Origin of the sequence: Xanthomonas sp. BRIP62411 (genome assembly GCF_003993525.1) — a bacterium.
GTDB lineage: Bacteria > Pseudomonadota > Gammaproteobacteria > Xanthomonadales > Xanthomonadaceae > Xanthomonas > Xanthomonas euroxanthea.
Window position 1 is genome coordinate 115343 of record NZ_QEZI01000018.1, and the last position, 57671, is coordinate 173013.

Consider the following 57671-nt stretch of genomic DNA (forward strand, 5'->3'; position numbering starts at 1 on the left):
CTCATGCGCGCACGCCGTCAGCCTCGCGCTGCCAGTGCACGGGTTTTCCAGTGCGCTGCAGGTCGATGCGTTGCCGTTGCCGTTGCCGTTGCCGTTGCCGTTGCCGCTTCGCTGCGCGACATTGGGCGCCTGCGCCACCGCTGCCGCGACCGGCCCGGCAGGCAGTGCGCCGGTGCTGCAAGGGGATGGGGCGGATCATGCAAACCACCCGTGCAGCATCCAGCCATCGACACGGCCTGGTGCGGCAAACACCCAGGCCTGCCGCCCGCGCGCGGTTTCCACCACGTAGTAATCGCGACGCGCCTCGTCGTCGTCCCACCAGCCGCTTTCCAGCCGCTCCGGCCCGGAGACGATGCGCAGCTGGGTCTCGTGCAGGGGCACCGGTTGCGGCAGCAGCCAGGTCGGGCGCGGCGGACGTGGCGGCGCACCGGTTTCGCGCACCGCATCGCCAATGGCGCGCCGCCAGGCGCGTTCCGGGCGCGGGTCGTCGGCCGGCAGTACGCGATACACCGCCTCGTCGCCGAGCCGCGCACGCAGGCGCTCGCGCAGCTGCGGCCACTCCACCGATTGCTGCGCACGTTGATCGAACAGATCGCGCATGGCCGGCACGAACGGCGGCAGCTGCCGCGCCAGCAGGCGCATCGCCACCACCGGCCGCGGGATCTCCACCCGCTCCAGCCGGTTGCGCGCAAGCTCGAACAACAGCGTCGGCGCCCGTTCCGGCGTCAGCAGGCCGATCTCGACATCGGTGGCGCCTTCTTCGTGTTCCAGCCGCAGCAGGAACCGTTGCACGCCGCCATCGCGGATGGACAGGTAGGTGCACAGATCGCCGATCAAACGCCGCAGCGGGAACAACAGCGCCGGATGCATTTCCACCTCGTAGCCGAGTTCCACCCGCTGGTCGAAGTGATCCGGTGGTGCGTAACACTCCAGGGGGTCATCGACCTGGCCGTAGAGGCGGTCCAGATGCTCGAGCAGGCCCGCACCGAACCGCCGGCGCAGCCCATCGCGCGGCAACGCGCGCACCGCCGCCAGCGTGCGCACGCCCATGTGTTGCAGGCGCTCGCCGGCATCGCCCGGCAACGCAGCGCGGCGTACCGGCACCTGGTCCAGCGTGGCGTGCAAGGCCGGCAACTGCGTCACCACCATGCCATCGCGCAAACCGGCCAGTACGCGCGCGGCGCGCGGTGTCGGTGCCAGGGCAAGCCGGTGCTGGAAGCCCAAGGCCTGCAGTTCATCGCGCAGCCGACGCTCGAAACGCGGCCACGGCCCGAACAGTTGAAAACTGGCGCCGGCCTCCAGCACGATGGCACGCGACCATTGCTGGCTCACCAGCGAACTGTGCCGGTATGCCCACGCCGCAAGAAACCGCTGGGTGCGCGCCTCGGCCTGCGCCTCGTAGTCGATGGTGCGCACAGTGGCCATCAGCGCATGCGCCGCCGACAGCCGCATGCCGGCTTTCAGGCCGGCGGCGGACGCCGCTGGATTGACCGAATGCAGGCTGCGCAACTGCGCCGGCCCTTCCACCAGCACCAGCGGTGCGTCAGGCTCTTCCAGGCGCCGAAGGACGGCGTCCAGCGCCAGCTGCGGCAGCAAGATGCAGGCCCACAACATGCGCGCGCCTCAATGCGCCAGCCGCAACGGCTGCGACGGGACCTGCCCGCCGCGGCACTTGCGCACCTGCCAGGCATCGCGCTCGGGCAGAAATTCCAGCCGTAATGCCGCCGGCGATGCATTGACCGCATGCTTGCGATCGCGCAGCGCAAACGCGCAACAGTTGCCGCTGTCGGCGGCGACCTGCAGTCGCCGCAATGCGCGCGCATCGCCGGTCTGCGGCCAGCCCAGTACCGCCGCGCAGGCGCCGCTGCGCAGGCATTGTTCGAACGCCCACAAGGCATCGCGCGGCTCGGCCTGCACCACTTCCAGATGGTCCAGCACCACCCCGCCCGCCTGCCAGGCCGGCGCATAGGGAATGAACGGCGGCGCCACCAGCACCACCCGGCTGCTGGCGCCGGTCATGCGCGCCAGCGTGGGCAACAGCAGCGCGATCTCGCCCACGCCGTGCGCGGGCAGCAGCAACTCGGTCAGTGCCCGCCGCGGCCAGCCGCCATCGGGCAGCAATGCGTCCAGTGCCGCATGCCCGGTGGATTCGCCGCCATGGGCGATGGCGGTGCCGTGACCTGCGCGCCATACCGTGCGTGCGGCCAGCAAGGCGTCCAGCGGCAGGGCGACTGCCGCGTTGCCGTCCTGCCTGATGCGCGCGGGCTCCTGGCTCATCTCAACCCTGCCGGATCAGACCGCAGTACAGCCCTTCGATCGCGAAGTCGGCATCGGCGGCCACCACGATCGGCGCATGCGCGCGGTTGCGCGGCAGCAGGCGGATGCGTTCGGCACCACGCTCCAGCCGCTTGATGGTGATTTCGCCATCCACCCGCGCCACCACGATCTGCCCATCGCGCGCCTCGCTGCTGCGATGCACGCCGACCAGATCGCCGTCCAGGATGCCGTCGTCGATCATCGAATCGCCTTGCACCTGCAGCAGATAGTCCGGGAGCAACGAAAACAGCGCACGGTCCAGCCACAGCTGCCGGTCCAGGCCGATATCCGCCCCGATTGGCACGCCGGCCGCCACCCGCCCCAGCACCGGCAAGGCCAGCAACGCATCGCGCGCGGCGCCGCCCGGCATGCGGATGCCCCGCTTCTGATTGGGCAGCAGCTCGATCAAGCCGGCCTCGGCCAGCGCCTGCACGTGCTTTTGCGCGGCATTGCGCGAGGCGAACCCGAATGCCTGCGCAATCTCGGCCAGGCTGGGCGACACCCCTGCGTGGGCCTGCTCCTGCAGGAAAGCCAGCACGGCCAGACGTTTGGGAGAGAGAGGTTCCATGGGAGTGCAGCGGCCGGACGGGGCAAGGTGTACATTTGTACACCTATCTGTCGCAGCAGGCGAGATTGGCCCGTGCAGGTTGCTGAGCCGCTTCAGCCAGGACCGGCCTGCGACCGGCCGGATACGACCCAGCGCCGAATCTGGCCGCGCGGGCCGCTGAGCTTGCGCCTGGCTTACCGCGCACGCATCCGTTTGGGGATGGCAACAAGCGCACGGCTGCGGTCGCCGGCGAAACCGTCATCGTGCTCAATGGCGCTGCGCTGTCAGCCGACGATCCGGAGCTTTACGGCAGCTACACCGGGCTGGCCGACGGCACGATTGAAGCACCTGCCTTTGCCAATTGATTGCGGCCGCCCGTGCAACCCCGGCAGCAGGAGCGGATCCACCCACCTGCGGCGCACTACCGCCGAGGTCGCGGCGCAGGCTCACTCTCAAGAACCTTGCTCTGAAGAACCTCGGGGCGCTGGGACATCGCGCGTGGCCAGGCGCCCGCCCTCTCGTCGGGCGCCCAAGACGGCAGCAGCATCGATCAGCTCTCGCGCGTGCTCGCTGGCCGCTTCCGCGTCGCCGCCGCTTTCCTGGCGGCAGCCTTGCGCACGCCAGGCCCCTTGGTCTTGGCAGCTTTCTTGGCCGCTGCCGAGCGGCTGCTGGAACTGCGTTTGGCCGCTGCACTCCTGGCCTGGCGCGACAGCGCCTGGGTGCCGGCAACCTGCTTGGCGGTGGTCTTCTTGCTGGCCGTCTTCAAGGCCTTCTTGGCGCCTGCCGACCGCGTGGGCGAGGTCTTCTTGGTGGCTTTTTTGGCCGCCTGTTTCGTCGTCTTCTTGGTGGCCTTCTTGGTGGTGGCCTTCTTGGTGGCCTTTTTCGCCGTCTGCTTGGTCGCTTTGCGGGTGGTCTTGTCTACGGTCTTGGCGGTGGTCTTCTTGGCCGCCTCGCTGTCCTGCGCCGCCTTTTTCCTGGTGCTCCTGGAGGCGCTCTTGGACGGCTTGGCATCCACGCCATCGCGGCGCGCCTTGGACAGGCCAATCGCAATTGCCTGCCTGGTGCTCTTGGCACCATGCTTGCCTTCGCGCACGTGGTCGATTTCTTCTTTGACGTATTCGCCGGCCTGGGTACTGGCCGACTTGCCCTCGCGCTTGTCCTGGGCGGCCGCGCGCCGCGTCTTGGCTTCTGGCATGGGGATGCTCCCGGTGCGTTGTGACGTGCCGATGTAAGCAACCGCCACGTCAACGCATGGTCGACAACGCACTGGCGGTTGAACAGCACGCCGTTGAACAGCATGCCGTTGAACAGCACGCTGCCAGCCTGCATCCATCGCGTTGCTTGTCAGCCTTCGCCTGCCGGCAATGGCTCGCCCTGCGCATCGTAGGCCGGCGGGTGATAGAAGTTGACCGTCTTCAGCGGCGTGTCACCGGTATTGCGAATCTCGTGCGCCTGGCCACGCTCGATCGCGATCAGGCTGCCGGCCTGCAATGCCTGCGTGTGGCCATCCACGATGGCCTCGCCCGTGCCGTCCACCACGAACAGCCATTGGTCGGCGCCGCGATGGCGATTGTCCGGGCCACCCTCGCGATCGCCCGGTGCCATCACCATTTCCGCCGCCTGCACCTGGCGCATCGAAAACAGCACCTTGAAGGGGTTGCTCAATTCCAGCGTTGCGTACTGCATGCGCGCGTCTCCTCATCGGTTGCGCCGATGCTGTCGCCGCACACGTCAAGGCGGCGGCAATGCACTTGGCTATTGGCTGCGGCAGTACCAGTCCCAGATCACATCGGGCAGATGCGCCTGCAGTGGCAGCTCCAGTGCGCGGTAGCCATCCAGCACATCGCGCAGCATCTGTTGCGCTGCGGTGGGCCCGGTGACGCCGTCGAGTTCATCCTGGCTCAACTGCAGCAGCGACCAGTCGTACAGGCGATCGATCCGCTGGGCCATTGCCGCCTGCAGCCAGGCCTGGAGTGCGAACACGCGATATCCCTGCTGCTCCAGCTGCGCCACTGCCACCTCGAGCACCTCCCCCACACCACGAAACCATTCGGTGTGCCCGCCCGCCGCACTGCGAATCGCCAATGGGGCCGGTGCGTTGTGCTCACCCAGGGGCCGGCGCAGTTGCAGTTCCAGATCCCGCGCATCGCGTTCGCGCTCGGCTTCCACCAGCACGCCGCGCTCCAGGTCGAAGAACGCAAACCAGCGCGGATGCAGGCTGCCGATGCGGCCCAGCGGGTCGCGCGAAAAGCCGATCTTGCAATGGTCTTCCCACCGGCACGGGAACACATAGGTGAAGCAGCGGCCGTCGATGGCCACCTTGCCACGGCGCAGTTGCGCGCTCATTGGCCTGCCTTGCGCTGCGCCTGCGACTCACGCGGTTGATGAGCCTCGACCGGCTGCTCCCAACCGAACACGCTGCGCCCGCCATAGCGGTGCGCATCCACACGCTCCTGCGCGATATACGCCTCCACCGACGGACCGCGTGCGCCGGCCTCCAGCCGACGTGCCTGCGCATCCAGCCGCGCGATGGCCTGCAGCCGCTCCTCGTTGCCGAGCCGGGCCTGCTGCATCGCCTGCTTGAGCACGCCGATGGTGTGATCGAACACGCGCGTGGGCACCGGGAACGGATGCCGGTCCTTGCCGCCGTGGGCAAGCGAAAAGCGCGCCGGGTCGCTGAAACGACACGGGGTGCCATGCAACACCTCGGCCACCATCGCCAGCGAACGCACGGTGCGCGCGCCCACGCCCGGCACCTGCAACAGCGCGGTGAAATCGGCGGGGCCGCACTCGGCCGCAGCCGCCAGGCTGGCGTGCAGCCGGCGGGTGATCACGTTTTCGCTGCGCACGTCGTGATGGCCGGGCATGCCCAGATGCGGTTGCTGCGCGGGGTCCCAGCCCTGGCCTGCAAACAGGTCACCGGTGACCGGCGCCTGCGCCACAGCAGGCGCAACCGGTGCCTGCGCGGCGTCGATGCGTTGCCACTCACGGGCAAGGCGATCCGGCGGCAGCGTCTGCAACAACGCCACCTGCGCCGCACGCGCGGCAGCGGCACGATGGTCGGCCAGGTTGACGATATTGCCCTGCTGCGGCCCGTCGATGGCCGCATGCGGCGCATCCACAAAACTGCTCAGCCCTTCCGACAACCAGTGATAGCGGCGCGCCTGCTTGCGTTGCCCGTTCATGCCCTGCTGCACCACCACCCAGCGCCCGTCGTCGCTGACGATGAAACTGTGCAGATACAGGTCGAAGCCATCCTGCACCGCGGCGCTGTCCACCTTGGCCACCAGGCGACTGGCCCGCGCCAGCGCAGCGCCATCCAGCCCGACCCCATCGCCTACCGCAAGCAATTCGGCCGGCGTTGCGCGCGAGTGCCGCCCGCGCCCACCGCAGACATGGATGCCGAGTTCGCCGGACAACGGCGTGAGCCCGCGCTTGAGTGCGCCCATCACGCTGGTGGTGATGCCGGAGGAATGCCAGTCCATCCCCATCACCGCGCCAAAGGACTGGAACCAGAACGGATGCGCAAGCCGCCGCAACAATTCATCGCGCCCATAGGTGTGCACGATCGCCTCGCACATCACCGTGCCCAGGCGCGTCATCCGCTCACCCAACCAGCGCGGTACGCGCCCGCCATGCAGCGGAAGATCGGCACTGCCGCCGCGCCGGCTCATTGCAACCTCGTCGTCATCTGCACAGGATACCGAGACCGCCGTCGCACGCCGTGCGATTGGCGTGGACCGCAATAACGCGCAACTGACGAGTTCAGTTCCAGCTGGCCGCTGGCGCCGGCGCGGCGAGCTCGGCCCATTGCCATCGCGCAGTGCCGCACATGTCCGGGCATCACCCACGTACCGATGTGAACACCATCACCGCATTGCCTACACCCTGCGTTGACCGTCGCGTGGTCAAGGTGAAGGCCCTCTCAGCCATCGCCACGGGGCTCGCATGAATGCCACTCCCGCCGCAGCCCGTGACACGGCGCCGGCCACCGCCACCACTGCTGCGCCGACCTACCCGGTCAACCTGCGCATCAATGGTCAGCCTTACCAATTGCAGCTCGAAGCCTGGGTCAGCCTGCTCGACCTGTTGCGCGACCGGCTCGACCTCACCGGCACCAAGAAAGGCTGCGACCACGGCCAGTGCGGTGCCTGCACGGTGCTGGTCGATGGGCGCCGCATCAACAGCTGCCTGACGCTTGCCGTCATGCAGGACGGCGCCGAGATCACCACCGTCGAAGGCCTGGCCGAGGGTGACCAGCTGCATCCGCTGCAGCGCGCCTTCATCGACAACGACGCCTTCCAGTGCGGCTATTGCACGCCCGGGCAGTTGTGTTCGGCGGTGGGCCTGATCAAGGAAGGTAAGGCGCATGATCGCGACCAGGTGCGCGAACTGATGAGCGGCAACCTGTGCCGCTGCGGCGCCTATCCGCAGATCACCGATGCGGTGATGCAGGTCATGGGCAAGCCCAGCGACAGCAGCGACAGCGCCGCCACGCCATGGACCCCAGGGACGGTGCCGGCATGATTCCGCTTACCTACACGCGCGCGGACTCCGTCGATGCGGCCCTCACTGCGTTGTCGGTGCGTGGCAGCGACCCGCACCCGGTGCCTGCCGAAGCCCCGGTGCGCCTGATCGCCGGCGGCACCAATCTCACCGACCTGATGAAACTGCAGTTGATGCGGCCGGCTAGCCTGGTCGACATCAATCGCCTGCCGCTGGACAGCATCACCAGCCAACCCGATGGCGGCCTGCGCCTGGGCGCGCTCGCGCGCAACGCCGACACTGCTTACCACCCGGACGTGGAAACGCGTTACCCCTTGCTGAGCGCGGCGATCCTGGCCGGCGCCTCGCCGCAGATCCGCAACATGGCCAGCAACGGCGGCAACCTGCTGCAGCGCACGCGCTGCCTGTATTTCTACGACCACGCTACCCCATGCAACAAGCGCGAGCCCGGTACCGGCTGCTCGGCCATCGGCGGGCTCACCACCTACAACGCCATCCTCGGCGCCAGCGCGCAGTGCATTGCAACGCATCCGTCGGACATGTGCGTGGCGCTGGCTGCGCTGGACGCGGTGGTGCACGTGCAAGGCCCCAATGGCGAGCGCGACATCCCGTTCGCGCAGTTCCACCGCCTGCCCGGCGAGCACCCGGAGCTGGACAGCACGCTGGCCCCGGACGAGCTGATCGTGCATATCGACCTGCCCGATGCGCAGCGTTTCGTCGCGCATAGTGCCTACCTGAAGATCCGCGAGCGGCTGTCGTATGCATTCGCGCTGGTGTCGGTGGCCGCCGCGCTGGATCTGGCCGAGGACGGCAGCATCCGCGAGGTGCGCGTTGCCCTGGGCGGCGTGGCGCACAAGCCCTGGCGCAATCCCGACGCCGAGGCGCAGCTGGTGGGCAAGCCGGCCACGGCCGGCAGCTTCGGCAGCCTGGCCGATGCCCTGCTGCAAGGTGCGCAACCGCAAGGCAACAACGCCTTCAAGCTGCCGCTGGCACGCCGCGCGATCGTGCGTGCCCTGGACGTCGCCCGCGAGGGCACCATCGACAACCGCGGGCGAACCAGCGCGCTGGAGGAAGCGCCATGAACGCACGCAGCACCGATCTACCCGACAACGACCTGAGCCCGCCGGTTGCCGACAGCGGTACCGGCTATCGCCCCACCGGCACCGGCGTCACCCGCATCGACGGACGCGCCAAGGTCACCGGCCAGGCGCGCTATGCCGCCGAATGGCCGGTGGCGGATCTGGCCTACGGCGTGGTGGTCAACAGCAGCATCGCCAAGGGCGAGATCGTCGCCTTCCATCTTGCCGCCGCACGCGCGGTGCCCGGCGTGCTGGAGATCGTCACCCATGAAAACCGCCCGCATATGCGCGGCATGGACGTGTTCTACAAGGACATGACCGCACCGGCCGGTTCGCCGTTCCGCCCCTTGTACGACAACAAGATCCTGTACAGCGGCCAGCCGATCGCGCTGGTGGTGGCCGAAACTTTTGAAGCGGCGCGCCACGCGGCCCACCTGGTGGAAGTGGAACTGCTGCAGGACCCGCACGACACCAACCTGATGACCAACCTGGACCGTGCGCACAAGCCCAAGGCCATGAAGGCCGGTTTCTCGCCACCACCCAAGGACAAGGGCGAGCCGGACAGCGCCTTCTCCAATGCCGCCGTCCAGGTGCAGGCCGACTATTACAGCGGCGTGGAGCACCACAATCCGATGGAGCTGTTCGCCTCCACGGTGATCCGCGACGCCGATGGCCACTTCACCATCTACGACAAGACCCAGGGCTCGCAGAACAGCCGCTGGTATGTCTCGCATGTGTTCGGCCTGAGCAAGCGCAAGGTCACCGTGCGCAATCCGTACGTGGGCGGCGCCTTCGGCTCCGGGCTGCGACCGCAGTATCAGTTGCCGCTTGCCGTGATGGCCTCGATCCTGCTGGACCGCTCGGTACGCGTGGTGCTGACGCGGCAACAGATGTTCACCTTTGGCCATCGCCCCGAGACGCTGCAGCGGCTCAAGCTCGGTGCCGACCGCGATGGCCGCCTACAGGCGATCTGGCACGAGGCCATCGCCGAGACCTCGCGGATCGAGGACTACGTCGAGGTGGTGGTCAACTGGAGCGGGCAGCTGTATGCCTGCGACAACGTGCATCTGGGCTACAACTTGGTGAGCCTGGACCAGTTCAGCCCGATGGACATGCGCGCCCCCGGCGCCGCACACGGCGTGCATGCGCTGGAAGTGGCAATGGACGAGCTGTCTTATGAGCTGGGCATGGATCCGCTGGCGCTGCGCCTGAAGAACTACGCCGAGGTCAACCCGGCCGACGACAAGCCCTACTCCACCAAGGCACTGCGCGCGTGCTACCAGCAAGGCGCCGAGCGCTTCGGCTGGGCGCAGCGCCCGTTGCAGCCGCGCGCACGCAAGGAAGGCAACGAATGGGTGGGCTGGGGCATGGCCACCGGGCAATGGGATGCGATGCAGATGTTTGCGCGCGCGCACGCGGTGCTGCACGCCGATGGCCGGCTGGTGGTGAGCAGCGCAGCCAGCGATATCGGCACCGGCACCTATACGGTGATGGCGATGATCGCGGCCGAAGCACTGGGCCTGCCGCTGGAACAGGTCACCTTCCAGCTGGGCGATTCGACGCTGCCGGTGGCACCAATCGAAGGCGGCTCCTCGCACGTGACCACGGTGGGCTCGGCGGTGGATGGCGTGTGCGGCAAATTGCGCGCGCGGCTGCTGCGGCTGGCGCAGGCGTTACCGAATTCGCGCTTCACCAAGGCCAAGCTGGACGAGGTGGTCTTTGCCGATGGCACGCTGGCGTTGCGCGCCGACGCCGGCACCACCATCGCCCTGACCGAGGTATTGCGTGCTTCCCAGCTGGAACAGATCGAAGACAAGTTCCTGCTGCTGCCCAATGTGCTCAAGCAACGCAACTACACCCGTGCCACCCATGGTGCGGTGTTCGTGGAAGTACGGGTGGACGAGGAGCTCGGCACGGTGCGGGTCATCCGCGTGGTCAGCGCCGTGGCGGCCGGGCGCATCCTTAACCCGATCACCGCGCGCAGCCAGATCGTCGGCGGCGTGGTCTGGGGCATCGGCCAGGCGCTGCACGAACATACCCAGTCCGATCACCGCTTCGGCCGTTTCATGAATCACGATTTTGCGATGTATCACGTCTCGGCCAATGCCGACATCCACGACATCGATGTGATCTTCGCCGACGAGGACGACCGCATCGTCAGCAGCCTGGGTGCCAAGGGCGTGGGCGAGATCGGCCTGGTCGGCGTCTCGGCGGCGATCTGCAATGCGATCTTCCATGCCACCGGCAAGCGCATCCGCAGTACCCCGATGACGCCGGACAAGGTGATGGCGGACTGAGGCCTGCACTGCAGGTGCCCGCGCGCGCCCCTCAGGTAGAGCCATCTGCCTGAGGGCGGACGCGCCAGCAGCGTGTCATCGCTGCAGCGTCTGCGGCAACCGCAGGCGCAACAATCCGGTCAGCCGCGCGTCGGTGGTGCCGAACAGGACAGACGGCGCGTCCAGCTGATTGGAGGATGGGTCTTTCGCAGAATCCAGCGTCAGCGGCACAAAAGTGCCGCTGGCGGTGGACGCATTGCGCCCAACCGACCATGCCATGCACTCAGGTGCGCGTGGCCGCCAGAAAATGCGCGCGGTCCTGCTGGGTGCGGCGGCGGATCTCCGCCAGGGCATCGTTCTCGGTCGCCTCCAGCATGGATTCGAACAGGCGCTGGAAGTGGTTGCGCATGGCCGTGCGTGCCGCCATCGGGTCGCGTTGCTGCAGGGCCTGCAGGATGGCGGTGTGTTCGTCCACACGGGTGGCGCCGTCGTCGTGGCAGACCCGCGCGTACACCTCGCGCACGCGCGGCAACTCGTTGCGCATGCGCCAGATCAGCTGCACGCAGTGCGCCACCACCGGGTTGCCGCTGATCCGCGCGATCGCCAGATGGAAGGCGCGGTCGTAGTCGGCGGCGGCCGCATCGCTGAGCCCAGGCGCCGACAGCGCCTGGATCATGCCATTCAATTCATCCAGCTCCGCATCGGTGATGTGGCTGGCCGCCAACGCGGCCGCTTCCGCCTCGATCACCGCGCGCGCGGCGGTCAGCTCGAACGCGCTGACATCCGGCAAGGCGCCCTCGTCCGAGGCCAGGCGTGGCTTGACGTACACGCCCGAGCCGATCTTGATCACGATGCGGCCCTGCGCCTCCAGTGCGATCTCGGCCTCGCGCACGGTCACGCGGCTGACGCCGAAGCGCTCGGCCAACTCGCGTTCGCCCGGCAGGCGCGAGCCGACCGGGAATTCGCCCGTGTCGATCAACGCGCGGATCTTGGCGGCAACGGAGTGGTACAGGCGGTTTTCGGACATCGGCGACTCAAACCCTCAAGGTGATCGGCCCGGCACGCGGGTGCCGGACAGGTGGCGCGGCGGAAACCGCGCCGGTGGCGACGCTAGAACCGGTAGCGCACCCCCAAATAATAGCGTCGCCCGTAGGTGTTGTACTCACGGAAGCTGCCGGGCACCGGCATGTCGGAGATCCGTGGCTCGTTGGTCAGGTTGGACGCCTCCAGCGACACCGACAGCTGCGCATTGAAACGGTAGCTGGCACGCAGGTCCAGGGTGCCGCTGTCGCGCACGTAGCGGTTCTGCGCCGGGGCACCGACGAACTTCTGGAAATACTCCGAGCGGTACTTGTAGATGGCCTGCAGGTCGACCGCGCCGATGGCGTAATACAGCTGGCCGGAGAACACGTGCCGCGACAGGCCGAAGATATTGGCCGGCGCGACGATGCCGCCGCTCACCAGCCCGGTCGCCGGATCGACCTGGTCGCCCAGGCGCAGATCCTGGGTCTTGTAGTTGGAATCGGCGTAGTTGTAGCTGAGCTTGACGCCCAGGCCGTCGAACGGCGCCGGCAGGTAGGAGAAGCGGTGGGTGCCGGTCAGCTCCAGCCCGGTGAGATCGCTCTTCTGCCGGGTGGTGACGTCCTGCACCACCGGCACCACCACCGACGTGCCGTCGATGACGAAGCGTTCGTCCACCACCGTGGGCACCGCGCCCCCGGTGAACTGCTTGTAGTAGACCGCGGCGCTAAGCAGGGAATCGGCATTGGGGTACCACTCCAGCGACACGTCCGCATTGGACGACAGCAGCGGCCGCGTGCGCGGGTTGCCGGTGGCGGTGATGCTGCCGATCGCCTCGCCGACGGTCGTGAACTCGGTCCCCGGTTCCAGGATGAAGGTGCGCCCGGCAGACAGCGCCACCAGATCCGGGCGGGCCATGGCCCGGTACAGCCCCAAGCGCAGCTGGGTCTGGTCGGTCAGGCCGATGTTGGCGTTGAAGCTGGGCAGGAACACGCGGTTGGACGCGCGCACCGTCTGCGCGGCGAAGCGTCCGGTTTCCACCAGCTGGATGGTGCCGTCGGGGTTGTCGATGACGTCCAGCTCGCCGCGCAATCCCACCGAGCTCACATCGGTGCGCACCCAGCGCACGCCCAGGTTGCCATCCAGCGGCAACCCGAACAGCGTGCTGGCAAATTCGCCCATCACGTACAGCGCGCGGGTCTTTTCTTCCACGTCGGCGTCGGCGGTGCCGCGCGGGTCGGCATTGCGGCCGGTGTCGTCCACGCCGGTAATGGCGCCGAACAGACAGCGGCTGTCGAAGGTGGCCCATTGCTGGATGGTGTTGCCGCTGGCGCCGGAGAGGAAATCCTCCTGCGGGAACGGTTGCCGGCAGGCCAGGTTGGCGGCGCGGATCGTGGCCGCATCGGTGACGTTGCGCTCGACGCGGTCGTCCAGGTCGCGGTAGGTCGCCTCGGACAGGCGCACGCCGCCCTTGATGGAGGTGAGCAGCCCGCCTTCCGGGGTGAAGGCGCCATCGAAGCGCCAGGCCCGGATGGTGTGCTCGCGGCGCAACTCGTCGCGGCGCGCACGCGCGGCCGCGCTGAAATTGTCCGGGTTGTTCAGGTCGAACGCAGGATCGACCACGATCCCCGGCACATCGCCGGCATAGGTATAGGTGTAGTCCACGCGCTGCCCGTTGATCCCGGGCACGCGGTTGCCGTTGATGTCGGTGGCATTGGAGCGCAGCCGCATCATGCGGTCGATCTCGCTGCGCTCGGTGCGCGAATACGACAGGTCGGTGGACAGCATCCAGGCCGCGTTCGGGCGCCATTCCACGCGCAGCCCGCCACCGCGGTACTGCTCGTCGCGCACCTTGTAGTCGGTGGAGGATTCGACCGTACTGCTGCCGGTATGGCCGAGCAAGGCGCCGTTGTCGCCCACCTGGCGGTTGTTGAGGTTGCGCAAGGTCTCGGAGAAATTGAGCTCGGCGCGGTCTTCGGTGACGGTGCGCTGCGAGTCCTGGTAATCCAAAGCCACGTCCAGGCCGTCGAACGGCCGCCATTGCAGCGCCGCGAAGGCGGCATCGCGTTGATCGTGTTCGCTGATCTGGCGGTACACGCGACTGCCGGGCGCCAGGTAGTACGGCGTGCCCGCCTGCACCTGCGCCGGGGTCACGGCGGTGCAGTTGCGGCTGGCGCCCACCACCTCGTTGGCGTTGCAGGCCGTCCAGGTGGAGCTGCTGCTCATCACCTCTTCCGGGTTGGTGCCTTCCAGCCGCTGCAGGCCGAGCGAGACCCCCAGCTTGCCGGCCCCGCGCAGGTCGAACTGGTCCAGGTAGCTGACGGTGCCGCGCCAGCCCACGCCATCGGCGTCGCGCAGCTTGCTGTCGCCGTCGGCATAGGTCGCCCGCCCGTCCAGCTGCACGCGGCGCTTGCCGAATTCCAGCGGCCGCACGGTCTGCATGTTGACCGTGCCGGCGATGCCGCCTTCGACGAAATCGGCGCGCTGGGTCTTGTAGATCGCCACGGTATTGATGAGTTCGGAGGGGAACTGGTTGAAGTTCACCGAGCGGTCGCCGCTGCCGTTGCTGGCCTCGCGCCCGTTGAAGGTGGCCGAGCCCAGGAACGGCCCCAAGCCACGGATGGAAATCTCCGACGCGCCGCCCTTTTCGCGGTGCGTGGCCGCTCCGGTGATGGTCTCGATCGCCTCGCCGATCGACAGCGCCGGCAGATCGCCGATGTCCTCGGCCGACAGCACGTCGGCCACCACCGTCTGCTCGCGCTTGCTGTCGATGGATGACTGGATCGAGCTGCGGATGCCGGTGACCTTGACCTGGTCCAGCGTGGTGGGCGCCTGCTGGGGCGGCGACTGGGCAGCATCGGTCTGCTGGGCCATGGCCACGTGTGTGCTGGCCAGCGCAACAGCGCCCAGCAGTGCCTGCGCCAAGACGGTCCAGCTAACTGGTATACGCAATTGGACTAATTCTGTGTATCGCACAATTCCTCCTCCCAAAGGATGCTCGAAACCGAGCGCGGTGGAGATTCCATGCGGATCCGTGGCAAGTCAATCATTTCTTTGATTTACCGATCGAGCCACCTATCTAGGCCAATTTTGGGGCAATTTTTTGTGCGTACGCAGCATGACATTCAGTGTTTCCCGAGCTTCAATAGCAACCAACTGGACTACTCTTTTGGTTGACGATCCAGCCTGCACTGTTACCCTCGGCCATCACCGACGCGCCAGCGTCCAGGAGCATCCCGATGCGATCCCCCGTTTCCCTTGCCTGCCTGTTGCTGCTGTGCGCGCCCGCCTGGATCGGCTCGGCCCAGGCCACCTCGTACCTGGTGCACGACCAGAGCGAATACGCCGTGGCAGCGGCCGCGCTGCGTGCCGGCGATCGCATCGTGCTGGCCGATGGGCAGTGGCGGGATTTCGCCATCGTGCTGCGCGGGCAAGGCACCGCCGAGCAGCCGATCACCCTCACCGCGCAGACGCCCGGCAAGGTGATCATCAGCGGCACCTCCGACCTGCGCATGGCCGGCACCTACCTGGTGGTGTCGGACCTGGTGTTCCGCGACGGCCACGGCCCGGGCGATGCGGTGCTGTCGTACCGCATCTCCAGCAAGGAACGCGCGCGCCACAGCCGCATCACCCGGGTGGTGGTGGACGGCTTCAGCAAGCCCACCCGCAACGATTCGGACAACTGGGTGGCGCTGTACGACAGCGACAACCGCTTCGACCACAACCAGCTGGTCGGCAAGACCAATGCCGGCCCCACCCTGGTGGTGGTGCGCGACGCCACCCAGGGCCTGGACAATCGCCATCGCATCGACCACAACTGGTTCGGGCCACGCCCCAACCTGGGCGCCAATGGCGGCGAGACGCTGCGCATCGGCACCAGCAGCGATGCCGACAGCGCCTCCAACTCGGTGGTGGACAACAACTGGTTCGAAGGCTGCGACGGCGAGGTGGAGGTGGTCTCCAACAAGTCCGGCGGCAACACCTACCGCGGCAATGTGTTCAAGCAATCGCGCGGCGCGCTGGTGCTGCGGCATGGCGATGGCAACCTGGTCGAGCGCAACGTGTTCTTCGGCGACGGCAAGGCCAACACCGGCGGCATCCGCGTGATCAACCGCCGGCAGACCGTGCGCCACAACTACCTGGAAAACCTGGCCGGGGATGGCTATTCGTCGGCGCTGAGCATCATGTACGGGGTGCCCAATTCGCCCGCCAACCGCTACGTGCAGGTGGACCAGGCGCGCATCGAGCGCAATACCTTCGTCAGCGTCAACCAGCTGTTCTTCGGTGCCGGCATGGATGCCGAGCGCACCGCCGCGCCGATCAACAGCCGCTTTGCCGGCAACCTGATCGTGTCCGCCAGCGACCCGGTGCGCGTGCTGGGCGATCTGTCCGGCATCGCGTTTGCCGGCAACCTGCAAGGCCCGCTGGCATCCACCCGCCTGCCCGGCGGCGTCGACAGCCGCCAGGTGACGATGACCCGTGCCAGCACCGGCTTGCTGGTCGCCGACAATGCCACCGGCGTCGGCGCCAACCCGGCGCTGAGCTACATCGCACGCGACCAGGTGGGCGTGAGCTGGTATCCCAAGCAGGCGCCGCAGGCGGTGGCCGACAGCGGCCGCCGTACGCGCGTGCGGCCGGGCCCGACCAGCCTGACCGACGCCGTGGCGCACGCCGCCCCCGGCGATCGCCTGCAGCTGGATGCAGGGCGCTACCAGGTCGATGACATCCTCGACGTGGACCGGCCACTGACGCTGGAAGGCCCGCAACACGGGCGTGCGCGGATCCGATTTTCGCAGCCGGCGCTGTTCCAGATCGCGCCCGGCGGCACACTCAGCCTGGCCCGGCTCGAGATCGACGGCCGCGCCGCGCCCGCACAGCCGGGCAACGCAGTGATCCGCACCAGCCCCGGCACCGCCGTGGCGCAGTACCAGCTCACGCTGCGGGACACCCACCTGCATCATCTGGACGCCCAGCCCGGCTTCGATGTGATCGCGCTCGGCAAGGGCAGCCTGGCCGACCACATCCTGCTGGACCGGCTACTGGTCGAAGACGTCTCCGGCCGGGTGCTGTCCGCACGCGCCGAGACCGACGACCGTGGCACCTACAACGTCGAACAGGTGACGGTGCAGCAGTCGCAGTTTCACCGCGTCGCCGGGCCGGTGCTGGACCTGTATCGCGGCGGCCGCGATGAAAGCACCTTCGGCCCGGTGCTGCAGCTGAGCGACTCGCACTTCACGCAGGTCGGCCGCGCTGCGGATGCGTCGCTGCGCCTGCACGGCGTGCAGCGCGTCGCGCTGCGCAACAACCGCTTCGTCGACAGCGCCGCGATCCTGGCGCAACCCACCACCGGCACGCCCCACCTGATCGCCAGCGGCAACCGGTTCGTCCGCACCCCGGCGTTGCATGCCGACGCAGCGGAGCCCCTGCTATGACCCGTTCCACCCGCCTGTTGCTGCTGGTCCTGGTCGGCGCCGGCAGCGCCCTGCCCTGCATCGCCGCGCCGTCACCGGCGGCCGAGCCAGCGGCGCAGCCGCAACCGCGCGCCACCGACGCCGCACCGGTGCTGGTCACCGCCCAGCAATGGCGCGCCATGGCCAGCGATGGCGCCAGGCTGCCGGTGTTCGCCCGCGAACAGGCACGCGCACAAGCCAGCGTGCGCGCGGCGATGCGGGCCGGGGTGGACGTGCCGGTGCCCAGGGACCCCGGCGGCGGCGCCAGCCATGAGCAGCACAAGCGCAATTACCAGGCCATCCAGGCAGCCGGCGCGCTGTACCGGCTCACCGGCGACCGCGCCTATGCCGACTATGCGCGCGACGTGTTGCTGGCCTACGCGCGCCTGTATCCCACGCTGGGCGCACACCCCGCCGGGCGCGGCCAGGTGCCGGGACGGCTGTTCTGGCAGTCCTTGAACGACTCGGTGTGGCTGGTCTACGCAAGCCAGGGCTACGACGCCATCCGCGACACGCTCAGCGCGCAGGACCGCGCCACCATCGATCGCGACGTGTTCGCGCGCATGGCGCACTTTTTGTGCGACGAAAGCGCAGACAACTTCGACAAGATCCACAACCACGCCACCTGGGCGGTGGCCGCCGTCGGCATGACCGGCTATGTGCTCCGCGACCAGGCGCTGGTGGACAAGGCGCTGCGCGGCAGCAAGCGCGATGGCAAGGCCGGCTTCCTGGCGCAGGTGGACCAGTTGTTCTCGCCGGACGGCTACTACGCCGAAGGCCCGTATTACCAACGCTATGCCTTGGCGCCATTCGTGCTGTTCGCCAATGCGATCGCGCGCAACCAGCCGCAGCAACGCATCTTCCAGCGCCGCGACGGCGTGCTGCTGAAGGCCGTAAACAGCCTGGTGCAGAGCAGCTACGGCGGCTATTTCTTCCCGATCAACGATGCCATCCTCGACAAGGGCCTGGACACCGAGGAACTGGTGGCCGGCATCGGCATCGCCTACGCGCAGACCCACGATGCGCAACTGCTGTCCATCGCACAACGCCAGCGCCGCGTGCTGCTCACCCCCGAAGGCCTGGCCGTGGCCAGCGCGCTCGCGCAGGACCGCGCCCAACCGTTCGCCTTCGGCAGCGTGTTGCTGCGCGATGGCGCACAGGGCGACCAGGGCGCGCTGGCGATCCTGCGTAGCGGCGGCGACGACGGCCAGACGCTGGTGATGAAGAACACCTCGCAAGGCATGGGCCACGGTCATTTCGACAAGTTGAACTGGCTGTTCTACGACAACGGCCAGCGCGTGGTCACCGACTACGGCGCGGCGCGTTTCCTGAACGTGGAAGCCAAGGCCGGCGGCATCTATCTGCCGGAAAACAGCAGCTGGGCCAAGCAGACCATCGCGCACAACACGCTGGTGGTGAACGAGACCAGCCACTTCAACGGCGACTGGAAAGTGGGCGAGCAGCATGCGCCGACGCAGCTGCTGTTCGCCAGCAGTGCCGACACCCGGATCGCCTCGGCACGCATGCAGCAAGCCTACGACGGGGTCAGCTTCACCCGCACCCAGGCGCTGCTGTCGCACCCGCAGCTGCGCCTGCCGGTGGTGGTCGACCTGCTGCGCGTCAGCGGCAGCGCGCCGGCACGCTACGACCTGCCGCTGCACTTCAACGGGCAGATCATGCAGGTCGGCTTCACCGCAGAGCGCGCACTGACGCAACGCCCGGTGCTGGGCAAGGCCAACGGCTATCAGCACCTGTGGGTGGACGCCTCCAGCGACGCGAGCACCGACACGCGCAGCCTGAGCTGGCTGCTCGCCGGCCGCTTCTACAGCTACCGCTTCGGCAGCAGCGCGCCTGCGCGTGCGCTGCTGGTGGAAAGCGGCGCCAACGATCCGGACTTCAACCTGCGCCGCGAACCGGCGCTGATCCAGCGTGTCGATGGGCAGGCGAACGTCAGCTTCTTCGGCGTGCTGGAACCGCATGGCGAATACAACGGCACCGCCGAATACGTGCATGGCGCCGACAGCCGCATCCGCGCCATCGAGCGCGTGCGCGGCGACGATGCCGAGGTGATCGTGCTCACCCTGGTCGGCGGCCAGCGCATCGCGCTGGCGGTGGCCGACGACGCCGATGCACAACGCGCCCACCAGGTGCAGGCCGGAGGCCAGCACTACCGCTGGCGCGGCGGTTACGCGCGCTTCGATCGCGCTGCAGGTGAAAAATGAGCACCGACTCCACCTCCACCACACCCACGCGCCCCGCAGGCAAGCGCTCGGCGGTGCGCTGGCTGATCGTGGCGCTGATCGCGGTGGCCACGGTGATCAACTACATCGACCGCAACGCGCTGGCGGTGATGTGGCCGGCGATCTCGCGCGACATCGGCGCCACCAAGGAAGACTACGCGCTGCTGGTCACCATCTTCATGCTGTTCTATGCCGCCGGGCAGTTCGTGTTCGGGCGGCTGTTCGACATCATCGGCACCCGGCTCGGCTTTGCCTTGTCCATCGCGGTGTGGTCGCTCTCCATTGCGCTGCATGCCATCACCCACTCCATCATGGCGTTCTCGGTGGTGCGCGCACTGCTGGGCATCAGCGAAGCCGGCGCCTGGCCGGGCGCGGTCAAGGCCAATGCGGAATGGTTTCCCGCCCGCGAGCGTGCGCTGGCGCAGGGCATCTTCAATGCCGGCGCCTCCATCGGCGCGATCGTCTCGGCACCGCTGATCGCGCTGCTGTTCCTGTCGTTCGGCTGGAAGGGCACGTTCGTGCTGGTCGGCGTGCTGGGCATGCTCTGGTTGCTGCCGTGGCTGGTGATCTACCGTGCCGGGCCGGACCGGCATCCCTGGGTCAACGCGGCCGAGCGGGCGTTGATCCTGGATGCGCCCGAGGCCGGCAGCGCGCCGCCGCCGGCCTACCTGCCCACGCTGCGCCAGCTGATGTCTCACCGGCAAAGCTGGGGCATCGTGCTGGCGCGGTTTTTCCTGGATCCGATCTGGTGGCTGTTCGTGTCGTGGCTGCCGATCTACCTGGCCGAGACCTTCCACTTCGACATCAAGCAGATCGGTGCGTTCGCCTGGGTGCCATTCGTCGGCGCGATGCTGGGCAGCCTGTGCGGCGGCTGGCTGTCCGGGCGCCTGATCGCGGCCGGCTGGAGCGTGGACCGCGCGCGCAAATGGACCATCACCCTGGGCGGAGCCATCATGGCGCCGGCGCTGCTGGGCGCCGTTCAGGCGGCCGACCCGCGCATGGCGGTGCTGACGATTGCCGCGGTGCTGTTCGGCTTCCAGATCGCCATCGGCAATATCCAGACCCTGCCCGGCGATCTGTTCGCCGGTAAATCGGTCGGCTCGCTGGCCGGCATCGGCGGCATGGCCGCGGTGGCCGGCACCCTGATCACCACCTGGCTGGTCCCGGTGATGACCGCGACCTCGTACGCACCGATGTTCATCCTGGTCGCCGCGCTGGTGCCGGCCTCGCTGGCCGCCCTGTGGCTGGTCACCGGCCGCATCCACCGACTCGACGCACCGGGCACCTGACCGTGCCCGCTGCCTACTCCGCTTTCCCCACACCAACAGGACATACCCGCATGCATTTCCACGACAAGGTCGCCATCGTCACCGGCGGCGGCCGCGATATCGGCCGCGCCATCTCGCTCAAGCTGGCCGCGGCCGGCGCCAAGGTCTGCATCAACTACGCCAACGATGACGCCAGCGCGCGCGACACGCTGGCACAGCTGCAGGCCGCCGGCGGCCAGGGCATCCTGCACCGCGCCGACGTCACCGATGCCACCGCCGTGGCCGGCCTGCTGACCGCCACGCGCACCGCCTTCGGCCAGCACATCGATGTGCTGATCAACGTGGCCGGCGGCATGCTGGCGCGCAAGCCGCTGGCCGATATCGACGAGGCCTTCTTCCATCAGGTGATGGACCTCAACCTCAAATCGGTCTACCTGACCACCCAGGCGGTGGCACCGCATATGCGCGAAGGCGGCGCGATCGTCAATTTCGCCTCGCTTGCCGGGCGCGATGGCGGCGGGCCGGGCGCGGCCATCTATGCCACCGCCAAGGCGGCGGTGATGACGTTCTCGCGCGCAATGGCCAAGGAACTGGGCCCGCGCGGCATCCGCGTCAACGCACTGTGCTGCGGCATGATCGCCACCCGCTTCCATGACGATTTCACCAAGCCGGAAGTACGCGCCTTCGTCGCCAATGTCACCCCGCTGCGGCGCGAAGGCCGCCCGGAGGAAGCCGCCGATGCGGCGTTGTACCTGGCATCGGATGCGGCCAGCTTCATCAACGGCGCCAACCTGGACGTCAACGGCGGCGTGTTCTTTTCCTGATCGACAAAGGAGTTCTGCGCATGGTCTGGCGATGGATGATGACTGCGACATTGAGTGTCGTGCTGGCAGGCCCGGCCACTGCGCACCCGGCACCCCGCTGGGAGCCGGCCTGGATCGCCTCGGCGACGCCGGACCGGCTCGACGGCGGCGCCGACACGCCGCTGCAATTTGCCGATGAAACGGTGCGCCAGGACATGCGCCTGGGCAGTGCGGCGGTGGCCCTGCGCGTGCGCATCAGCAACGAGCTGGGCACCACCCCGCTGACGATCGGTGCGGGCACGGCGCGCCTGCTCGGCGGCGCCGGGGACACGCACCCGCTGCGCTTCGACGGACGCGCCGCCATCACCGTGCCGCCCGGCGGCGTATTGCTCAGCGACCCGGTGCCGCTGAGCGCACCGGCATTGGCCGAGGTGGCGGTGAGCCTGTATTTCCCCACGCCGGCGCGGCCGGCGGTACGCCGCACGGCCGTGCGGGTGGTCAAGGGCCAGGCCGAAGTGCCGGACAGCAAGGCGCTGGCGTATCGCCAGAACGTCATCTCCGCCCTCTACGTGCAACCGCCGCATCCCCGCCAGACCGTGGTGGTGGCGCTGGGCGATTCGATCACCGAAGGCGCCACCGCCACGCGCGGCGCCAATGGCGACTGGCCGGCCCTGCTGGCCAGGCGGCTGGAGCAGCGTTGCCCCGGCAGCGTGGTGGTGCTCAACGCCGGCATCAGCGGCAACAAGCTGCTCGACGATGGCCGCAGCCCCAGCGCGCTGGCGCGGCTGGATCGCGACGTGCTGGCGCTGCCCGGCGTGGACCAGGTGATCCTGTTCGAGGGCATCAACGACATCCGCCACAGCGGCCCGCCGGATGCGATTGCCGGCCGCACTGCTGCCGACATGGTGCTGGGCTATCGCCAGATCGTGACCCGGCTGCAGCAACACGGCATCGCCGTAATCGGTGCCACGCTGACCCCGTTCGGCAACTCGGACCGCTACGAGCCGGTGGCGGCGGCCACGCGCCAGACGCTCAACGGGTTCATCCGCGATGGGCAAGCGTTCGATGCGGTGATCGACTTCGACGCCGCGTTGCGCGACCCCGCCAGGCCGGAGTGGCTATCCGCCGCGCTGACCCGCGATTTCCTGCATCCCAACGATGCCGGTTACCAGCGCATGGCCGAATCAGTGGACCTGTCGTTGTTCTGCAAGGCCCGCTGAGGCGGCTTGCCACACGGTGACGCGCCTGCGCCAGGCATGCTGCCACGGCGATACGGCGGCGCGGCCGCATGCACGCTTGCCTGCCTTCAGCTCTGGCGCTTTTTCAGGATGCTGATCTCCCCGGAGGTCTCCAGGATCGCCATGTCGATATCGGCATCGTCGCGGCAATCGGCCTTGCGTTTTGCCACCTCGAAATCGGCGTAGCTGACGTTGTGGCGGACCAGTTCCTTCCAGTAGATCTGCCCGCCACGCGCCAGCAGCGCCGGGGTGCCCTGCACCCAGGTATCGATCCGCCGGCTGCGCGCAGTGGCCATGCCCACCAGCCAGTTCAACACCAGCAAGGTGGCCGCCAGGATCATGCCGCCCAGCAACGAGACGTCTTCGCCGATCAGCGAGTTCTGCACTGCGGTTCCCAGCAGCACGATCAGCAGCACGTCGAATGGCGTGGATTGGCCCAGCGCGCGTTTGCCGGTCAGGCGCGTCAACAGCAGGACCACGCTATAGACCGCAACTGCGCGCAGCACGAACTCCCACCACGGCATGCCCAGGTGCATCATTTCGTAGAAGCGCACGCGTGTTTCCACGTCCAGCATCGTGTGTCCTGACCGGTTTGATCGATGGCGCACGCTAGTGCGCAAACGGTGAAGGGGCCGTGCTGTCGCAGCGTTACCGCGGCGGACCACTCGGCACCCCTCGTGCACCGCAGCACGGCTTTTCGCTAGCGATCCGTTAGCGTCTGGCCTGGACACACGGGGATGGCGGGCATGGGGACTGGAATCACACGTCGCGGGTTGCTGCTGGGTGCCGCGTCGGCAGCGTTGTCGGCACAGCTGCCGGTAGGGTTTGCGTTGCCGCGGCGTGCGGCCGCGGCGCCGGCCTTTATCGATGCGTTGATCGCGCGCATGAGCGTGGAGGAAAAGGCCGGCCAGCTGACGCTGTCCGGTTCGGCGCAGCAGACCGATGCGGCGGCGGCGGCCAATCCGGTCAACACCGTGCCCACCGCCGAGGGCCAGCTTGCCGCCGCGCGTGCCGGGCGGGTGGGCGGTATCTTCAATGGCTCCAATGTGCTGTGGCACCGGCAACTGCAGCAGGCCGCGCTGCAGAGCCGGCTGAAGATTCCGCTGCTGTTCGCCGCCGATGTGATCCACGGGTTCACCACGGTGTTTCCGGTGCCGCTGGCCGAGGCCGCCAGCTTCGAGCCGGCGCTGGCGCAACGCACCGCGCGCGCCGCCGCACTGGAAGCCAGCGCAGTCGGCATCGACTGGACGTTCGCACCGATGGTGGATATCGCACGCGATGCGCGCTGGGGGCGCGGCGTGGAAGGCAGTGGCGAAGACGTGCTGCTTGGCCGGCGGTTTGCGCAGGCACGCGTGCGCGGCTTCCAGGGCGAAGGACTGGATCATGCCGATGCACTGGCCGCCTGCCCCAAGCATTTTGCCGCCTACGGCGCCGCCGAAGCGGGCCTGGACTACAACACCGTCGACATCTCCGAGCGCAGCCTGCGCGAGGTCTATTTCCCGCCGTTCCAGGCCGCGTTCGATGCCGGCGCAGTGACCACGATGGCGGCGTTCAACGAGATCGCCGGCATCCCTGCCACGGCCAATCGCTGGCTGCTGAGCGAGGTGCTGCGCGGCGAGTGGGACTACCGCGGTCTGGTGGTGTCCGACTACACCGGCGATCTGGAGCTGATCGGGCACGGGGTCGCCAGCGATGCGCGCGAGGCAGCCAAGCTGGCGTTCCTGGCCGGTGTGGACATCAGCATGCAGAGCGGGCTGTACCTGCAGCATCTGCCGGCGCTGGTGGCCGCCGGCGAGGTGACCATGGCGCAACTGGATGCCTCGGTACGCCGCGTGCTGCAGTTCAAGGCCGCGCTTGGATTGTTCGACGATCCGTTCCTGCGCATCGTGCCGGCACGCGCACAGGCACGGCAGCGGCGCCCCGAAACACTGGCGCTGGCACGCGAGGCGGCACGCAAATCCATCGTGCTGCTCAAGAACGATGGCGAGCTGCTGCCATTGAAGACACAAGGGCAACGCATCGCGCTGATCGGGCCGATGGCGCGCAACTGGACCGACAGTGCCGGCCCCTGGAGCCTGTTCGGCGGCGACGACAGCGGCAACGACCTGGCCACCGCACTGCGCGCGCGGCTGCGCGACCCGGGCAGCCTGCAGGTGGTGCAAGGCTGCGACTTCGAACATGGCCTGCCCGGCGGCGTGCAGGCGGCCGTCACCGCAGCGGCATCCGCGGATGTGGCGGTACTGGCGATCGGCGAGCCGATGCGCTACTCCGGCGAAGCGCAGTCGCGCAGCGAAATCGTCATTCCCTCCGGGCAGCAATCGCTGCTGGCGGCTGTGGCGGCCACCGGCACGCCGGTGGTGGTGGTGCTCAGCAACGGCCGTGCGCTGGTGATCGATGGCCCGGTACTCAAGGCACCGGCGATCCTGGTCGGCTGGTTCCTGGGCTCGGCATCGGGCGCCGCGCTGGCCGACATCCTGTTCGGCGCGCACGGTCCGTCCGGGCGCCTGCCGGTGAGTTTTCCGCACACCGCCGGGCAGGTGCCCTATAGCTATGCGCACAAGCCCAGCGGCCGTGCCGACCCGCGCCCGGATGCCTTGCAACCGTTCAAGACCCGCTACCGCACCGCGCCCAATGCCGCGTTGTTTCCGTTCGGCCATGGCCTGACCTATGGCCGCATCGAATACGGCGAGCTGCGCCTGAGCGATGCACGGCTGGCGGCGACCGGCAACCTGCGCATCAGCGCGCGCATCCACAACCGCGGCACCCGCGATGCCGAGGAAGTGGCGCAGCTCTACATCCGCGACCGCAGCGCCAGCATCACCCGCCCGGTGCGCGAGCTGAAGGACTTTCGCAAGCTGGCGGTGCCGGCGGGCGGCAGCGCGGTGGCGGAGTTCGTGTTGCGCCGTGAGGACCTGCTGTTTATCGGCCAGGCATTGAAGCCGACGGTAGAGCCTGGCGTATTCGATCTCTGGGTGGCGCCCTCGTCGGAGGCTGAGGGCGTGTCTGCGAGCTTTGAATTGATGGGCTGAGTACGAATCGCGCTCGGAATGGCCCGACCAAGGAGATGGATTTACCGCATGTCCTGCTAGTGGTGAGAGTCCAGCGACTTCGGCTGACCCAGCTTTTGACTGAATTCCAATGCGGCTACGACGTGGCATCCCGGATGTCTTGCCCAGGCGTGGTTGAACAGGTGGGGGTAGATCAGCTGCAGAGCGGCTGATCTGTGACGTTGCTGCAGGGCCCTTGCCCGCCCACCATCGCAGGACACGCCGCAAGTACGTCCATGTAGGCTCTTACGCGGCATCCATGCCGCGTAAGGTCCCGCGACGGTAGGCGGGCAAGGACCAGTCAAGATGGTCGGTGCGCATGGACGCGCCGTGCCTGCCGTACGGCCCTGCGATGCGATGCGATGCGATCAGAGGCAGTACGGTCTGATCGGTTCTCTGCGATGCGAGCAATCTCGCTGCCATGCCGACATCGATTCACTCGTCATCGAAGGCACGTCTGGCCAACACGTTCCCGCCATCGCCACGACGTTCGAAAAGGGTTATTCGCCACGCTTATTCCCCGCGCAGCACCTGCGCCAGGAACGGCGCGGTGCGGCTGCCACGCTGCCGCGCGACAGCCTCCGGCGCACCGGCCACCACGACGGCGCCACCCGCACCGCCCGCGCCCGGCCCCATGTCCAGCACCCAATCGCTGCTGGCGGCCACGCGCATGTCGTGTTCGACCACGATCACCGTATTGCCGGCTTCCACCAGGCCTTGCAGCTGCCGCATCAAGGTATCCACGTCGGCCGGATGCAGGCCGGTGGTCGGCTCGTCCAGCACGTACACGGTGTCGCGTCGCTGCGCGCGTTGCAGTTCGGTCGCCAGCTTGATGCGCTGCGCCTCGCCACCGGACAGTTCGGTGGCCGGCTGGCCAAGCCGCAGGTAGCCCAGCCCCACTTCGCGCAACACCTGCAGCGGGCGCAACACGCTGGCATCGTCGGCAAAGAATGTGGCGGCCTGGTCCACCGTCATCTCCAGCACCTGCGCAATGGTGTGGCCACGCAGCGCGATCTCCAGGGTCTTGGCGTTGTAGCGCGCGCCGTGGCAGGTGGGGCATGGCGCGTAGACGCTGGGCATGAACAGCAATTCCACGTGCACCGAGCCCTCGCCCTCGCAGGTGGCGCAGCGGCCCTTGGCGACATTGAATGAAAACTGCCCCGGGTCGTAACGGCGGCGGCGCGCGGCCGGTGTGGCCGCAAACAACTTGCGCACCGGGTCAAACAGGCCCGTGTAGGTGGCCAGATTGGAGCGTGGCGTGCGGCCGATCGGCTTTTGATCCACACGCACCAGACGCCGCACCTGGTCGAGCCCGCCGACGATCGCGCCGCCCAGCGGCACCTGCGTGCCGCGCTCCAGCGGATCCAGCGCTTCGTCGTCCTCTGCCTGCGCCTGTCCAAGATGGGCGCCGAGCAATTCCACCAACGCCTGGCTCACCAGCGACGACTTGCCCGAGCCGGACACGCCAGTCACCGTGGTGAACACACCCAGCGGCAGGTCCACATCCAGGTCGCGCACATTGTTGCGGGTGATGCCGCGCAGCTGCAGCCAGCCGGTGGCCGCACGCGCGTGGCTGTGCACCTGCGGCGGGGTGCCGAACAGGTAGCGGCGCGTGGACGAGGCTTCCACCTGCTCCAGTCCCGCCGGCGGGCCGCTGTACAGCACCTGCCCGCCGTGCACGCCGGCCGCCGGGCCGACATCGACGATCCAGTCGGCGTGGCGGATCACATCCACCTCGTGTTCGACCACGAATACCGAATTGCCCGCGGCCTTGAGCTGATCCAGCGCGCCCAGCAAGGCCTGCGCATCGGCCGGGTGCAGGCCGGCCGATGGCTCGTCCATCACATACACCACGCCGAACAGCTGCGAGCGGATCTGCGTGGCCAGCCGCAGCCGTTGCAGCTCGCCCGGCGACAGCGTCGGTGTGCTGCGCTCCAGGCTGAGATAACCCAGGCCCAGCGCCTGCACCACGGCGATCCGCGCGCGCAGGTCGGCGGCGATGCGTTGCGCGGCGATCGCCTGCTCGGGATGCGTGTCGGCCTGCCTGCGCTTGTCGTTGCGCTTGCGCTGGCCATCGGCAGCTTCGGCAGCCGGGCGCAGCAAGTCGGCCACCTCGTCCAGCGGCCGCCGCGACAGCTCGCCGATGTCCAGGCCCGCAAACGTCACCGACAGCGCTTCGCGCCGCAGCCGCTTGCCGTCGCACTGCGGGCACTGCGTGCTGATCAGATACTGCGCCGCGCGCTTTTTCATCTGCGCGCTCTGCGTGGTGGCAAAGGTGTGCAGCACATAGCGCCGCGCACTGGTGAAGGTGCCCATGTAGCTGGGCTCCTCCTTGCGGCGCAGCGCGCGCTTGACCTCGTCCAGGCTGTAGCCGGCATACACCGGCACCACCGGTTGCTCGTCGGTGTAGAGGATCCAGTCGCGGGTTTTCTTCGGCAACTTGTGCCACGGCAGATCAACGTCGTGGCCCAGCGTGGTGAGGATGTCGCGCAGGTTCTGGCCATGCCAGGCACCCGGCCAAGCGGCGACCGCGCGATCGCGGATGCTCAGCGTGGGATCCAGCACCATGGTCGCTTCGGTCGCATCGTAGATGCGCCCCAGGCCGTGGCAGGTCGGGCAGGCACCGGCGGGGGTATTGGGCGAAAAGCCGTCGGCGTAGATGATGTCCTGCCCCGGCGGATAGCTGCCCGCACGCGAATACAGCATGCGCAGGGAATTGGAGATGGTGGTGACGCTGCCTACTGACGAGCGCGCACTCGGCGCGCCGCGCGCCTGCTGCAAGGCCACCGCCGGCGGTAGGCCCTCGATGGAATCCACTTCCGGCACGCCGACCTGGTCGATCAGGCGCCGCGCATATGGCGAGATCGAATCCAGGTAGCGCCGCTGCGCTTCGGCGAACACGGTACCGAACGCCAGCGACGACTTGCCCGAACCGGACACACCGGTGAACACCACCAGCGCATCGCGCGGGATGTCCACGTCCACGTTCTTGAGGTTGTGCTCGCGCGCACCGCGCACGCGCACCAGGCCGGAGGATGACGAGATTGGATTGGACATGACCACCAGACCGACATTCGACAACGCACTAGCCTAGCGCGGGACGCATGCAGCCGATGTCAGGGGCAACGGCCAGTGCTGCGGCGCCTGACGCTGATCGCCTTGACATGCGTCAATCCAGGGCCCTGCAGCAAACGCGCAGCGTCGAGAGCGCCCCACCGGTTGCGGGACACGCCGTGAACCCGTCCCTGGGGGCTCGGTGGCGGCATCCATGCCGCCACACGGTCCCGCAACCTGCAAGGGCACCGCACCAGGAAGGACACCGCACCAGGAAGTTAGTCAGCTATTTTATTGAAAGCGTTTCGCTCGGCTTGCGCAGGGAACTGGTCGGACGCACCTAATTCGAACAGCGCACGCCATGCCCTGCTTGTATACCGACCATCTCGACTGGTCCTTGCCCGCTCACCGTCGCGGGACCTTGAGCGGCATGGATGCCGCGCCAGAGCCTACATGGACGTACTTGCGGCGTGTCCCGCGATGGTGGGCGGGCAAGGGCCCTGCAGCCAACGCGCAGCGTCGAGGGCGCGGTGCCCTCACCGCTTGCGGGACACGCCGTGAATCCGTCCCTGGGGGCTCCGTGGCGGCATCCATGCCGCCACACGGTCCCGCAACCGGCAAGGGCACCGCACCAGGAAGGACAACGCAACAGGAAGTTAGTCGGCTATTTTATTGAAAGCGTTTCGCTCGGCTTGCGCAGGGGAACTGGTCGGACGCACCTAATTCGAACAACGCACGCCATGCCCTGCTTGTAACTGCGCATACCGACCATCTCGACTGGTCCTTGCCCGCTCACCGTCGCGGGACCTTGAGCGGCATGGATGCCGCGCCAGAGCCTACATGGACGTACTTGCGGCGTGTCGCGCGATGGTGGGCGGGCAAGGGCCCTGCAGCCAGGCCGCAGCCCTATCACCCAACAATCACGCATTCATTCAAGCTACCTACGCGGCATGGATCCCGCGTAAGCGCCTACAGAGACGTGTTCCGCGATAGCTGGCGGGCAAGGGCCCTGCTGCCAGGTCGCAGATCAGCTGCGTAAAACGCGATCAGCCCAGCGCGTGCGCCGGCACCGGCTGCTCGCCGGTCTCGGCCAAGGCCTGCATGCGTGTCACCACGCCAGTGAACAACCGCGCGGTGGCGGCATCGCGCGTGCGGAAGATCGCTTCCAGCTCGCCGTAATACCACAGCGTGCCGGCGCGCCCGGCGGTGAACACGTTGAAGATGTCCTGGCCCACATCCGGGTTTTCCAGGTCCTGCACGATGGTGCGCGCGTTATAGAGCTTGTCGCAGCCGGACACCAGCAGGGCGCGCTCGGGCGTGTTGCGCAGGTGGTCCAGATAGGCCAGCTTGCGTTCGCGCCAGTCGCGTTTGCGTGCGCTGTCGGTGTTGTCCACCTCGGCCTTGTCTTCGGCGGTGGCATCGGTGCATGCCATCACGATGTCGGCCACCGCATCGCCGAACTGCGCGCGGATCGAAGCTTCATGGCCGCCGCCGCAATCTTCCACCACATCGTGCAGCAGCCCGGCAATGGCCTGTTCTTCGTCGCCGCCGCATTCCAGCACCAGCGTGGACACCCCCAGCAAGTGGCTCAGATACGGAATCTGCGTGCCCTTGCGCACCTGCCCGGCATGGGCGATGCGCGCGTAATCCACGGCCAGGGCGTAACGTTCGGTGAGAGCGGTCATGGGGCGTCCGATGCGAGCGAGGAGGCATTATCGCCGAGCGCGGTGACGCGCCGGGTGAGGATGGCGCGAGGATGCGTGTGCAGACTCAATGACGCGGCGTTGCGGCCGATACCGCTAGGCTCACCCCACGCCGCACGATTGCCCAGCCATGCCCACGCTTCCCGTTTGCAACGCCTGCCGCGACGGCCAGGACTTTCCCACCGCCATCACCATGGCGTTCCAGCCGATCGTGGACGTGTCCACCCGCAGCATCTACGCCGGCGAAGCGCTGGTGCGCGGGGTCAATGGCGAATCGGCCGGCAGCATCCTGGCCGCCGTGGATGAGCGCAACCGCTACGCCTTCGACCAGGCCTGCCGCATCAAGGCGATCGAATGTGCCGCGCAGATCCCGCTGCCGGCCTTGCTGTCGATCAACTTCATGCCCAATGCGGTTTACAACCCCGAACACTGCCTGCGCGCCACGCTCTCGGCCACCGCGCAGTACGGCTGGCCACTGGACGCCATCATCTTCGAGGTCAGCGAACAGGAACACCTGGCCGAGCCGGCGCATCTGCTCGACATCATGCGCACCTACCAGGCACGCGGCCTGAAGACCGCCATCGACGACTTCGGCGCCGGCTATTCCGGACTCGGCCTGCTGGCCGACTTCCAGCCGGACCTGCTCAAGCTGGACATCGCCCTGGTGCGCGGCATCGACGCCGACCGCAGCCGCCAGGCCATCGTCCGCCACACCACCCGCATGTGCGAAGAACTCGGGATCGCCGTCATCGCCGAAGGCATCGAACACCCGGACGAATGCCGCGCCCTGCGCGACATGGGCATCCACCTGCAGCAAGGCTACCTGTTCGCCCGCCCGCAGATCGGCGAACTGCCGCAGGTGCATTGGCCAGACTAGGCGTCAGGCGCGCCACCACGCCAGCGTGTAGCTCCGCTGCGGCCCGGCAGCTGCCGGCGCACGCAGTGTGACGAGGCGTGGAGCCAACGACCTCAGATCGCGCGCACCGAGTGGTAACAGCCGGATGGCCAAGGAATGGAGGAATCGAGCCGCCAAAAGCACTCGCTCTTCCAATTCCCGATTCCCAACTCCCTATTCCCCAGCGCTGGCCAGCTCGGAAGCCGGCACCGGGTTGGCCTGATGTGCCAGGTACTGATGGATCTGCGCGACCACCGCCGCGCCTTCGCCCACCGCCGCGGCCACCCGCTTGACCGAGCCGGCCCGCACATCGCCGATGGCGAACACGCCGGGGCGGTTGGTTTCCAGCGGCAGGCAGGCCGGCACGCCATCCCCACGCGCGTTGCCGGTGACGACGAAACCGCGCTTGTCCATCTCGACACATTGCTGCAGCCAACCGGTGTTGGGGTCGGCGCCGACGAACAGGAACAGATGCCGCAACTCCACCCGCGTGGTCTGCCCGTCGGCGCGCGTGCGCAACACCGCCGCCTGCAGACCACGCTCCGGATCGCCCTCCAGCGCGGACACTTCGGTGCCGGCATGCAGCTGCACGTTCGGCAGCACGGCGATGCGGTCGATCAGATATTGCGACATCGACGATTCCAGCCCTTCGCCGCGAATGATCAGGTGCAGCTCCTTCACCCGCGGTGCCAGGAACGCCACCGCCTGGCCGGCGGAATTGCCGCCGCCCACCAGCGCCACCACCCCGCCCTCGCACAGCCGCGCTTCCACCGGCGAGGCCCAGTACGACACGCCATGGCCTTCGAAACGCTCCAGCCCGTCGATCTCCGGACGCCGGTAACGCGCGCCCGAGGCGATCACCACGGTGCTGGCCAGCAGCTGCTTGCCGTCGGCCAGATCCAGCTTCAGCGCGCCATCGTCGCGCCCGCATTCCAGCGTGCCGGCCTCGATCGGAATCGCCAGCTCGGCGCCGAATTTCAACGCCTGGTTGTAGGCGCGCCCGGCCAGCGCCTGGCCGGAAATACCGGTCGGAAAGCCCAGGTAGTTCTCGATCCGTGCCGAGGCGCCGGCCTGCCCGCCGATGGCGCGCTGGTCCAGCACCAGCACCGACAGGCCTTCGGACGCCGCGTACACCGCCGTCGCCAGGCCGGCCGGGCCGGCACCGACAATCGCCACGTCGTAGCGCTTGTCCGGGTCGATGTCCGGGGTCATGCCCAGGCAATGCGCTGCCTCGGCATCGCTGGGTTGGCGCAGCACCCGCCCGCTGGGGCACACCATCACCGGCAACTCCTGCTCCTGGATGCCGAAGCGCTGCACCAACGCGCGGCCTTCCTCGTTGGAGGCATCGATCACCGTGTTCGGGTACCCGTTGCGGGTCAGAAAGCCCTGCAACCGGGTCAGATGCGGATCGTCCGGCTCGCCGATCAGCACCGAGCCGGAGGCATCGCCTTCGATCAGGCCGACCCGGCGCAGGATCAACGCACGCATCACCACCTCGCCCACTTCGGCCGAGCTGATCATCAGCGCGCGCAGATGCGCGGTGTCGAACGGCAGCGCCAGGCAGCCCTGCGGCCCGGCACGTCCGCCGGCCAGCGACGCGCGCCCGGCGAGTTGACTCACCTCACCGGTGAACTGCCCGGGCGTGTGCGAGGTGACCGGCTTTTCGTTGCCCAGCCCGTCGCGCCGGACCACTTCGATGGCGCCTTCCAGCACCACCCACACCGGCGCGTGCGCATCGCCCACGTCGAAGACGATCTCGCCGGCAGCAAAACGCTGCGCCGGCCCGCTGGCAAAACGCCGCGTGATCGCCAATTGGCCCGAGTCCAGCTCGGGAAACATCTGATGGTGGCGGGTATCGGCCAGGGACATGGAGGGGCGACGCTGAGGGGGGAGTACATGCAAGCATGGCCAGCCGTGAGGGCGATGGCAATCACCCGAATGGGCCATGCCGGGCGCGACAGAGCGCGCATACGCGCGCGGCACGGGTGGGTGCGCCAGTGCGGTGTTCGCGCAGGCACAACGCATCACACAGGTGTCAGCGCATCGCACGCTCACCGGCGGCGATCGGCACGACCAGCCGCAACCGTGCGCGCAGAACGTAACTGACGCAGCCGCTGCGCTGGCCGCCAAGCGAACACGGCCCTGGAGCCGCTGCCGGTACGCAGCGCTCGAACGCTCCGATTGCTCCGATTGCTCCGGTTGCTCCGGTTGCTCCGGTTGCTCCGGTTACTCCTGTTGCTGCTGTTGCTCGGGTTGCTCTGGTTACTCCGCTTGCTCCGCTTGCTCCGCAGCATGCCGACAAACGTGCACCACGCCTTCTCAGCCACGCGCCGGTTGCAGCGGCTCCCAGTGCGGCCCGTGCTGGCCGGCGGCCATGCGCTCGGCCGGGCGCACGCGAAACACCACACTGATGCGCTCGCCCACCGCACGTGCGGTCTTGGCAATGCCGTGCTCGTGGCTCAGTTGCGAGGCATGACTCATCGCCAGCAGGCTCCCGGGCGCCAGTTCCACAGCGATCGCACGCGTGTTGCCGTCCTTTGCGCGCAGCTGCATCCGCCGCGTGGCGCCCAGCGACACCAATGCAATCGGATACGGCGCCAGCAACGTCTGCAGCTTGTCGTGATGCATCGCCACGCTGTCGCGGCCATCGCGATACAGATTCAGGCCCACGGCGTTGTACGGGGCAGGCAACACGGCCTGCACCGCAGCGAGCAGCGCCTGCAGCGGCAGCCCGGGCGGCAGCGGCGCATCCAGCCGATACGAGGCCAGCAGGCGCGGCACCTCGACCACACGGTCGTACATCTCGCGGCGCTGGCTGCGCCAGTCGGTCGCCTGGCGCAGCGCGGCAAAGCACTGCTGCGCCACGGCAGGCGCCAGCAGCTGCGGCCAATAGCGCACGCCGCCTTGCGCATCGTGCAGCAGCTGCACCGGCGCGGTGGGAGCATCGAACAGATCCATCGGGGTGATATGCGGACGGTTTGCGCGATTTCAGCAGCCGGGCGATGCGCTTGCCTGCGACCGGAGCAGTGCTGGTGCACGCTGTCTCGCATCTGCTGCAAGGCCTTGTTGCGTGCATCAGGGCAACCGACCTGCGCACCCGCAGCCTCCGGCGCGCAAGGCTGGCGACCACACGCGTCCAGCGCCCACCGCGGCCCGCGCACGGGTTAGCGAGCTCAACGATGCAGGCATGGACGCCATGCGATCAGGCCCGACAGCTGTGCTACGGTCCGGCGCTGCATCCGCCTGGAACCGTTCGCATGCAGCATCGCTCAATCGCCTTCTCTCCCCTGCGTTGGCTGGCGTTGCTTGCCGCCTGCGTCAGCTTCGCCGGCAGCGCGGCGCCACGCGCGGACGACGCGGGCTTCAGCGCGGTGGACCCGTTCATCGGCACGGGTGGCGAAGGCCACACCTATCCCGGCGCCACGCTGCCGTTCGGCATGGTGCAGCTGAGTCCGGACACGCAGATCAAGCCGCGCAAGGAGGCCTATGGCTGGGCCGCCGGTTACCGTCATGGCGACAGCACGATTGTCGGCTTCTCGCATACGCACTTTTCCGGCTCCGGGCATTCGGACCTGGGCGATGTCCTGCTGATGCCGCAAACCGGCCAGGTCAAGCTCGAACGCGGCGATGTCGCCACACCGGGCAGCGGCTACACCGCGCAGTTCGACCACGCCAGCGAGCAGGCGCAGCCCGGCTACTACGCGGTGACCTTGAAAGACCGCAACATCCGCGCCGAACTCACCGCCAGTGCGCGCGTGGGTGTGCATCGCTACACCTTCCCCAAGGGCACGCCGGCGCATGTACTGGTGGACCTGCGCACCAGCCTGTACGACTACCCCGGCAAGGTGCAGTGGTCGCGGCTGCGCGTACGCGGCGATGGCACCGTGACCGGCTTTCGCGAAACCCGCGGCTGGGCACCCGGCCGCCAGCTGTACTTCGCCATGCGCTTTTCGCGCCCACTCACCGCCACGCAGTTGCACGACACCGAGCAGGACGTCCCGTACAAGGGCTTTCCGCCGCCGGGCGAGAAGAACCCCGCGCAGCGCGCACAGATCGAAGGCCGGCAGCTGGTCGGCGTGTTCGACGTCGCCAACGATGGCACGCCGCTGGTGGTCAAGGTTGCGCTGTCGCCGGTCAGCGAGGCCGGCGCCATCGCCAATCTCGACGCGGAGGTGCCGGGCTTCGATTTCGACCGCGTGCGCGCCGATGCGCGCGCGCAATGGACACAGGCGCTGTCGGCGATCGACGCGCAAGGCACGCCGCAACAACGCACCCAGCTCTACACCGCGCTGTATCACACCCTGCTCGGCCCCACCCTGTTCATGGACAGCGATGGCCAGTACCGCGGGCCGGACAATGCCGTGCATCAGGCGCGTGGCTGGACCAACTACTCCACCTTTTCGCTGTGGGACACCTACCGCGCACTGCATCCGCTGCTGACCCTGGTGCAGCCGCCGCAACGCAGCAGCGACATGGTCAATTCATTGCTCGCCTCGCGCCGCGAGAGCGCCTACGGCATCCTGCCCGTCTGGGCGTTCCACGGCCTGGAAACCTGGTGCATGATCGGCTACCACGCCGTGCCGGTCATCGCCGATGCCTACATGAAAGGCATCGGCGGCTTCGATGCCGACGAAGCGCTCGATGCCATGGTCGCCAGCGCCAACTACGGCCCCTACGACGGTATCGCGCAGTACCGCGAGCTGGGCTACGTGCCCATCGACGAAGAAGGCGAAGCCGCGTCCAAGACGCTGGAATACGCCTTCGACGACTGGACCATCGCGCGCATGGCCGACAAGCTCGGCAAGCCCGCCATCGCCGCAGAATTCAGCAAGCGCGCCGGCAACTGGAAGCACGCCTTCGACCCGGCCACTGGCTACATGCGCGCGCGTACCCGTGCCGGCAACTTCCGCGAACCATTCGATCCATCCACTAGCGGCTACGGCAGCGACTACACCGAAGGCAATGCCTGGCAATACTCCTGGTATGTGCCACAGGACGTCGCCGGGCTTGCCGCCGCACATGGCGGCGACGACAAGCTGCTCGCGCGCCTGGATGCGGTGTTCGATGCCAAGGTCGACCCCAAGGTGTTCGCGCATATGGAAGACATCACCGGCCTGATCGGCTGGTATGCGCACGGCAACGAGCCCAGTCACCATGTCGCCTATCTGTACGCCTACGCCGGCCAGCCCTGGCGCACCCAGGCGCGGCTGACCCAGATCATGGACACCCAATACCACGCCGGCCCCGAAGGCCTGGCTGGCAACGACGACCTCGGCCAGATGTCGGCCTGGTACGTGTTCACCACGCTGGGCTTCTATCCGGTGGCACCGGGCAGCAACCAGTACATCATCGGCCGCCCGTTCCTGCCGCGCGCCACGCTCAAGCTGCCCAATGGCAAGCGCTTCAGCGTGATCGCCGATGGCCTGAGCAAGGCGCGCAGCTACGTCGGCAGCGTCACCCTCAACGGCCAGCCGCTGACCCGCGCCTACCTCACGCATGAAGAAATTCAGGCCGGCGGCGAACTGCGCTTCCGCATGCAGGCCACGCCGAACACGCAATGGGCCACCGATCCGGCGCAGCGGCCGTATTCGATGTCGACGCAGACGCGCTGAGTCAGTAGTGGATGCCCATGCGTAGCCCGCAGGCATCGCGCTCCACCACCGCCGGCAGGCTGCCGGCGGTACCTGCGGCAATGCGCTGCGCGCTCCAGCAGGCCACCAGGGCATCCAGCACATCGTCCGGCTTGGCCAGCGCACGCGGCACGCGCTCCAGCAACGCGGCCACCTGCCTGGCGCCATAGCACTGGCCCAGCAAGGCGGCGCGCTGTTGGTGGCCCGCGCTGCTCTTCTTGCCCGCCGCCAGGCCGTGCCCGCCGGCGAGCACGGCGAACGACACTTCCGGGTGCACCTCGAACACGCGCTCCGCCCACGCCGGATCGGCGCGCAAGGCATCGTCCCAGGCGCGAATCTTCGACAGCAGCGCAAACGACTGCACGCCAAAGCCACGCTGGCCGTCGTGATCCAGCACCCGATGCAACGCAGACGCTTCCACCTGCGTGGGTGCATGCAGCATGCCGCGCAAGGGCGCGGCAAAGATGCTGCATGCGCGGCGCCCACCCACAAAGCGCCGCGCCTGCACATCCGCAGCGCGGGGCGCGTGCTCGCTCAAGCCGATCGGAATGTCCACGCCCAGCACGGCGACGTCCCCAAATGCGCTCGCCACCGCGGCCACCGTGGGGTAGCCAGCAAACTGCAATCCATCGCCGGCCTGCCACACCGCCAGCCAGCCGCTGCCGGCGCCATCGATCCCTACACACTGCATTGCGGTCCTCCCGGTCGCGGCCTGCGTGCACGGCGCAGCAGCACCGCACGCACGCCATCTGCTTGGCGCGTTCACATCATGCACAACATTCGTTCACCCGCACGCATCGCCGTGGTTTCCAGACTGCACTGCATCGGCCGCAGCACGCTGCGGCCCTGCCATCCCCCACTGCAGGAGCCAGCGCATGCCCATCACCAAGAACCAGTACGAAATGCAGAACCCGCTCACCCAGTTTCCGCAGCCCAAGTTCCCCGAGCAGACCCAGGAAGCGCCGGGCACCATCCACGCATTGCAACCCAAGGCCGACCACGGCGAGCAGAGCTACCAGGGCTTTGGCCGCCTGAAGGGCCGCAAGGCGCTGATCACCGGCGCCGACTCGGGCATTGGCCGCGCCACTGCAATCGCCTACGCGCGCGAAGGCGCGGACATCGTGCTCAATTATCTGCCGGAAGAAGAACAGGACGCTGCGGAAGTGGTGAAGTTGATCGAGGCCGAAGGCCGCAAGGCGATCAGCATCCCCGGCGACCTGAAGGACGAAGCGTTCTGCAACGAACTGGTGGCACGCGCGGTCAAGGAGCTCGGTGGGCTGGATCTGCTGGTCAACATCGCCGGCAAGCAGACCGCGATGAAAGACATCGCCGACATCACCACCGAGCAGTTCGACGCCACCTACAAGACCAACGTGTACGCGATGTTCTGGCTGTGCAAGGCGGCCATCCCGCACCTGCCGCCGGGCGCATCCATCATCAACACCGGCTCGATCCAGTCCTACCAGCCCTCACCGACGCTGCTGGACTATGCCTCCACCAAGGCCGCCATCGTCAACTTCACCAAGGGCCTGGCCCAGCAGGTCGCCGACAAGGGCATCCGCGTCAACGCGGTCGCACCCGGCCCGGTGTGGACCCCGCTGCAGCCCAGCGGCGGCCAGCCGCCGGAAAAGATTCCCGAGTTCGGCTCGGAAACCCCGCTCAAGCGTGCCGGCCAGCCGGTGGAAATGGCGCCGCTGTACGTCATCCTGGCCTCGCAGGAATCCAGCTACGTCACCGGCGAAGTGTTCGGCGCCACCGGCGGTTTGTTGCTGTCCTGAGCAGCCCAGAGAACGCGTTTCCAGCCCAGCGCCACCAGGGCCCCGCCGATCGCTGCGTGCGCAGCGATCGGCATTTCTTCGGTGGCATTTCTTCGGTGGCATTTCTTCGGTGGCATTTCTTCGGCGGCGTTTCTTCGGTGGCGTCTTCGGTGGCGTTTCTTCGGCGGGTTTCTTCGGCGGGTTTCTTTGACGGCGTCTCTTCGGTGGCGTTCTTGGTACCGGCAACGGTATCGACGGGTGACGCATCAGTGGGACGTACACGCACGGTGGTCCGACCGGCGACGCAACGCTGGCTACGAGCACTCGTAAGCCCCCTTCTCCCCCGGGAGAAGGTGCCCGAAGGGCGGATGAGGGTACGCAATCTCTACTAAAACTCCGCCCACAGTTCGCGCTTACTGCATCACCACCGTCTGGATCGCATGCGCCGGGATCTCCAACTCACTGGACGCGGCGCCCACATACAGGTTGTAGCGGATCGCCACGTCGCTGGCATTCATCACCACCGTCGCCAGGCTGCCATCGGTATTGAGAAACGACGTCGTTGCCAGATTGCTGCGGCTGCTGGCCGCACTCACCCGCCGCGCACCGGGGCGGATGAACTTGGAAAAGTGGCCGATATACCAATAGCTCGGCGTATAGATCACCTCGCCGGTGCGCGTATCGGCATGCACCGGCGCAAAGCAGTAGTTGCCCACATGGTTCGGCCCGCCATGTTCGTCGAGCAGGATGTTCCAGTCCGTCCAGCCCACCGCCCCATGATTGAGGTCGTTGATGATGGCAGTGCCATAGCGCTCGCCGTTGGGCCAGTACTGCAGCTTTGCCGGGTCGAACTTTTCCACCGCCGCTTCGGTCAGCAACAGCGGCTTGTCCGGGTACGCCTGCGCCACCGCAGACACGTTCTCCACCATCGGCGCGAACCCGGCCCAGGTCTCGTACCAATGGAAGCCCATGCCCCACGCGTAGTTCGCCGCGTCCGGGTCGTCGAAGATCACGTGCGCGCGGTGCAGCATCATGTCGCGGTTGTGATCCCATACGATGATCTTGCGGTCGCCATAGCCCGCCTGCTCCATCGTCGGACCAAGATGATTTTTCAGAAAGTCGCGCTCTTCCTCGGCGGAAAACACCATCGACTCCCAGGTCTGCACCGCCATCGGCTCGTTCTGCAGGCTGATGCCCCAGATCAGGATACCGGCCTTTTCGTAGGCCGCAATGAAGCGCGTGTAGTAGGTGGCCCAGGCCTGCGCATACGCGGGCAGCAGCTTGCCGCCCTTGAGCATGTTGTTGCTGTCTTTCATGAAGGCCGGCGCGCTCCACGGGCTGGCAAATGTCGTCAATGTGCCGCCGGCCGCCGCGATGGCCTGGCGCAGCATCGGAATGCGATAACGCTCATCGTGCCTGACCGAAAAGCTCTTCAGTGCCGCATCGCCTTCCTTGATGTAGGTGTAGCTGCCGCTGCTGAAATCCGAGCTGTGGATGGTGGTACGCGCCAGCGTATAGCCGATGCCCTTTTCCGGGTCGTAATAGGCAGTGAGCAATGCGCGCTGCGCAGGCTTGGGCAGTTTGGCGAAGGTCTCGGCACTGGCATCGGTGATTGCCCCGCCGATGCCCAGCACCTCCTGGAAGCGCCGCTGCGGATTGACGAAGATGGAGTTCTCCTTCTCGGTCAACGCATGTCCGGCCCTGGGCGCATCGACAGTGCTGACACGCATCTGCTGCGTTGCGCCTTGGGCGGAGGTGTAAACGCGTAGTGCACCGACGGGTGCTGCTGGTGCAGCAGCATCCGCAACTGCAGCTTCCACCGTCTTCGATGCGGGCGTGGATGCAGATGCCGTCGATGCCGGCGCCGGAATCGGCGTTGTTGCTGTTGCTGCTGTTGCTACAGATGCCAACACCGTTTCAGTCGCAGCACCCCAAACTCCCAGAACCCCCACCATCGACCACGCAATCGCTCGCTTCACCGTGCACCCTCCCAGGTTGGTGACCAAGCCTAACCGACCAACGCGGCGCAACATCGCGCAACAAACGAGCGCAACCATGCATCCTTCCATCGCCGGACTTTCCCTTCTCCCCTCGGGAGAAGGTGGCCCGAAGGGCCGGATGAGGGTACGTCTGCCAAGAGTGCAACCCGCCCCCTGCAATCAAGGCAACAACCTAAACCCCAACTGGAAAGACAGCCCCACGACTCCAGCAAACGTATCCTCACCCCAACCCTCTCCCGCTGGACAGGGCTTTTGGTCTGCGCGCGGCATTACCGCGACGAGCGTCGATCAGCGGCGCGCTAACCGATCCAGAATCCCAGGCACTTCCAACCCAAGCTCCCGCGCCAAAAACCCCACCGGCCCGATCCGCTTGGCCAACTGCCTGCCCGCCGCCGCATGCACAAACACGCCCCATAGCGCAGCGCCCAACGCATCGCAGCCGCGCGCGGCAAAGCCGGCAATCAATCCCGCCAGGACATCGCCAGACCCGGACGTGCCCAACCCGGATGCCCCCCCGCGATGCATCCACAACGCACCATCCGGCCCGGCAATGAAACTGTCCGCACCCTTGACGATCACCACGCTGCGCAGCTTCTGCGCAAACTTCAGCGCGTACTCCCCCGGCGCCGCTTCCACCGCTGCCTTGTCGTCGCCGGCCAGGGTCGCCATCTCGCCCGCATGCGGCGTCAGCACGAACGGCCGCCCGATCGGCGCACGCAAACCGCGCGACAACGCACCGGCATCCAGCACCAAGGTGCACACCGCCTGCTCGGCAGCGCGCCTGACCATCGCCGTGGTGGTGGCCGACGACGCCATGCCCGGCCCGATCACTGCCGCATCGCAGGCCGCCATCGCCCCATCCAGTGCGCGGTGCCCGCGCACGATCTCGCCCTGGCCGTTCTGCGCCAGCCCCAGCACCAGCGCCTCCGGCACCGCCAAGGCCATGCCCGGCGCCACACTGGCGGCGGTGGCAATCTGCAGCTTGCCGGCACCGGTGCGCAGCGCCGCCTCGCCGGCCAGCAGCACCGCGCCCGGCACGCGCATCGAGCCACCCACGATCAACACGCGCCCACGCTGCTCCTTGTCGCCCCCCGGGGCCGGCAACGGCATCGACCGCAAGGCCGCGGCGGTGAGCATGCGCATGCGCGGGGCGGCCATCAGCGCGCCCCGGCCGGGCGGTCGGACTCGGTGGTCACCGGCTCGTCGGCCAGCTCCGGCGGCACGAACTTGGTACGCAGCAACTCCAGCGATTGCCCATCGGCCGCAGCCGCATACTCGGTGACGCCGCAATTGGGCACATCACCTTCGCGGTCGATGCCCAGGATGGTGGCCTCGTCCATCCGCTCGATCAGGTAGCGGAAGCAGTTGACGATCACCTGATGCCCCACGATCAGCACCCGCGCGCCCACATGGTTGCGCTGCAGGTCGCCCACCACCCCGCGCAGGCGGAAGATCACATCGCACCAGCTCTCGCCACCGGGCGGGCGGAAGTAGAACTTGCCCACCAGCTTGCGCTGCTCGGCCAGCTCCGGAAAGGTCGCAAGAATGCCGGCCGTGGTGTAGCGGTCGAGCACGCCGAATTCCTTCTCGCGCAAACGCTCGTCCACGCTGACCGACTCGGCCGGCTGCCCCAGCGCACGCGCCACCGCGGCGGCGGTCTGGCGCGCACGTATGTAGGTGGAACTCAGGATCAGCGTCGGGCGCTCCTGCTCGGGCAGGCCGGCCATCCACGCTCCCAGCGCCTCGGCCTGGCGCTCGCCAAGGTCCGACAACGGCACATCCGCATCGCGGTGCTCCAGGTCGATCAAGGCCGCCCCGTTGGACTCGGCCAGATCACGCGCCACGTTGCCCGCGCTCTGCCCATGCCGCACCACCCACAACCGCGCCGGCCACTGCGCCGAGACACCGGCTACCGCACTGTTCTCACTCACATGCTTCTCCTGCACAACGTCGACCTCACATGTCGCACAGCCGCCGTGAAAACATGGTCGACCAGCGCATCCGTGACCGGCGTTTCAATACGCACGCGCATCCATGACTGATGTCACAGCAACAAGCGAACGCAACGGACGACGAACGCCGCGCCGCTATACTGCAGCCCCCCACCGACCCGCCGCCCATGTCCAACGTCCTGTTGCTGCGCACGGCAAAAGAGCGCGAAGAACTGCTGCTGGAAGAGGTGCTGGACGCCACCGAGCAGTGCATCGACGCCATCGGCCTGGGCGCCACCAGTTTCGAACTGATCGCCGAGCGCGCCAGGGTCAGCTGCGGCAGCCTGCTGCAACGCTTCGAAGACAAGGACGCGCTGGTGCGCGCACTGCTGGAGCGCAACTACATGCGCGCCATCCGCCAGATGTGGCTGGTGGAACGCCCGGCCAACGTGCACGTGGTGGATTTCATCGCCGGCCTGCTCGAGGAATGGCTGCTGCAGGAAATCAACATCAAGCGCACCCGCATCGACCTGGAACTGCACCTGGCCACCCTGCGCGACCCGGTGCTGGCCGCCTTCATGCGCCGGCAGAGCGCATCGCTGATCGAACACCTCAGCGCCCTGCTCAAGCGCCTGCTCCGCGGCCACGCCGACCCGGCCAGCAGCGAACAGGAATTCCAGGCCCGCGTCTTCGCCGTCGCCGCCATGTGCGGCGGCCTGCATAGCGTGATGACCAGCGGCATGGAACTCAACCGCATGCATCTGCAGCTGATCCTGCGGGAGAGTCTGTCGGGGATTTTGAAGTCTGCGCCGGTGTAGCGTCAGCCACTTTCCGCCTGGTCTTCCAAACTCGCCGGCCACTGCATCTGCTTCAGCGCATGGGTCATCTGATCGGCAAGCAGCTCCAGACAAAACGCCAACTCGTCCATGCAGATGGCTGGCTGCCGCGCCTGCTCTTCGGCCTGCGTGCGTGGCTGCGCCAGACGCGCCAGAAAGCGCATGTGGTCGCGCAGTTGCTGCAAACGGTATTGCGCGCCTTCTGGCAGGTAGTAGCCTGGGTGTGAATGCATATCGCGTACAACGTCCGACATGGCCTGCTCCTCATTCCATGGAATCAACCCGCCCGCCGCAAGGCGACGGACGGGAAGTCGGGAGGCTCGAAACCGCTAACAGCCGGCGGGCTTATTCCCCTTGCGGGTGTTGTATTCACCGCCCTCCCGACGCAGGCATCGCGTCGGTTGCGCCTGCAAAACACGCAGGCACAAAAAACCCACCGGTTTGTCGGAGGTGGGTACCGCTGTTAGCGGAGTTTCGAGGCTCCGTTTAGTAATTTTGCTACCTGTTTGGGTGACGCGTCAAGGTGCTAAGTCAAACCAGAATTTACAGATATGCGGGCACCAAATCAGCCTGATCCGTTACTGCGGTGACGCTCCTTGCTGTAAAGAAGCACCTGGCGACGGAGATCCTTGGTGATACGTCGAATCGAAGACCATATCGGTCAGCCAACGCTTGAAGTTGGGGTTGTCGCTGAACTGCTTGAATAGCTCCGTGTGGTCCGACAGCAGCTCCAGCACCACGCGGTTGAGCGCCTTGTCATGCTCCAGCTTGGCGTTTTGCTTGTCGGAGTTCGCCTGTGCGTTCTGATACGCCTTGTCCTTCGCCACGCGCGCCGGGATTTCCTCGGCGATAACTTTGCGGATCTTGTCCTCGTCTTTCCACTCGATGTTGCCGAACAAGTCGTTGAAGGTTTTGAGGATCGCGGAGAGTTTGTCGATGTCTGCCTCGCCCTTGCCACCACCGCCACCCGGCGGTACTGGCTCGACCGTGGCATCAGCATCGGCCATCGCCATCTTCAATGCCGCTTTGGCCTCCACCCGGTAACTGTCCATGTCAATGGTCTCCAGCACCCCCTTGGAGAGGTCTTCCTCTTTGGGCGCGGGCAGCTTGGGAATGAGGAAGTTCAGGAAGATGGACAGCTTTTCCCACGTCGGGTGGCCGTAGCTCAGGATCGCGGCAAGAAAGCCGTAGCTGCGCACGAACGTCTTGGCTTTACCCTTGAACTTGACCTGATCGTCCTCGCCGAGCTTGTCGGCGTATTCGGCCACGCAAGCATCGAGGATCGGGTCGAGTTTGTCCCGGTCTGCACCGCCTACGTATAGCGCCACCAAGTCTTCCACCTGCTGCCAGCTATATACCTGCTGCCCGTCGAGCTCGGTCTTCAGGTCGTGCAGCTTGTTGGCATCGGTTTCGCCGGTCTGGATGGTAGCGCGGTAGTAGTCCTGGAACGCCGCCTTCACTGCCTCGGCGTTGTCCCCGAAGTCGAGCACGAAAGTGTCGTGCTTTTGCGGGTGCGCGCGATTCAGGCGTGACAACGTCTGTACCGCCAGCACGCCCGCCAACGGCTTGTCCACGTACATCGTGTGCAGCAAGGGCTCATCGAAGCCGGTGACGAACTTGTTGGCAACGATCAGGAAGCGATATGAGTCTTGTTTGAGATTGGCCGGAATGTCCTTGCTCGGAAAGCCGTTGAGATCCGCCTCCGTCTTCTTCTGGCCACCAATCTCAAAGTCACCCGAGTAAGCCACGATGGCCTTGTACGGGCTCTTGATCTGCGTGAGGTAGTCCGACACCTCACGCCAGTAGTCGATGGCCCGCGCGATGCCGTTGCACACGATCATCGCCCGTGCCTTGCCGCCGATCTTCTGCTTGCCGGCGACCTGTGCAATGAAGTGATCGACCATGATCTCAGCCTTGCGGCGGATGGCCTTATCGTGAGATTCGACGTAGTGGCGGATTTTTTTCAGCGCCTTTACCTTGTCGAATTCCGGGTCGTCCTCCACCGTCTTGGCCACTTGGTAGAAGCTGTCGTAGGTGGTGTAGTTTTCCACCACATCGAGGATGAACTTCTCTTGGATTGCCTGCTTGGTGGTATAGGTCAATTCTTCGGGCGAGCGGAACTGCACCTTGTCGCCGACGAGGATCTTCTCGCCGAACAACTCCAGCGTCTTGTTCTTGGGCGTGGCAGTAAACGCGAAGTAGCTGGCGTTGACCAGCAGCTTGCGCGAGGCGATACGCCTCTCGATTTCCGCATTGACCGCATCCTGAGTGCTGTCCTCCTCGAACTCCTCCTCGACAAGCTTGCCGCCGAGGGCTTCGTGCATCCGCGCCGTGGTCTTGCCGCCTTGGCTGGAGTGCGCCTCGTCAATCAGCAGCGCGAAACTCTTGCCGGAGAGGTCGCCTAGTTCATCAAGGATGAACGGAAATTTCTGCACCGTGGTGACGATGATCTTCTTGCCCCGGCGCAGGTAGTCGCGCAGCTCCTGCGCATTGTCAGAGTGGCCGAAGATCGCCGCCACATGGTCGTAACCCTTGATGGTGCGGGCGATCTGCGTGTCCAGCGCGCGCCGGTCAGTGATGACGATGATGGAATCGAACTGCGCCGTCAGCGGGGTGTCCTTGCGGCGCAGCTCAACTAACTGGTGCGCCAGCCAGGCAATCGTGTTGCTCTTGCCGCTGCCTGCCGAATGCTGGATCAAATAACGCTTGCCCACCCCATCGGCATGGGCGCGGCGCAGCAGGGCGCGCACCGTGCGCAACTGGTGGAAGCGCGGAAAGATCTGCTTGCGCTTCTTGCGTTTCTTGCCGCTGGCGTCCGCTTCTTCCTCTTCCACCACCTGCGCGTAACTCTCGATGATGTTGGCCAGCGACTCGCGGGTCAACACCTGCTTCCACAGGTAATCGGTCTTCAGACCATCCGGATTGGGCGGGTTGCCCGCGCCGCTGTTCCAGCCCTGGTTGAACCGCAGGAACCACGAGGCCTTGCCCTGCAGTTCGGTACAGAACGCGGCCTCCGCGTCATCGACCGCGATGTGCGCGACGCAACGGCCCAACTGGAACAGCAGTTCCTGCGGGCTGCGCGTGGTCTGGTACTGGACAATGGCGTCGGCCAGGGTCTGCTTGGTCAGCGAGTTCTTCAACTCGAAGGTCAGCACCGGCAGGCCGTTGATGAAGACGCCCAAGTCCAGTTCATTGCCAGAATCGTTGCTGTAGCGCAGCTGCCGGGTGACGCTGAAGATGTTCTTGCCGAAGGCGTCCGCAGCGGCAGCGTTGCCCGGCGTGGGCAGCAGCTTGTAGAGGTCGATGTGTACCGGCCCGTGGCTCACGCCCTTGCGCAGCACATCCACCACGCCGCGCTTGGTGATCTCGCCCTGTAGCCGGTGCAGAAACTGGGTGCGTTTGATGCCGTCCACCGCCAGTTCCAGCGTGTCCACCACCTTGGGTTGGGTAGCCTGCAGGAAGGCCAGCAACTGGGCCACATCCAGCGCCACGTCGCGGTTGTAGTCGGTGGGCTTGCCCTGCACGTAGCCGTTGTGGGTGGCGGAGAAGTCCGTGGGGGCCAGCGCATGGCGGTACTCGGGCTGCGGCACACCGGTCAGGCCGCGTACCACGCGCGCCTCGAACCAGCGCTCGCTGGTGTCAGTCTTCGCCATCGGCATCCTCCTCTTCGGTCACATCTTCGTTTTCATCGCCGAGCGCGGCCAGGGCCGCGTCGTCCACCACGTCCTCCGGGCCGGGCTGCCAGCCGCGCACGTCCATTTGGCCGGTGACTACATCGGCAATAAGGCGGTCGCGGTATTCGAGGATCACCTTTATCTCGTCGTTGGCTCGTCGGACGGTTTCGTCCAAGCCCTTCGTTTCGATGGAAATGAACGACAGAATGTCTTGTTGCTCATCGACAGGCGGAACGGCCAATCGCACGTTACCAATGAACGTCCAGTCCGCGCGCGGCATCTTCGCGCCTGCCGTGGAACTGTTGATGAGGTCAATGACGCGCTTACAGCGCAATAGCTGCTCAAGATACGCGGGCAGCACCAGCTCCTTGCGCGACCTGAGAACGAGGAACTCACTGACGCACACGCCTGCACGAACAGCGCGCGTTACCTTCGCCAAGTAGGGGCGGAGCTTGCCGAAGAGAACGTCGTCGGTGACAAACCTTCTTACCGTGCTCGCAAACTCGACATCGCCTTCCAGCGGTCTGGCCACGCCCGTCCAGCTTTCGACGTGTTCCAGCGCCAGATAGATTTCGTCGTTTGCCTTCGTCGTGGTCTGGTTCGTAAGGTTATTGGCGAGGAACTTCAAACGCCGCAGCTCCCAATGCTTCGGCGCCTCACCCAGCCATTCGATCCCGGAAGGCTTCAGTTCCACCGATGCATCAAGGCCGCGAGTGACGGCGTGGTCGATGATGCGCAGCTTCTGCTCTGTGAGCAGTTTGATCAGATCCCGTTTGGCTTTGATGAAGCGGGCGATGTGCGCGTCCTGCACGCGCAAATAGGCGATGATCTGGTCTTGCTCAGGGCGCGGGGGTGCAAGCGATGGCATCTGCTTAAAGGATTCCCAATACAGCCGGTTGCGGTCCGCAACGATGCCGCGCGAGAACTTGTTGACCTCCTGCATATAGGCCGCCGTGCGGAACAGGTAGCTGTAGTAGCTGCTGTTGGCCTCGTCGTAGGGTTTCACCACGACATAGGCCGGGCTGACCAGACCATCGACTGGCGCGGGACCAACCGCGCCTTGCCACATCCGCATCATGTTGTAGGCAATGTCGCCCTTGGCTGCGCGTTTGTATTTCTCCTTCTGGCTCATCACCTGCTTGCGCTTCAGGTTTTCCATGTCACGCACACGCACACCGGTGCGCAGCGAAACTTCCAAAATGGGCAGATCGGGAAAGCCCGTCTCGACGCGATGCCCGAAAAGGCGACCATTTCGCAGCACCTGCCAACCCTCTGGCAGCCGAGGAACCCAAGGCAGGCCGGATGCACGATAGTTCGGGTACGCGCTCGCCACCGCCATCACGCGCCCCCCACAATCTTGTGCAGCAACCCTTCGCTCTGCTGCTCAAGCAAGAGGATGTCGGCACGAATTTCTGCCAGCGTGCGCAACGGCGCGGGCTTGTAGAAATAGCGAGCGAACGAAATCTCGTAACCAATCTGGGTCTTGTCCGTGGCGATCCAGGCATCCGACGCATGCGGCAGCACTTCGCGGGCGAAGAAGGCGTCGATGCCGCCCGGTTCCTTCAACGGCACCTGCTCGGTATCGCGCAGCTCGCTGTCGGGTTCGTACTCCACCATGAAGCGATCCTTGCCCATGGTCTCCAGGTACGCGCCATCGAAGCCGGGCTCGAAGAGTTCCCCTGCCTTGAGCTTGCTACGCTTGGCGATGACCGGGGGCGCGGTTTCGTCACGCCAGCTCACCGCCTTGTAGAGAGCCTTCCTCTCCGGCGCACTGAGCTTGTCGCCCTGCGCCTTGCACGCCGCATCGAAGTGGGAGCGGAATTCATTGTGGTCGTCGAACACGGCGCTGCCCAGTGCCTTCTGCGCCCGCTTCGCCACCTCCATCAGCCCCTTGTCGCGCTGCCAGGTCGATGCGTCGAGCAGCTTCTTGCGGCGCTTGGCGGGCACGGCCTTGCGGGCGGCGGGAGCTTCGCCGTCATCGTCGCTGTCTCTGTCTTCGCTGTCGTCGTCTTCGCTGTCGTCGTCTTCGTTCTCGTCCTCGCCCTTCAGCCATGCCTCGATGGCTGGCTTGCGCTTGGCAAACTCGGTGTAGAGCGCCTCACCGTGGGTGGCGTAGATCCCGGCGCGCAGCGCCTCCTCGCCGGTGGCAAACCGCAGGGGCTCGATGCGTTCGTCTGAGAGCTGGCTTTTCAGGCGCAACGGGCGCTCGACGGTGATCTTCCAGTAACCGAAGTCCTGAGTGTCGAACCATTTGGACTGGGCGGCTTCCTCCGCCTCGCCGAGGTAGAGGTCGATGATCCGCTGGATGTCTCCGTCCGAGAGTTCGCAGTTCTTCTTGCCGAGGTTGCGGCGCAGCGGCTGGAACCACTGAGATGCGTCGATCAACTGCACTTTGCCACGCCGCGCTTCGGCCTTCTTGTTAGCCAGTACCCAGATGTAGGTGGCGATGCCAGTGTTATAGAAGATGTTCAGCGGCAGGGCGATGATGGCTTCGAGCCAGTCGTTCTCCAACACCCAGCGGCGGATGTTGCTCTCGCCCTGGCCTGCGTCGCCAGTGAACAGTGCCGAGCCGTTATGCACCAGCGCAATGCGGCTGCCCAGCGGCGTATTGTGTTTCATCTTTTGCAGCTTGTTCACTTGGAACATGAGCTGCCCGTCACTGGAGCGAGTGACGAGCTTGAACTCGGGGTTTCCCGCGTGGCTAACAATGAAACGCGGATCGTTGAATTCTTTCTTTCCGCCCATGCGCTCCAGATCGGTCTTCCAACTCTTGCCGTAGGGCGGGTTGGAGATCATGAAATCAAATTCGCGGCTGCGGAACTGGTCGGCAGACAGGGTGGATTTGTCCGCGCCACCTACGATGTTCTCGGCCTCCGCGCCTTCGCCCTTCAAGAGCAGGTCGGCCTTGCAGATGGCGTAGGTTTCGTCGGTGATCTCCTGCCCGAACAGGTGGATCGACACTTCCTTGCCATGCTGCTCGGCGAGTTCGTGCAGCGCTTCTTCAGCCACGGTGAGCATACCGCCGGTGCCGCAGGAGCCGTCGTAGAGCGAATAAGTGCTGGACTCAATGCGATCGGCCACCGGCAGGAACAGCAGCTTAGCCATGAGCTGCACCACGTCACGCGGGGTGAAGTGTTCGCCTGCCTCTTCGTTGTTGTCTTCGTTGAAGCGGCGGATCAGCTCCTCGAACACCGTGCCCATGCCGTGGTTGTCCAGTGCGGGTAGCCTGATGTGGCCGTCTGCATCCTTCACTGGCAGCGGCGCGAGATTGACCTCGGGGTCGAGGAAGTCGTCTATCAGGTACCCGAGGACGTGAGAATCCACCAGCTTCTGGATCTGGTTGCGGAAAGTGAACTTGGTGAGGATTTCCTGCACGTTGGGCGAGAAGCCGTCCAGATACGCAATGAAGTCATCGCGTAGGCGCTGTCCTGCCGCGCTGGCCTTTAGCTTTGCCAACGTGAATTCAGAAACGTTGTAGAAGGCCTGGCCCGCCGCCATGCGCAGCGCGCCATCCTGCTCGGCCACCTTGTGTTTGTCGAGAAACTTCTTGCGTTCCAGTACCGCGATCTTTTTACTTTCCAGCACGGCGTCCAGCCGCCTTAGCACGGTGAAGGGCAGGATCACGTCGCGGTACTTGCCGCGCACGTAGACGTCGCGCAGCCGGTCGTCAGCAATGTTCCAGATGAAGTCGGAGATCCACTTGATCTGGCTTTGGTCTTGTTGTTTCTTCTGCATCGATAATGTTCTCAGCTCGCCGCAATGCCGGTGGCATTGCCAGTGACGACGGCCAGGCTCCAATGTTCTTCGAGTACGCCAACAAGGCGCTGTTGGCGCTCGGCCAGAAGCGCGGGCGTCCACTCGTTCTCTGATCTGACTTCCTGCGTCAGCACGAAGGGCGAGGCCTTGCCCTTGCCTCTGAAGTAAGCATCCTTCTTCCTAGAAAATTCATAGTTGCTGGCGAAGGAGTTCTTGTTCCTGTCGAGCGGAACCAAATTGGCAAGACGGTGCGTCCACTCGTCTCGTTCATCTTCATCAGGAAACCATCGAAGCCAGTCCGAGTCATCGGGTGGTGTTTGGGGAAGGACATGCTCTAGAGACACGGCGTTTTGCAATTGCACGCCAGGGGCGCGCACCAATGATTCAAGGCGCAAAACCAGTGCCATGCGGGCTTTAGGCAGATTGCGGTAGATGTTGCCATCGAGCGCGACCACGAACTCGCGCTTCTGTTTGTCCGTGAGGGTCAGCGTGTCCAAAGCGGTCAAATCGCCGTTGAATGCAGCAGGCTCGATTTCCTTGGTGAGCGCGGCGTAGGTTTCGATACGCTCATTGATGCCCACCTTGGTGACCAACAGGAAATAGGTGAGGCGCTCTAGTGACGCGAAGAATTCAACCAATAGCTTGGGCCTTTGCCGGAATCGCTTGAAATACACCAGTGCCGGGGGCACCCAGTCCTTGAAGTCCACACGGTTAAGCCAAGACAGATACTCGTTGATCGTCTCTGCGTGCTCGGTAGCCTCAAAGTCAGCGTCACGCACGAAGTCCCACACTTCGGCGTAGGGTTTGATGACCTTGTCGACGAGGTCGATGGGAGCTTTGTACTCGGTGACGTGATCCTGGAATTCTTTGACTAGCGTGGCCCGCTGCTTTTGCTTGGTGTAGATGGTGCGGATGTGGCCAAATAGGTCGCCGAAGGCGTCGCGCCCCAGCGAGCTTTCGATTCGACTCCACTCTTTGGCGTATGAGCGGCTCTTGGCTTCACCTGCCGTCGTGCGGATTAGGCCCAGCACTTGCGCCTTGATGATGTCGATAGGCGCGAGATCGAGACCTCGGTTGTTTAGCACGGAGAAGATGCGGTACGCAGCTTCAAGATCGGGCGTAGAGATGACGACCAGCGAACAGTCGTTGGCGAGAAACTGCCACAGCGCGATCAGGTCGACAGGCAGCAGCGCCTTGGCCTTTGCAAGCAGAAGTAAGGCGTTTTCGCGGTAGCGCAGGCGACTGTCTTCCAGCTTGTCGGTGCTGACGACCAACTGCGCAATGCCACCCGGCTCCTGAATATTGGCGCGAAAGAAGTCAGCATCTTCTTCTCGGGCCGTCAGACGGTATTCGTTTTTCTCGCCGAGGCTGATTTTACCCTTCTTGTAGAGGAAATCGGTGATGTCGTCTGCTGCGTGCGGCATGACTTCACGCAGCACTGCGAACAACATCGTCAGTGTGGACAGACGCTGTTGACCATCGACCACCGATGATTTCGGCTCTCGGTCGCTCTTGATCAGAACGATGCTGCCGAGGAAGTATTGACTGGAGGCGCCCGAGACATGGGCGTCCCGCATGGCGGAGATCAAATCATCGAACAGCTCGCCCGCCTGCTCGGTCGTCCACGCGTACGGCCGCTGATAATCTGGTATTTCGAATTGATAGCTTCCTTCGAAAATTTCTCGGATTAACTTGTCGTGCGCCTCAAGTGTCTTAGCCATACTTTCCTTCAAGTTTTACTTTTTTCAGCAAAAATGGAACTGATTTTTTTGATACGTAACTCGGCTCTTCTCCGATCACTGCAGACCAGTACTCGCTACTCATAGTCATTTGTTCTGTGCTCGGTCAATAACTTGCTTTCAAGCGAGGTGAGTGCTTCCGATGCGTTCAGGCTATGGGCAACGGGCACATCAACTTACCCGTGCGGCGCCTGCTGATATTGGCCATCTACTTCCTCTGTGGCACGACGTTGGCGCTAACGCCGTGCTTAATGATAGTCGTCTTCACGCTGATGCCTGACTGCCAGAACGGTGACGACCTGATCGCTTTCCACCTCAAACAGCAGGACGTAGCCGCTGGCACCGAAACCGATCACCAGCTCCCGCAAGAAGGGGTCCGCCACCCCTGCCTTGCGGCAGCTCAACGGGGCCAGTTCAAGCACGGTGACGCCATCGCGAATGGCCTGCAGCGCGCGCTCGGCCACGGTGAAGTCGCCTTCGGCACGCTGTAGCAGCCAGTCGTAAAGACGCGCGAGATCGTCGCGCGCTTGCTGAGTGAAGCGGACAGAAAATCCCACGCTGGCTTAGCCCTTGCGCACCTTGTCCAGTTGGGACTGCAGCCCGGCCAGCACATCCCTCGCGTCAATGTACCGGTTGGATGCCTTGGCGCTGTCACGCGAGGCCAGCCCGCGCGCAATGAAGGCTTCCTGCTGCTGGCGCTGCTGCACCTGGGCGCGCACGGAGTACTCGACGAAGCTGGACAGCGTCTCACCCTCCTGCAACACGGCTTCGGCCGCTTCGCGCAGCGCCGGGTCTACCCGGAGCGATGGAAGAGATGCGGATTTCATGGCAGGCCCAGCGCGTTGCAATTGCGATGCATCATCGCAAGCGGGCGCCGGTGCTTCAAGGTTTTCTTTGCAGACCTAAGCCGACGATGTCGCATCTACGCTGATGCAATGGTACCTAGACGCTGATGCACGACGCTTGCGCGCTCCGGTTCGGCGACCAATCCCGGCAGCGCGTTCACAAACGCGGGGTTATCCACTAACCCCTCAAACACGTCGGCAACCCAATGCCGAAGATCTGCATGTTCCACGGCAAGCTCTTCCACCAGCTCGGCCCGGCCATCGACGACATTGAGCACGTCCTCCAGGTCGTGACTGGAAAGGAAGTCGCTGTTGCCTCGGGTAACGAAGGCTTCGAGCTTGGTCGCCACGAATGCTGTCGCTGTCACCACGCGGATGGACAGGCGATCGCTCAAGGCCACCACTTGGGCTGTCTCTACCGCATGGGCGTACCAGCGGTTGGAGAAGCCAAGCACGCCGGCATCCACCGGCATCAGGTCGAAGAGGACGCCCGACGCTTGGTGTACCCAGCGGCAGACGACACCGCTCTGCATCTCACGCGCGAAGCCCTGCGACTCCACACGCGCCTCGATACTGCGGAACCGGGCCCAATCAAGATTGACCACCGCATCGACGTCATAGGTGGCGCGGACGCTTTCCGCCAATGGATCCGACACCAGCAGGCCAACGACTGCGCCGCCGAGGAAGACCACCTGGTCGCGAAGTTCGCCCAGTGCATCCGCAATCACCAGCAGATGCGGCAAGTTAGGATCGTCAGACCGCATCGCCAAGCCCCAGCAACTGCTTGAGATAGCGCGCCGCCAGCGCGCGCTCGCGTGCACGCCCGCTACGCAGGGCGTCCTGCAGCGCCAGCAGTTGGTGCAAGGCAGGGTCGGCCAGCGCAGCGTTGGGTGCACCGGCCGACAACGGCGACAAGCTGGGGCCTTTGGCTATGCCCTGCGCGCTTGGCCACACCGGTGCATCCCCAGGGGAACTAGCAATGGCAATCGACAATGGCGGCGCCCCGAAGGCCGTAGGAATGCCACGCCTTAGCGGCCCGATGACGGCAGGAAAGGCGTAACGCACGCCGTGAACCGCAAACTCGTGCAGCGCCGTGCGCACCGTCTCCCACTCGCCGCGGCTTTTTTCCAGCGCTAGGCCGGATGCCACCGCGCGCTTGACGCTGCGATGCACCTGCGAGGCGCTCATGCCCAGCGCTTCTCCAAGGGATGCATACGTCCAGACCTGGCCAGCCTGGGCGACCTGCTTGTACAGCACCACCAGATCCTGGGGCTTCAGTTCCACAGCCAAGCCCGCCTTATTCCATATTCCAGAATATGGAATATCCAGCCAACGAACTATTTTTTCAAGCAGTCTTCACTAAATGCCCTGGCTAAACGAGGGGCTACCGCTCAACGGCGGAAGCCAGCCACGCTCACCCAATTCCCCGCAGCGCCACCCGAAGCGCCTCCCCCGCCAACCGCGCACTCGCCAGCAGACGCTCCAGGCTCTGCCCATGCCGGGCGCTGGCGGACAGCCCGGCCATGGTGGTGCTGACGAAATCCGCCAGCCGGTCTGCGTCGTGCGGGCAGTGTTTGGCGATGTGGGAGCGGATCAGCTCCTGGGCGGCGACATGAAAACCGCAGGCGGCCTCGCGCGCCTGCGCGTCGTTGCTGCGCGTGCCTTCCAGCACCAGGCAGCCGGTGGCGGCGGGGTCTGCGGCGTAGCAGCGTGCGGCCTGCTCCAGTACGTCGGCCAGGGCGTCGGCCAGCGGGCGGTTGGCGTCCAGAAGTTGCGGCAGCGGGATGGCCCCGGTCTGCGCGTAGCGGTCGAGGATGCGCGCATACAGGCCGGCCTTGCTGCCGAAGGCGGCGTAGAAACTGGGCGGGTTGATGCCCAGCGCCTGGGTGAGGTCGGCCACGCTCAGTGCGTCGTAGCCGCGCGCATGAAACAGCTGCTGCGCGGTGGCGACCGCTTGGTCCGGGTCGAACGCCCGCGGCCGGCCGCGGGCCCGGGATGTTTCTGTAGTCATCGTTACAAAATCCTTGACGGCAGACGAAAACTATTATGTATTACTCGCTACATTAATTGCGAGGTGAGTGCATGTCAGCGTTCAAAAATAAGTCGGTGTTGGTGCTAGGTGGCAGCAGGGGAATTGGGGCCGCCATCGTGCGGCGCTTCGTGGCCGAGGGTGCGCGGGTGACGTTTACCTATGCCGGCTCTGCCGAGGCGGCGCAGCGCCTGGCCAGCGACACCGGCAGCACCGCGGTGCTGGCCGACAGCGCCGACCGCGATGCGGTCATCGCCACGGTGCGCCGCAGCGGGCCGCTGGATGTGCTGGTGGTGAACTCCGGCATCGCCTTGTTCGGCGATGCGCTGGACCAGGATCCGGACGCGGTGGACCGGCTGTTCCGCATCAACGTGCACGCGCCCTACCACGCCGCCGTGGAGGCCGCGCGGCAGATGCCGCCCGGCGGGCGGATCATCGTGATCGGCTCGGTCAACGGCGACCGCATGCCGCTGCCCGGCATGGCGTCCTACGCGCTGAGCAAATCCGCGCTGCAAGGGCTGGCGCGCGGGCTGGCCCGCGACTTCGGGCCGCGCGGCATCACCATCAACGTGGTGCAACCGGGCCCGATCGATACCGACGCCAACCCGGAAAACGGGCCGATGAAAGACCTGATGCACAGCTTCATGGCGATCAAGCGCCACGGCCGCGCCGACGAAGTGGCAAGCATGGTGGCCTGGCTGGCCGGCCCGGAAGCGGGCTTTGTGACTGGCGCGATGCACACGATCGACGGTGCGTTTGGAGCATGACGCGGCGACGTCTGCGTTGATGGCACTGCAGCTCGACACGTGCGACCGATGGCGGCAAACGCCCTCCGTCAACACACATGGCGAGCTGCCGTTGCACCGCCAGCATCTTGATTCACCGGCATCTCCTGCCGGCAGCGCGTGATCGCATTCCCATGCCATGCGGCGCATGGCATGGGTCATCGCAGGCCTGGCCCTTGCTGTCGCGCTGATCCCAGGTTGCCTATAGTTGCGGCGAACCCTGCAATGGATTGACCAATGCACATGATGTCATCCGGCCGGTGCCTGGCCCTTGCACTCGCCGTTGCTGTGACCGGCAGTGCTTGTGCACGGACGCCATCACCCGAACAGGAAAGGACTTCCCCCATGCCAGACAACGTCACCACAGGCCGCACCATCAACGGGCACACCTATTCGGACGCTCCGGTTGACGTAAAGCTGGGGCCGAACACCTTCCGCATCCCCGCCAACTACCTGGACAGCCAGATCGCGCCATGGCCGGGCGAAGGCGTCACGCTTGTCATCGAGTGGCCAGGCATGACCCCCCACCCCGCCCGGGGCACGGGCCAACCCGCGTACGAATGATTTCCGGAAAGAAATTTCCGTGTCGATCGACTACATCGACCGCGCACCCATCGAAACATCGCTGGAGAGGCTGTCGTCCAACGAGGCCATCACTGAAGACGGTTCGGTGGAACGCCGAGATCCAAGAGATCGCCTGGACTTACGCATTGCCCAAACCGAGACCATGGGGCTAATGCTATACACCATTGACGAAGCAAAGATGGCAGGGTTTTCGAAAGAATACGAAGCACGCTATGGCAAACCACCAACACGTAACCCCGGCTACGAAGACGACTGGTATGTCGCGCGCGGACCAAAGGGCAACCTGACGACATTTATCAAATGCGACAGCAAGAAGTTTCGAGGAGATGGCGTGCGCCTGGAGGGTGATCAGGTCATCAACGAGGATGGCGCAGTTTCCGCCGGTTGCTTTCATTATTTCTCGGATATCGAGAATAAGCTGTCAATCAGGTTGACCTACAAAAGGGCGTTCCTGAAGGATTGGAAGCGCATGGAAGACGCAGTACGGGATGTACTGGCGCGAACCAAAGTGCAGTAATCCGCCCATTACAGGAGTGAATCATGAGTGGATTGACTAAGAAGGATTTGGCTGTCCTGACCAGCTATGCCAGAGATGGCAACCGCGAACTCTACTGGAACTATCTTTCCCAGTTGCCAGGTGCCGATGGCTACGGAACGTTGGC

At 65.9% G+C, this 57671-nt stretch carries 45 protein-coding genes and 2 pseudogenes (2 of these 47 running past the window's edge); 17 read left to right on the plus strand and 30 right to left on the minus strand.

Annotated features, from left to right (window positions below; genetic code table 11):
- The 4 genes from EO139_RS15270 to lexA all read right to left on the minus strand — a co-directional run.
- Nucleotides 1-5, minus strand: partial view of an error-prone DNA polymerase gene (locus EO139_RS15270; protein WP_164739874.1) — the 5' portion only. The gene continues 3247 nt to the left of window position 1, outside the view; the window shows 5 of its 3252 coding nt (coding positions 1-5); the start codon lies at nucleotides 3-5; its stop codon lies off the left edge, out of view.
- 190 nt (nucleotides 6-195) lie between these two features.
- Nucleotides 196-1614, minus strand: coding sequence for a DNA polymerase Y family protein (locus EO139_RS15275; protein WP_104582396.1), 1419 nt, complete (start codon nucleotides 1612-1614; stop codon nucleotides 196-198).
- Nucleotides 1615-1623: 9 nt separating this feature from the next.
- Nucleotides 1624-2277: a translesion DNA synthesis-associated protein ImuA gene (imuA, locus tag EO139_RS15280; protein ID WP_164739239.1), complete on the minus strand. Its 654-nt coding sequence runs from the start codon at nucleotides 2275-2277 to the stop codon at nucleotides 1624-1626.
- 1 nt (nucleotide 2278) lies between these two features.
- Complete coding sequence (lexA, locus tag EO139_RS15285; protein WP_126971320.1) at nucleotides 2279-2884, minus strand: transcriptional repressor LexA; 606 nt, start codon at nucleotides 2882-2884, stop codon at nucleotides 2279-2281.
- A 125-nt stretch (nucleotides 2885-3009) separates the two neighbouring features.
- Here lexA and EO139_RS15290 point away from each other — a divergent pair.
- Nucleotides 3010-3333: pseudogene (locus EO139_RS15290) on the plus strand (Fic family protein); the annotation flags it as partial.
- Nucleotides 3334-3413: 80 nt separating this feature from the next.
- Here EO139_RS15290 and EO139_RS15295 read toward each other — a convergent pair.
- From EO139_RS15295 to EO139_RS15310, 4 genes are all read right to left on the minus strand, one after another.
- Nucleotides 3414-4058, minus strand: coding sequence for a DNA-binding protein (locus EO139_RS15295; protein WP_126971324.1), 645 nt, complete (start codon nucleotides 4056-4058; stop codon nucleotides 3414-3416).
- A 149-nt stretch (nucleotides 4059-4207) separates the two neighbouring features.
- Complete coding sequence (locus EO139_RS15300) at nucleotides 4208-4549, minus strand: cupin domain-containing protein (RefSeq protein ID WP_126971326.1); 342 nt, start codon at nucleotides 4547-4549, stop codon at nucleotides 4208-4210.
- A 69-nt stretch (nucleotides 4550-4618) separates the two neighbouring features.
- Nucleotides 4619-5209 carry a GIY-YIG nuclease family protein gene (locus EO139_RS15305; protein ID WP_126971328.1) on the minus strand — a complete coding sequence of 197 codons (591 nt, stop codon included), beginning with the start codon at nucleotides 5207-5209 and terminating at the stop codon, nucleotides 4619-4621.
- Nucleotides 5206-6537 (minus strand): DUF763 domain-containing protein, encoded by a 1332-nt coding sequence (locus EO139_RS15310; RefSeq protein ID WP_126971330.1) that lies wholly within the window; start codon nucleotides 6535-6537, stop codon nucleotides 5206-5208. Before EO139_RS15310 ends, EO139_RS15305 begins: the two co-directional genes overlap by 4 nt.
- A gap of 274 nt (nucleotides 6538-6811) precedes the next feature.
- Here EO139_RS15310 and EO139_RS15315 point away from each other — a divergent pair, with 274 nt between their 5' ends.
- Genes EO139_RS15315 through EO139_RS15325 form a run of 3 tightly spaced genes read left to right on the plus strand, consistent with a single transcriptional unit; the run spans nucleotide 6812 to nucleotide 10745 of the window.
- A complete protein-coding gene (locus tag EO139_RS15315; RefSeq protein WP_115676337.1) occupies nucleotides 6812-7390 on the plus strand; it encodes a (2Fe-2S)-binding protein in 579 nt (192 codons plus the stop codon).
- Complete coding sequence (locus tag EO139_RS15320) at nucleotides 7363-8451, plus strand: xanthine dehydrogenase family protein subunit M (protein WP_164739875.1); 1089 nt, start codon at nucleotides 7363-7365, stop codon at nucleotides 8449-8451. Before EO139_RS15315 ends, EO139_RS15320 begins: the two co-directional genes overlap by 28 nt.
- Nucleotides 8448-10745: a xanthine dehydrogenase family protein molybdopterin-binding subunit gene (locus EO139_RS15325; protein WP_126971334.1), complete on the plus strand. Its 2298-nt coding sequence runs from the start codon at nucleotides 8448-8450 to the stop codon at nucleotides 10743-10745. The genes EO139_RS15320 and EO139_RS15325 overlap by 4 nt, the downstream gene beginning before the upstream one ends.
- A gap of 75 nt (nucleotides 10746-10820) precedes the next feature.
- Here EO139_RS15325 and EO139_RS15330 read toward each other — a convergent pair whose 3' ends face one another.
- From EO139_RS15330 to EO139_RS15340, 3 genes are all read right to left on the minus strand, one after another.
- Nucleotides 10821-11003, minus strand: coding sequence for a hypothetical protein (locus EO139_RS15330; RefSeq protein ID WP_126971336.1), 183 nt, complete (start codon nucleotides 11001-11003; stop codon nucleotides 10821-10823).
- A 4-nt stretch (nucleotides 11004-11007) separates the two neighbouring features.
- The gene (locus EO139_RS15335) at nucleotides 11008-11751 is read right to left on the minus strand and encodes an FCD domain-containing protein (RefSeq protein ID WP_104532764.1); all 744 of its coding nucleotides are present in this window, start codon (nucleotides 11749-11751) and stop codon (nucleotides 11008-11010) included.
- Nucleotides 11752-11834: 83 nt separating this feature from the next.
- Nucleotides 11835-14696 (minus strand): TonB-dependent receptor, encoded by a 2862-nt coding sequence (locus EO139_RS15340; protein WP_241235973.1) that lies wholly within the window; start codon nucleotides 14694-14696, stop codon nucleotides 11835-11837.
- A gap of 287 nt (nucleotides 14697-14983) precedes the next feature.
- On the opposite strand from EO139_RS15340, the gene EO139_RS15345 reads away from it, so the two are divergent.
- Genes EO139_RS15345 through EO139_RS15365 form a run of 5 tightly spaced genes read left to right on the plus strand, consistent with a single transcriptional unit; the run spans nucleotide 14984 to nucleotide 22725 of the window.
- Nucleotides 14984-17176, plus strand: coding sequence for a polysaccharide lyase 6 family protein (locus EO139_RS15345; protein WP_241235974.1), 2193 nt, complete (start codon nucleotides 14984-14986; stop codon nucleotides 17174-17176).
- The gene (locus tag EO139_RS15350) at nucleotides 17173-19416 is read left to right on the plus strand and encodes an oligoalginate lyase (RefSeq protein WP_126971340.1); all 2244 of its coding nucleotides are present in this window, start codon (nucleotides 17173-17175) and stop codon (nucleotides 19414-19416) included. The genes EO139_RS15345 and EO139_RS15350 overlap by 4 nt, the downstream gene beginning before the upstream one ends.
- A complete protein-coding gene (locus EO139_RS15355) occupies nucleotides 19413-20723 on the plus strand; it encodes an MFS transporter (protein ID WP_126971342.1) in 1311 nt (436 codons plus the stop codon). The genes EO139_RS15350 and EO139_RS15355 overlap by 4 nt, the downstream gene beginning before the upstream one ends.
- 50 nt (nucleotides 20724-20773) lie before the next feature.
- The gene (locus EO139_RS15360; protein WP_126971344.1) at nucleotides 20774-21526 is read left to right on the plus strand and encodes a glucose 1-dehydrogenase; all 753 of its coding nucleotides are present in this window, start codon (nucleotides 20774-20776) and stop codon (nucleotides 21524-21526) included.
- A gap of 35 nt (nucleotides 21527-21561) precedes the next feature.
- Nucleotides 21562-22725, plus strand: coding sequence for an SGNH/GDSL hydrolase family protein (locus EO139_RS15365; RefSeq protein ID WP_126971482.1), 1164 nt, complete (start codon nucleotides 21562-21564; stop codon nucleotides 22723-22725).
- A gap of 86 nt (nucleotides 22726-22811) precedes the next feature.
- Here EO139_RS15365 and EO139_RS15370 read toward each other — a convergent pair whose 3' ends face one another.
- Nucleotides 22812-23318 carry a YetF domain-containing protein gene (locus EO139_RS15370; protein WP_119129198.1) on the minus strand — a complete coding sequence of 169 codons (507 nt, stop codon included), beginning with the start codon at nucleotides 23316-23318 and terminating at the stop codon, nucleotides 22812-22814.
- Nucleotides 23319-23489: 171 nt separating this feature from the next.
- Between EO139_RS15370 and EO139_RS15375 the strand changes: the two genes are divergently transcribed.
- Nucleotides 23490-25772: a glycoside hydrolase family 3 N-terminal domain-containing protein gene (locus tag EO139_RS15375; protein WP_126971346.1), complete on the plus strand. Its 2283-nt coding sequence runs from the start codon at nucleotides 23490-23492 to the stop codon at nucleotides 25770-25772.
- A 531-nt stretch (nucleotides 25773-26303) separates the two neighbouring features.
- On the opposite strand, the gene EO139_RS15380 is transcribed toward EO139_RS15375, so the two are convergent.
- Both EO139_RS15380 and EO139_RS15390 read right to left on the minus strand, forming a co-directional pair.
- Nucleotides 26304-28847: an excinuclease ABC subunit UvrA gene (locus EO139_RS15380; RefSeq protein ID WP_126971348.1), complete on the minus strand. Its 2544-nt coding sequence runs from the start codon at nucleotides 28845-28847 to the stop codon at nucleotides 26304-26306.
- Between the two features lie 1043 nt (nucleotides 28848-29890).
- Nucleotides 29891-30529: an HD domain-containing protein gene (locus EO139_RS15390; RefSeq protein WP_126971350.1), complete on the minus strand. Its 639-nt coding sequence runs from the start codon at nucleotides 30527-30529 to the stop codon at nucleotides 29891-29893.
- Nucleotides 30530-30677: 148 nt separating this feature from the next.
- Here EO139_RS15390 and EO139_RS15395 point away from each other — a divergent pair, with 148 nt between their 5' ends.
- A complete protein-coding gene (locus tag EO139_RS15395; RefSeq protein WP_104582379.1) occupies nucleotides 30678-31424 on the plus strand; it encodes an EAL domain-containing protein in 747 nt (248 codons plus the stop codon).
- A 192-nt stretch (nucleotides 31425-31616) separates the two neighbouring features.
- Here EO139_RS15395 and EO139_RS15400 read toward each other — a convergent pair whose 3' ends face one another.
- Both EO139_RS15400 and EO139_RS15405 read right to left on the minus strand, forming a co-directional pair.
- Entirely contained in the window at nucleotides 31617-33311 is a 1695-nt protein-coding gene (locus EO139_RS15400; protein ID WP_126971352.1) for an FAD-dependent oxidoreductase, read from the minus strand.
- Between the two features lie 450 nt (nucleotides 33312-33761).
- Complete coding sequence (locus EO139_RS15405) at nucleotides 33762-34400, minus strand: alpha-ketoglutarate-dependent dioxygenase AlkB (protein ID WP_126971354.1); 639 nt, start codon at nucleotides 34398-34400, stop codon at nucleotides 33762-33764.
- A 299-nt stretch (nucleotides 34401-34699) separates the two neighbouring features.
- Here EO139_RS15405 and EO139_RS15410 point away from each other — a divergent pair, with 299 nt between their 5' ends.
- Nucleotides 34700-37054 carry a GH92 family glycosyl hydrolase gene (locus EO139_RS15410; RefSeq protein ID WP_126971356.1) on the plus strand — a complete coding sequence of 785 codons (2355 nt, stop codon included), beginning with the start codon at nucleotides 34700-34702 and terminating at the stop codon, nucleotides 37052-37054.
- 1 nt (nucleotide 37055) lies between these two features.
- On the opposite strand, the gene EO139_RS15415 is transcribed toward EO139_RS15410, so the two are convergent.
- Entirely contained in the window at nucleotides 37056-37763 is a 708-nt protein-coding gene (locus EO139_RS15415; protein ID WP_126971358.1) for a DUF429 domain-containing protein, read from the minus strand.
- Between the two features lie 184 nt (nucleotides 37764-37947).
- Between EO139_RS15415 and EO139_RS15420 the strand changes: the two genes are divergently transcribed.
- The gene (locus EO139_RS15420) at nucleotides 37948-38850 is read left to right on the plus strand and encodes an SDR family oxidoreductase (protein ID WP_126971360.1); all 903 of its coding nucleotides are present in this window, start codon (nucleotides 37948-37950) and stop codon (nucleotides 38848-38850) included.
- A gap of 392 nt (nucleotides 38851-39242) precedes the next feature.
- Here EO139_RS15420 and EO139_RS15425 read toward each other — a convergent pair whose 3' ends face one another.
- The 3 genes from EO139_RS15425 to EO139_RS15440 all read right to left on the minus strand — a co-directional run bounded on the left by EO139_RS15425 (nucleotide 39243) and on the right by EO139_RS15440 (nucleotide 42775).
- Entirely contained in the window at nucleotides 39243-40784 is a 1542-nt protein-coding gene (locus EO139_RS15425) for a glycoside hydrolase family 30 protein (RefSeq protein WP_164739884.1), read from the minus strand.
- 333 nt (nucleotides 40785-41117) lie between these two features.
- Nucleotides 41118-41987, minus strand: coding sequence for an NAD(P)H-hydrate dehydratase (locus EO139_RS15435; RefSeq protein WP_126971366.1), 870 nt, complete (start codon nucleotides 41985-41987; stop codon nucleotides 41118-41120).
- The gene (locus EO139_RS15440) at nucleotides 41987-42775 is read right to left on the minus strand and encodes a histidine phosphatase family protein (RefSeq protein WP_104582371.1); all 789 of its coding nucleotides are present in this window, start codon (nucleotides 42773-42775) and stop codon (nucleotides 41987-41989) included. Before EO139_RS15440 ends, EO139_RS15435 begins: the two co-directional genes overlap by 1 nt.
- Before the next feature lie 173 nt (nucleotides 42776-42948).
- Here EO139_RS15440 and EO139_RS15445 point away from each other — a divergent pair, with 173 nt between their 5' ends.
- Complete coding sequence (locus tag EO139_RS15445; RefSeq protein WP_104582370.1) at nucleotides 42949-43578, plus strand: TetR/AcrR family transcriptional regulator; 630 nt, start codon at nucleotides 42949-42951, stop codon at nucleotides 43576-43578.
- 2 nt (nucleotides 43579-43580) lie between these two features.
- Here the strand turns inward: EO139_RS15445 and EO139_RS15450 are convergent, their stop codons facing one another.
- From EO139_RS15450 to EO139_RS15495, 10 genes are all read right to left on the minus strand, one after another.
- Nucleotides 43581-43850: a hypothetical protein gene (locus EO139_RS15450; RefSeq protein ID WP_126971368.1), complete on the minus strand. Its 270-nt coding sequence runs from the start codon at nucleotides 43848-43850 to the stop codon at nucleotides 43581-43583.
- A 324-nt stretch (nucleotides 43851-44174) separates the two neighbouring features.
- Nucleotides 44175-47249 (minus strand): type I restriction endonuclease subunit R, encoded by a 3075-nt coding sequence (locus EO139_RS15455; protein WP_126971370.1) that lies wholly within the window; start codon nucleotides 47247-47249, stop codon nucleotides 44175-44177.
- On the minus strand, nucleotides 47236-48609 hold the full coding sequence (locus tag EO139_RS15460) for a restriction endonuclease subunit S (protein WP_206515152.1): 1374 nt from the start codon (nucleotides 48607-48609) through the stop codon (nucleotides 47236-47238). The genes EO139_RS15455 and EO139_RS15460 overlap by 14 nt, the downstream gene beginning before the upstream one ends.
- Nucleotides 48609-51005: an N-6 DNA methylase gene (locus tag EO139_RS15465; RefSeq protein WP_126971372.1), complete on the minus strand. Its 2397-nt coding sequence runs from the start codon at nucleotides 51003-51005 to the stop codon at nucleotides 48609-48611. The genes EO139_RS15460 and EO139_RS15465 overlap by 1 nt, the downstream gene beginning before the upstream one ends.
- A gap of 11 nt (nucleotides 51006-51016) precedes the next feature.
- Nucleotides 51017-52747: a DUF262 domain-containing protein gene (locus EO139_RS15470; protein WP_126971374.1), complete on the minus strand. Its 1731-nt coding sequence runs from the start codon at nucleotides 52745-52747 to the stop codon at nucleotides 51017-51019.
- A gap of 266 nt (nucleotides 52748-53013) precedes the next feature.
- Nucleotides 53014-53322 (minus strand): type II toxin-antitoxin system RelE/ParE family toxin, encoded by a 309-nt coding sequence (locus tag EO139_RS15475; protein ID WP_126971376.1) that lies wholly within the window; start codon nucleotides 53320-53322, stop codon nucleotides 53014-53016.
- 6 nt (nucleotides 53323-53328) lie between these two features.
- Nucleotides 53329-53592, minus strand: a complete 264-nt coding sequence (locus EO139_RS15480) for a YlcI/YnfO family protein (RefSeq protein WP_126971378.1) — start codon at nucleotides 53590-53592, stop codon at nucleotides 53329-53331.
- Nucleotides 53593-53687: 95 nt separating this feature from the next.
- Nucleotides 53688-54374, minus strand: coding sequence for a hypothetical protein (locus tag EO139_RS15485; RefSeq protein ID WP_164739876.1), 687 nt, complete (start codon nucleotides 54372-54374; stop codon nucleotides 53688-53690).
- On the minus strand, nucleotides 54364-54894 hold the full coding sequence (locus EO139_RS15490; RefSeq protein WP_126971486.1) for a MarR family transcriptional regulator: 531 nt from the start codon (nucleotides 54892-54894) through the stop codon (nucleotides 54364-54366). Before EO139_RS15490 ends, EO139_RS15485 begins: the two co-directional genes overlap by 11 nt.
- Nucleotides 54895-55024: 130 nt before the next feature.
- A complete protein-coding gene (locus tag EO139_RS15495; RefSeq protein ID WP_126971382.1) occupies nucleotides 55025-55621 on the minus strand; it encodes a TetR/AcrR family transcriptional regulator in 597 nt (198 codons plus the stop codon).
- Between the two features lie 71 nt (nucleotides 55622-55692).
- On the opposite strand from EO139_RS15495, the gene bdcA reads away from it, so the two are divergent.
- From bdcA to EO139_RS15510, 3 genes and pseudogenes are all read left to right on the plus strand, one after another.
- Nucleotides 55693-56406 carry an SDR family oxidoreductase gene (gene bdcA, locus EO139_RS15500; RefSeq protein ID WP_126971384.1) on the plus strand — a complete coding sequence of 238 codons (714 nt, stop codon included), beginning with the start codon at nucleotides 55693-55695 and terminating at the stop codon, nucleotides 56404-56406.
- A gap of 363 nt (nucleotides 56407-56769) precedes the next feature.
- A pseudogene (locus EO139_RS15505) lies at nucleotides 56770-57526 on the plus strand (hypothetical protein).
- A gap of 23 nt (nucleotides 57527-57549) precedes the next feature.
- On the plus strand, nucleotides 57550-57671 hold the start of the coding sequence (locus EO139_RS15510) for an XVIPCD domain-containing protein (protein ID WP_164739877.1). Its footprint extends 1204 nt past the window's final position; 122 of the gene's 1326 nt are visible here — the first part of the coding sequence; the start codon lies at nucleotides 57550-57552; its stop codon lies off the right edge, out of view.

Coding starts and splice junctions, on each gene's coding strand:
- EO139_RS15445 (WP_104582370.1), top strand. CDS start 42,949: ATGTCCAACGTCCTGTTGCTGCGCACGGCAAAAGAGCGCGAAGAACTG.
- imuA (WP_164739239.1), bottom strand. CDS start 2,277: ATGAGCCAGGAGCCCGCGCGCATCAGGCAGGACGGCAACGCGGCAGTC.
- EO139_RS15295 (WP_126971324.1), bottom strand. CDS start 4,058: ATGCCAGAAGCCAAGACGCGGCGCGCGGCCGCCCAGGACAAGCGCGAG.
- EO139_RS15450 (WP_126971368.1), bottom strand. CDS start 43,850: ATGTCGGACGTTGTACGCGATATGCATTCACACCCAGGCTACTACCTG.
- EO139_RS15485 (WP_164739876.1), bottom strand. CDS start 54,374: ATGCGGTCTGACGATCCTAACTTGCCGCATCTGCTGGTGATTGCGGAT.
- EO139_RS15375 (WP_126971346.1), top strand. CDS start 23,490: ATGGGGACTGGAATCACACGTCGCGGGTTGCTGCTGGGTGCCGCGTCG.
- EO139_RS15275 (WP_104582396.1), bottom strand. CDS start 1,614: ATGTTGTGGGCCTGCATCTTGCTGCCGCAGCTGGCGCTGGACGCCGTC.
- bdcA (WP_126971384.1), top strand. CDS start 55,693: ATGTCAGCGTTCAAAAATAAGTCGGTGTTGGTGCTAGGTGGCAGCAGG.
- EO139_RS15465 (WP_126971372.1), bottom strand. CDS start 51,005: ATGCAGAAGAAACAACAAGACCAAAGCCAGATCAAGTGGATCTCCGAC.
- EO139_RS15495 (WP_126971382.1), bottom strand. CDS start 55,621: ATGACTACAGAAACATCCCGGGCCCGCGGCCGGCCGCGGGCGTTCGAC.
- EO139_RS15390 (WP_126971350.1), bottom strand. CDS start 30,529: ATGACCGCTCTCACCGAACGTTACGCCCTGGCCGTGGATTACGCGCGC.
- EO139_RS15400 (WP_126971352.1), bottom strand. CDS start 33,311: ATGTCCCTGGCCGATACCCGCCACCATCAGATGTTTCCCGAGCTGGAC.
- EO139_RS15335 (WP_104532764.1), bottom strand. CDS start 11,751: ATGTCCGAAAACCGCCTGTACCACTCCGTTGCCGCCAAGATCCGCGCG.
- EO139_RS15470 (WP_126971374.1), bottom strand. CDS start 52,747: ATGGCTAAGACACTTGAGGCGCACGACAAGTTAATCCGAGAAATTTTC.
- EO139_RS15415 (WP_126971358.1), bottom strand. CDS start 37,763: ATGCAGTGTGTAGGGATCGATGGCGCCGGCAGCGGCTGGCTGGCGGTG.
- EO139_RS15420 (WP_126971360.1), top strand. CDS start 37,948: ATGCCCATCACCAAGAACCAGTACGAAATGCAGAACCCGCTCACCCAG.
- EO139_RS15320 (WP_164739875.1), top strand. CDS start 7,363: ATGGACCCCAGGGACGGTGCCGGCATGATTCCGCTTACCTACACGCGC.
- EO139_RS15360 (WP_126971344.1), top strand. CDS start 20,774: ATGCATTTCCACGACAAGGTCGCCATCGTCACCGGCGGCGGCCGCGAT.
- EO139_RS15405 (WP_126971354.1), bottom strand. CDS start 34,400: ATGGATCTGTTCGATGCTCCCACCGCGCCGGTGCAGCTGCTGCACGAT.
- EO139_RS15380 (WP_126971348.1), bottom strand. CDS start 28,847: ATGTCCAATCCAATCTCGTCATCCTCCGGCCTGGTGCGCGTGCGCGGT.
- EO139_RS15370 (WP_119129198.1), bottom strand. CDS start 23,318: ATGCTGGACGTGGAAACACGCGTGCGCTTCTACGAAATGATGCACCTG.
- EO139_RS15480 (WP_126971378.1), bottom strand. CDS start 53,592: ATGAAATCCGCATCTCTTCCATCGCTCCGGGTAGACCCGGCGCTGCGC.
- EO139_RS15455 (WP_126971370.1), bottom strand. CDS start 47,249: ATGGCGAAGACTGACACCAGCGAGCGCTGGTTCGAGGCGCGCGTGGTA.
- EO139_RS15435 (WP_126971366.1), bottom strand. CDS start 41,987: ATGGCCGCCCCGCGCATGCGCATGCTCACCGCCGCGGCCTTGCGGTCG.
- EO139_RS15310 (WP_126971330.1), bottom strand. CDS start 6,537: ATGAGCCGGCGCGGCGGCAGTGCCGATCTTCCGCTGCATGGCGGGCGC.
- EO139_RS15330 (WP_126971336.1), bottom strand. CDS start 11,003: ATGGCATGGTCGGTTGGGCGCAATGCGTCCACCGCCAGCGGCACTTTT.
- EO139_RS15355 (WP_126971342.1), top strand. CDS start 19,413: ATGAGCACCGACTCCACCTCCACCACACCCACGCGCCCCGCAGGCAAG.
- EO139_RS15345 (WP_241235974.1), top strand. CDS start 14,984: ATGCGATCCCCCGTTTCCCTTGCCTGCCTGTTGCTGCTGTGCGCGCCC.
- EO139_RS15460 (WP_206515152.1), bottom strand. CDS start 48,609: ATGGCGGTGGCGAGCGCGTACCCGAACTATCGTGCATCCGGCCTGCCT.
- EO139_RS15395 (WP_104582379.1), top strand. CDS start 30,678: ATGCCCACGCTTCCCGTTTGCAACGCCTGCCGCGACGGCCAGGACTTT.
- EO139_RS15365 (WP_126971482.1), top strand. CDS start 21,562: ATGATGACTGCGACATTGAGTGTCGTGCTGGCAGGCCCGGCCACTGCG.
- lexA (WP_126971320.1), bottom strand. CDS start 2,884: ATGGAACCTCTCTCTCCCAAACGTCTGGCCGTGCTGGCTTTCCTGCAG.
- EO139_RS15425 (WP_164739884.1), bottom strand. CDS start 40,784: ATGGTGGGGGTTCTGGGAGTTTGGGGTGCTGCGACTGAAACGGTGTTG.
- EO139_RS15325 (WP_126971334.1), top strand. CDS start 8,448: ATGAACGCACGCAGCACCGATCTACCCGACAACGACCTGAGCCCGCCG.
- EO139_RS15315 (WP_115676337.1), top strand. CDS start 6,812: ATGAATGCCACTCCCGCCGCAGCCCGTGACACGGCGCCGGCCACCGCC.
- EO139_RS15350 (WP_126971340.1), top strand. CDS start 17,173: ATGACCCGTTCCACCCGCCTGTTGCTGCTGGTCCTGGTCGGCGCCGGC.
- EO139_RS15410 (WP_126971356.1), top strand. CDS start 34,700: ATGCAGCATCGCTCAATCGCCTTCTCTCCCCTGCGTTGGCTGGCGTTG.
- EO139_RS15300 (WP_126971326.1), bottom strand. CDS start 4,549: ATGCAGTACGCAACGCTGGAATTGAGCAACCCCTTCAAGGTGCTGTTT.
- EO139_RS15305 (WP_126971328.1), bottom strand. CDS start 5,209: ATGAGCGCGCAACTGCGCCGTGGCAAGGTGGCCATCGACGGCCGCTGC.